The 56,425-nt window shown below is 72.7% G+C and carries 49 protein-coding genes and 7 pseudogenes (2 of these 56 only partly in view); 26 read left to right on the top strand and 30 right to left on the bottom strand.

The genetic code is table 11. From position 1 onward, the window contains the following. On the bottom strand, positions 1–296 hold the 5' portion of the coding sequence (glgX, locus tag IE244_RS10050; protein WP_191872619.1) for a glycogen debranching protein GlgX. Its footprint begins 1,825 nt before the window's first position; only the first 296 of its 2,121 coding nucleotides appear in the window; the start codon lies at positions 294–296; its stop codon lies off the left edge, out of view. Positions 297–493: 197 nt separating this feature from the next. On the opposite strand from glgX, the gene IE244_RS10045 reads away from it, so the two are divergent. The 4 genes from IE244_RS10045 to IE244_RS10030 all read left to right on the top strand — a co-directional run bounded on the left by IE244_RS10045 (position 494) and on the right by IE244_RS10030 (position 4,854). Continuing rightward, positions 494–1,300 (top strand): Tat pathway signal sequence domain protein, encoded by an 807-nt coding sequence (locus IE244_RS10045; RefSeq protein WP_191872618.1) that lies wholly within the window; start codon positions 494–496, stop codon positions 1,298–1,300. A 55-nt stretch (positions 1,301–1,355) separates the two neighbouring features. Then, on the top strand, positions 1,356–2,672 hold the full coding sequence (locus IE244_RS10040; RefSeq protein WP_191872617.1) for a copper amine oxidase: 1,317 nt from the start codon (positions 1,356–1,358) through the stop codon (positions 2,670–2,672). A gap of 103 nt (positions 2,673–2,775) precedes the next feature. Then, the gene (locus IE244_RS10035; protein WP_191872616.1) at positions 2,776–4,014 is read left to right on the top strand and encodes a DUF5919 domain-containing protein; all 1,239 of its coding nucleotides are present in this window, start codon (positions 2,776–2,778) and stop codon (positions 4,012–4,014) included. A 114-nt stretch (positions 4,015–4,128) separates the two neighbouring features. Then, positions 4,129–4,854 carry a 3'-5' exonuclease gene (locus IE244_RS10030; protein WP_191872614.1) on the top strand — a complete coding sequence of 242 codons (726 nt, stop codon included), beginning with the start codon at positions 4,129–4,131 and terminating at the stop codon, positions 4,852–4,854. 36 nt (positions 4,855–4,890) lie between these two features. Here IE244_RS10030 and IE244_RS10025 read toward each other — a convergent pair whose 3' ends face one another. Then, positions 4,891–5,754, bottom strand: a complete 864-nt coding sequence (locus tag IE244_RS10025) for a phosphotransferase enzyme family protein (protein WP_191872612.1) — start codon at positions 5,752–5,754, stop codon at positions 4,891–4,893. A 116-nt stretch (positions 5,755–5,870) separates the two neighbouring features. Here IE244_RS10025 and IE244_RS10020 point away from each other — a divergent pair, with 116 nt between their 5' ends. From IE244_RS10020 to IE244_RS10000, 5 genes and pseudogenes are all read left to right on the top strand, one after another. Next, positions 5,871–6,821 (top strand): carbohydrate ABC transporter permease, encoded by a 951-nt coding sequence (locus IE244_RS10020; RefSeq protein WP_373305729.1) that lies wholly within the window; start codon positions 5,871–5,873, stop codon positions 6,819–6,821. Next, complete coding sequence (locus IE244_RS10015; RefSeq protein ID WP_191872608.1) at positions 6,818–7,651, top strand: carbohydrate ABC transporter permease; 834 nt, start codon at positions 6,818–6,820, stop codon at positions 7,649–7,651. The genes IE244_RS10020 and IE244_RS10015 overlap by 4 nt, the downstream gene beginning before the upstream one ends. Further along, positions 7,651–8,940: an ABC transporter substrate-binding protein gene (locus IE244_RS10010; RefSeq protein ID WP_191872606.1), complete on the top strand. Its 1,290-nt coding sequence runs from the start codon at positions 7,651–7,653 to the stop codon at positions 8,938–8,940. The genes IE244_RS10015 and IE244_RS10010 overlap by 1 nt, the downstream gene beginning before the upstream one ends. After that, a pseudogene (gene mgt, locus IE244_RS10005) lies at positions 8,930–10,217 on the top strand (macrolide-inactivating glycosyltransferase). The gene IE244_RS10010 and the pseudogene mgt overlap by 11 nt, the downstream one beginning before the upstream one ends. Positions 10,218–10,513: 296 nt before the next feature. Next, on the top strand, positions 10,514–11,065 hold the full coding sequence (locus IE244_RS10000) for a DUF1697 domain-containing protein (protein WP_191872602.1): 552 nt from the start codon (positions 10,514–10,516) through the stop codon (positions 11,063–11,065). A 452-nt stretch (positions 11,066–11,517) separates the two neighbouring features. Here the strand turns inward: IE244_RS10000 and IE244_RS41830 are convergent. Then, positions 11,518–11,895 (bottom strand): annotated as a pseudogene (locus IE244_RS41830) (transglutaminase domain-containing protein); the annotation flags it as partial. Between the two features lie 81 nt (positions 11,896–11,976). On the opposite strand from IE244_RS41830, the gene IE244_RS09990 reads away from it, so the two are divergent. The 4 genes and pseudogenes from IE244_RS09990 to IE244_RS09975 all read left to right on the top strand — a co-directional run bounded on the left by IE244_RS09990 (position 11,977) and on the right by IE244_RS09975 (position 15,810). Continuing rightward, positions 11,977–12,993 (top strand): ketopantoate reductase family protein, encoded by a 1,017-nt coding sequence (locus IE244_RS09990; protein WP_191872600.1) that lies wholly within the window; start codon positions 11,977–11,979, stop codon positions 12,991–12,993. Positions 12,994–13,120: 127 nt separating this feature from the next. Then, positions 13,121–14,079, top strand: a pseudogene (locus tag IE244_RS09985) (sigma-70 family RNA polymerase sigma factor). Positions 14,080–14,134: 55 nt separating this feature from the next. Beyond that, positions 14,135–14,770 (top strand): mycothiol-dependent nitroreductase Rv2466c family protein, encoded by a 636-nt coding sequence (locus IE244_RS09980; RefSeq protein WP_191872598.1) that lies wholly within the window; start codon positions 14,135–14,137, stop codon positions 14,768–14,770. A gap of 707 nt (positions 14,771–15,477) precedes the next feature. After that, positions 15,478–15,810, top strand: coding sequence for a hypothetical protein (locus IE244_RS09975; protein WP_191872596.1), 333 nt, complete (start codon positions 15,478–15,480; stop codon positions 15,808–15,810). Positions 15,811–16,211: 401 nt separating this feature from the next. On the opposite strand, the gene IE244_RS09970 is transcribed toward IE244_RS09975, so the two are convergent. From IE244_RS09970 to IE244_RS09900, 15 genes are all read right to left on the bottom strand, one after another. Then, the gene (locus IE244_RS09970) at positions 16,212–16,949 is read right to left on the bottom strand and encodes a sirohydrochlorin chelatase (RefSeq protein WP_191872594.1); all 738 of its coding nucleotides are present in this window, start codon (positions 16,947–16,949) and stop codon (positions 16,212–16,214) included. 1 nt (position 16,950) lies between these two features. Then, positions 16,951–17,829 (bottom strand): ABC transporter permease, encoded by an 879-nt coding sequence (locus IE244_RS09965; protein ID WP_191872592.1) that lies wholly within the window; start codon positions 17,827–17,829, stop codon positions 16,951–16,953. After that, positions 17,816–18,595, bottom strand: a complete 780-nt coding sequence (locus tag IE244_RS09960; protein WP_191872590.1) for an ABC transporter ATP-binding protein — start codon at positions 18,593–18,595, stop codon at positions 17,816–17,818. Before IE244_RS09960 ends, IE244_RS09965 begins: the two co-directional genes overlap by 14 nt. A gap of 36 nt (positions 18,596–18,631) precedes the next feature. Further along, positions 18,632–19,741 (bottom strand): aliphatic sulfonate ABC transporter substrate-binding protein, encoded by a 1,110-nt coding sequence (locus tag IE244_RS09955; RefSeq protein WP_191872588.1) that lies wholly within the window; start codon positions 19,739–19,741, stop codon positions 18,632–18,634. Positions 19,742–19,976: 235 nt separating this feature from the next. After that, positions 19,977–21,311, bottom strand: a complete 1,335-nt coding sequence (locus tag IE244_RS09945; protein ID WP_191872585.1) for a sulfate adenylyltransferase subunit 1 — start codon at positions 21,309–21,311, stop codon at positions 19,977–19,979. A gap of 2 nt (positions 21,312–21,313) precedes the next feature. Then, positions 21,314–22,249 (bottom strand): sulfate adenylyltransferase subunit CysD, encoded by a 936-nt coding sequence (cysD, locus tag IE244_RS09940; protein ID WP_191872583.1) that lies wholly within the window; start codon positions 22,247–22,249, stop codon positions 21,314–21,316. Further along, positions 22,246–22,782, bottom strand: a complete 537-nt coding sequence (gene cysC / locus IE244_RS09935; RefSeq protein WP_229854030.1) for an adenylyl-sulfate kinase — start codon at positions 22,780–22,782, stop codon at positions 22,246–22,248. Before cysC ends, cysD begins: the two co-directional genes overlap by 4 nt. Positions 22,783–22,808: 26 nt before the next feature. Beyond that, positions 22,809–23,528: a phosphoadenylyl-sulfate reductase gene (locus IE244_RS09930; protein WP_191872581.1), complete on the bottom strand. Its 720-nt coding sequence runs from the start codon at positions 23,526–23,528 to the stop codon at positions 22,809–22,811. Further along, positions 23,525–23,707 carry a hypothetical protein gene (locus IE244_RS09925; protein WP_191872580.1) on the bottom strand — a complete coding sequence of 61 codons (183 nt, stop codon included), beginning with the start codon at positions 23,705–23,707 and terminating at the stop codon, positions 23,525–23,527. Before IE244_RS09925 ends, IE244_RS09930 begins: the two co-directional genes overlap by 4 nt. Next, complete coding sequence (locus tag IE244_RS09920) at positions 23,704–25,401, bottom strand: nitrite/sulfite reductase (RefSeq protein WP_191872579.1); 1,698 nt, start codon at positions 25,399–25,401, stop codon at positions 23,704–23,706. The genes IE244_RS09925 and IE244_RS09920 overlap by 4 nt, the downstream gene beginning before the upstream one ends. Positions 25,402–25,527: 126 nt before the next feature. Beyond that, entirely contained in the window at positions 25,528–25,611 is an 84-nt protein-coding gene (locus tag IE244_RS43125) for a putative leader peptide (RefSeq protein ID WP_310739661.1), read from the bottom strand. A 151-nt stretch (positions 25,612–25,762) separates the two neighbouring features. Then, the gene (locus IE244_RS09915; RefSeq protein WP_191872578.1) at positions 25,763–26,335 is read right to left on the bottom strand and encodes a GNAT family N-acetyltransferase; all 573 of its coding nucleotides are present in this window, start codon (positions 26,333–26,335) and stop codon (positions 25,763–25,765) included. 149 nt (positions 26,336–26,484) lie between these two features. Further along, the gene (locus IE244_RS09910; RefSeq protein ID WP_191872577.1) at positions 26,485–27,819 is read right to left on the bottom strand and encodes a hypothetical protein; all 1,335 of its coding nucleotides are present in this window, start codon (positions 27,817–27,819) and stop codon (positions 26,485–26,487) included. Positions 27,820–27,994: 175 nt separating this feature from the next. Further along, a complete protein-coding gene (locus IE244_RS09905; protein WP_191872915.1) occupies positions 27,995–29,281 on the bottom strand; it encodes a GAF domain-containing protein in 1,287 nt (428 codons plus the stop codon). 335 nt (positions 29,282–29,616) lie between these two features. Continuing rightward, positions 29,617–31,254 (bottom strand): acyl-CoA dehydrogenase family protein, encoded by a 1,638-nt coding sequence (locus IE244_RS09900; protein ID WP_191872576.1) that lies wholly within the window; start codon positions 31,252–31,254, stop codon positions 29,617–29,619. A 154-nt stretch (positions 31,255–31,408) separates the two neighbouring features. Here IE244_RS09900 and IE244_RS09895 point away from each other — a divergent pair, with 154 nt between their 5' ends. Further along, positions 31,409–32,590, top strand: coding sequence for a YihY/virulence factor BrkB family protein (locus tag IE244_RS09895; RefSeq protein WP_191872575.1), 1,182 nt, complete (start codon positions 31,409–31,411; stop codon positions 32,588–32,590). A gap of 67 nt (positions 32,591–32,657) precedes the next feature. On the opposite strand, the pseudogene IE244_RS43380 reads toward IE244_RS09895, so the two are convergent. Continuing rightward, positions 32,658–32,856, bottom strand: a pseudogene (locus IE244_RS43380) (NmrA family transcriptional regulator); the annotation flags it as partial. A gap of 81 nt (positions 32,857–32,937) precedes the next feature. On the opposite strand from IE244_RS43380, the gene IE244_RS09890 reads away from it, so the two are divergent. The 3 genes from IE244_RS09890 (at position 32,938) to IE244_RS09880 (ending at position 35,966) form a co-directional block, all read left to right on the top strand. Next, positions 32,938–33,888 carry an AraC family transcriptional regulator gene (locus IE244_RS09890; RefSeq protein ID WP_191872573.1) on the top strand — a complete coding sequence of 317 codons (951 nt, stop codon included), beginning with the start codon at positions 32,938–32,940 and terminating at the stop codon, positions 33,886–33,888. Positions 33,889–34,315: 427 nt separating this feature from the next. Beyond that, complete coding sequence (locus IE244_RS41825; RefSeq protein ID WP_229854029.1) at positions 34,316–35,269, top strand: VC0807 family protein; 954 nt, start codon at positions 34,316–34,318, stop codon at positions 35,267–35,269. Between the two features lie 10 nt (positions 35,270–35,279). Then, positions 35,280–35,966 (top strand): helix-turn-helix domain-containing protein, encoded by a 687-nt coding sequence (locus tag IE244_RS09880; RefSeq protein WP_191872571.1) that lies wholly within the window; start codon positions 35,280–35,282, stop codon positions 35,964–35,966. Here IE244_RS09880 and IE244_RS09875 read toward each other — a convergent pair. Next, positions 35,949–36,350: a VOC family protein gene (locus IE244_RS09875; RefSeq protein WP_191872569.1), complete on the bottom strand. Its 402-nt coding sequence runs from the start codon at positions 36,348–36,350 to the stop codon at positions 35,949–35,951. The genes IE244_RS09880 and IE244_RS09875 overlap by 18 nt on opposite strands. Positions 36,351–36,489: 139 nt before the next feature. On the opposite strand from IE244_RS09875, the gene IE244_RS09870 reads away from it, so the two are divergent. The 3 genes from IE244_RS09870 to IE244_RS09860 all read left to right on the top strand — a co-directional run bounded on the left by IE244_RS09870 (position 36,490) and on the right by IE244_RS09860 (position 39,046). Continuing rightward, positions 36,490–37,557, top strand: coding sequence for a hypothetical protein (locus IE244_RS09870; protein WP_308436258.1), 1,068 nt, complete (start codon positions 36,490–36,492; stop codon positions 37,555–37,557). A 371-nt stretch (positions 37,558–37,928) separates the two neighbouring features. Next, entirely contained in the window at positions 37,929–38,792 is an 864-nt protein-coding gene (locus IE244_RS09865) for an isocitrate lyase/PEP mutase family protein (protein ID WP_191872565.1), read from the top strand. Then, positions 38,789–39,046 (top strand): hypothetical protein, encoded by a 258-nt coding sequence (locus tag IE244_RS09860; protein WP_191872563.1) that lies wholly within the window; start codon positions 38,789–38,791, stop codon positions 39,044–39,046. The genes IE244_RS09865 and IE244_RS09860 overlap by 4 nt, the downstream gene beginning before the upstream one ends. Positions 39,047–39,138: 92 nt before the next feature. Here the strand turns inward: IE244_RS09860 and IE244_RS41820 are convergent. Together IE244_RS41820 and IE244_RS09855 are read right to left on the bottom strand one after the other, a co-directional pair. Then, a pseudogene (locus tag IE244_RS41820) lies at positions 39,139–39,330 on the bottom strand (substrate-binding domain-containing protein); the annotation flags it as partial. 189 nt (positions 39,331–39,519) lie between these two features. Continuing rightward, positions 39,520–40,533: a hydroxyacid dehydrogenase gene (locus IE244_RS09855; RefSeq protein WP_191872561.1), complete on the bottom strand. Its 1,014-nt coding sequence runs from the start codon at positions 40,531–40,533 to the stop codon at positions 39,520–39,522. A gap of 446 nt (positions 40,534–40,979) precedes the next feature. Here IE244_RS09855 and IE244_RS09850 point away from each other — a divergent pair, with 446 nt between their 5' ends. Beyond that, positions 40,980–42,575 carry a carboxylesterase/lipase family protein gene (locus tag IE244_RS09850; RefSeq protein WP_191872559.1) on the top strand — a complete coding sequence of 532 codons (1,596 nt, stop codon included), beginning with the start codon at positions 40,980–40,982 and terminating at the stop codon, positions 42,573–42,575. Between the two features lie 212 nt (positions 42,576–42,787). Here IE244_RS09850 and mmuM read toward each other — a convergent pair whose 3' ends face one another. Next, positions 42,788–43,714 carry a homocysteine S-methyltransferase gene (gene mmuM, locus IE244_RS09845; RefSeq protein WP_191872557.1) on the bottom strand — a complete coding sequence of 309 codons (927 nt, stop codon included), beginning with the start codon at positions 43,712–43,714 and terminating at the stop codon, positions 42,788–42,790. A 196-nt stretch (positions 43,715–43,910) separates the two neighbouring features. Between mmuM and IE244_RS09840 the strand changes: the two genes are divergently transcribed. The 3 genes and pseudogenes from IE244_RS09840 to IE244_RS09830 all read left to right on the top strand — a co-directional run bounded on the left by IE244_RS09840 (position 43,911) and on the right by IE244_RS09830 (position 47,265). Further along, positions 43,911–44,996 (top strand): glycoside hydrolase family 43 protein, encoded by a 1,086-nt coding sequence (locus IE244_RS09840; RefSeq protein ID WP_191872555.1) that lies wholly within the window; start codon positions 43,911–43,913, stop codon positions 44,994–44,996. Positions 44,997–45,088: 92 nt separating this feature from the next. Beyond that, positions 45,089–45,439: pseudogene (locus IE244_RS09835) on the top strand (SGNH/GDSL hydrolase family protein); the annotation flags it as partial. Positions 45,440–45,507: 68 nt separating this feature from the next. Then, positions 45,508–47,265: a DUF2264 domain-containing protein gene (locus tag IE244_RS09830; RefSeq protein WP_191872913.1), complete on the top strand. Its 1,758-nt coding sequence runs from the start codon at positions 45,508–45,510 to the stop codon at positions 47,263–47,265. Here IE244_RS09830 and IE244_RS09825 read toward each other — a convergent pair. After that, complete coding sequence (locus tag IE244_RS09825; protein WP_191872553.1) at positions 47,221–47,556, bottom strand: hypothetical protein; 336 nt, start codon at positions 47,554–47,556, stop codon at positions 47,221–47,223. The genes IE244_RS09830 and IE244_RS09825 overlap by 45 nt on opposite strands. 142 nt (positions 47,557–47,698) lie before the next feature. Between IE244_RS09825 and IE244_RS09820 the strand changes: the two genes are divergently transcribed. Together IE244_RS09820 and IE244_RS09815 are read left to right on the top strand one after the other, a co-directional pair. Next, the gene (locus tag IE244_RS09820; RefSeq protein WP_229854028.1) at positions 47,699–48,046 is read left to right on the top strand and encodes a VOC family protein; all 348 of its coding nucleotides are present in this window, start codon (positions 47,699–47,701) and stop codon (positions 48,044–48,046) included. Between the two features lie 103 nt (positions 48,047–48,149). Then, positions 48,150–48,911 (top strand): annotated as a pseudogene (locus tag IE244_RS09815) (isocitrate lyase/PEP mutase family protein); the annotation flags it as partial. A gap of 143 nt (positions 48,912–49,054) precedes the next feature. On the opposite strand, the gene IE244_RS09810 reads toward IE244_RS09815, so the two are convergent. The 6 genes from IE244_RS09810 to IE244_RS09785 form a co-directional block, all read right to left on the bottom strand. Next, entirely contained in the window at positions 49,055–49,873 is an 819-nt protein-coding gene (locus tag IE244_RS09810) for an alpha/beta fold hydrolase (RefSeq protein ID WP_191872549.1), read from the bottom strand. Then, positions 49,866–50,462 (bottom strand): TetR/AcrR family transcriptional regulator, encoded by a 597-nt coding sequence (locus IE244_RS09805; protein ID WP_191872547.1) that lies wholly within the window; start codon positions 50,460–50,462, stop codon positions 49,866–49,868. The genes IE244_RS09810 and IE244_RS09805 overlap by 8 nt, the downstream gene beginning before the upstream one ends. A 305-nt stretch (positions 50,463–50,767) precedes the next feature. Next, positions 50,768–53,650 (bottom strand): glycoside hydrolase family 2 TIM barrel-domain containing protein, encoded by a 2,883-nt coding sequence (locus tag IE244_RS09800; protein ID WP_191872545.1) that lies wholly within the window; start codon positions 53,648–53,650, stop codon positions 50,768–50,770. Between the two features lie 12 nt (positions 53,651–53,662). Continuing rightward, positions 53,663–54,478 carry a carbohydrate ABC transporter permease gene (locus IE244_RS09795; protein ID WP_191872912.1) on the bottom strand — a complete coding sequence of 272 codons (816 nt, stop codon included), beginning with the start codon at positions 54,476–54,478 and terminating at the stop codon, positions 53,663–53,665. Between the two features lie 23 nt (positions 54,479–54,501). Next, on the bottom strand, positions 54,502–55,467 hold the full coding sequence (locus IE244_RS09790; RefSeq protein WP_191872543.1) for a carbohydrate ABC transporter permease: 966 nt from the start codon (positions 55,465–55,467) through the stop codon (positions 54,502–54,504). A gap of 20 nt (positions 55,468–55,487) precedes the next feature. Then, on the bottom strand, positions 55,488–56,425 hold the 3' portion of the coding sequence (locus tag IE244_RS09785) for an ABC transporter substrate-binding protein (protein WP_191872541.1). It continues 328 nt past the right edge of the window; the window shows 938 of its 1,266 coding nt (coding positions 329–1,266); its start codon lies off the right edge, out of view; it ends in the stop codon at positions 55,488–55,490.

Here is a 56,425-nt window from a genome sequence, read left to right as displayed (position 1 = left end):
ATCGCCTTCGCGTACGGGTCGAGCAGCAGCTTCGCGGAGTTGCAGCGCAGCCCGCGTCCGGGGTCGTACGGGCCGTGCACCCGGAACCCGTACCGCTGTCCGGGCATCACGCCCGGCACGTACGCGTGCCGCACGAACGCGTCGCTCTCGCGCAGTTCCACCGCCGTCTCCGAGCCGTCGTCGTGCAGCAGACACAGCTCTACTCGGTCCGCGGCCTCCGTGAAGACCGCGAAGTTGGTTCCGGCGCCGTCGTAGGTGGCGCCGAGCGGATACGCCTGTCCAGGCCAGACCTGCATGGATACGACTCTCCCAGGTGTGCCGCCGCCCTGGGGCCGCGTTGGCCCCCGAGTCTTGCCGAAAGTGACGGAACCTCCCGTGTCTTGCGTCCCTCTTACCCACCGACCAGTGCGCACGGCGGCTCTCTTACCCGCCGTGCGCCGAACCAGTGGGGCAACACGTACCCCCGTGAGAGCCACGGGGAGCAGGGGGAAATGTGCGTGAGACAGTGCACCGCCATCTGGGCAAGTTAATGGCAGGAGTGGCCATCGCGACGGTGGGGACCGCCGCGATGGTCGCGATCACCCTGCCGGGCACGGCGGGGGCGAACGAAACGGGAGGGAGCAAAGGCGGCGGGACCCGGGCCGCGCAGCAGACGGGCCAGGGGGCGGACGGGACCCTGCCGGGCGTGGTGGAGCAGGCGCCGGCCGAGGGGAAGAAGGGCAAGGGCCTCGACCCGCTGACCGACGACGAGATCACGCGGGTCGAGAAGCTCGCCGTGAGCCGGCAGCTGTTCGACACGAGCCAGAACGTCAGGGGCGGGCGCGGTCCGGAGCGGCTCGACGTCCAGCTGGCCGAGCCGGAGGCCGACGAGGTCGACGACCCGAACGCACCACGGCGTGCCGACGTCACGGTCTACGACTACCGGGACGACACCCTGGTCACCAGGACCGTCAACCTCGACACGGGCAAGGTCGAGCGGACCGCCGCCCAGCACGGCGTCCAGCCGCCGCTGAGCCGCGCCGAGCAGATCGAGGCGGCCAGGGTGCTGATCGCCGACGCACTGGGCGCGGGGCTGAAGGCGGACTACAAGGACGCCACCGGCAAGGAGCTCACGTCCCCGGACCAGCTGCAGCTCAGCAGCATGGTGTACCGGGCCGCTCCGGGTGGCTCGGCCGCGGTCGCGCGATGCGGCGAGCACCGCTGCACCCGCCTGTTCCCGAAGGTCAGGAACGGGCCCTGGATCGACGCGCGGAAGTTCGTGATCGACCTGAGCGCCCGCAAGGTCCTCCAGCTCGGCTGAGCCGGCCTCCGTTCGCACTCCACACCTTCCTCTCCTGTAAGGGAGTCACGTCTTCATGCGCGTCCACAGAATGAGCCGTGCTCGCAGGCGGGCGGTCATCGGTCTGTCCCTCGCCGCGTTGGCCGCCGGCGCGATGACCGGGGCGGGACCGGCCGCCGCCCGGCCGACGGCCGCGGCCGCCCCGGCCCCCGACTGCAGCGCGGCCTACCGCATCGAACAGAAGCTCTCCACCGGGACGACCTGGCGCATGTGCTGGCGCTTCAACAGCACGTCCGGGATCATCCTGGAGGACATCTCCTACCAGCCGCCCGGCGAGTCCAAGCCGATCAAGGTCCTCAACAGCGCCAAGCTGGCCCAGATCCACGTGCCGTACGACGACGGCAAGGCCGAGTACAACGACGTGACGGAGTACAGCTTCGGCAACGGCCTGCTGAACCTGAAGCCCGCCGAATGCCCTGGCGGCAGCATCAAGACCGTCAAGGTCCGGGAGCCGCTGTACGCCGGGTCCCAGAACGTCAAGGGCCTGTGCGCCACGACCCGTTCCCGGGGCCACGCGTACCACATGCAGTCCGAGGACTCCGGCAAGGTCTACCAGGCCCAGGGCAAGGACCTGCTGCTCTACACCGTCAACAAGGTGAGCTGGTACGAGTACATCACCGAGTGGCGCTTCCAGGACGACGGCACGATCAGCATGAACGCCGGCGCGACCGGCAGTCTCGCGCCCGAGGACTACGACGCCGGTGACGGCCGCGGCTGGCCCATCGGCAAGGGCGCCCGCGACTACGCCGTCAGCCACAGCCACAACATCTTCTGGCGGCTCGACTTCGGGCTCGACGGCTCCTCCAAGACCCGGATCGAGCAGTACGACTCGAAGGTCAGCCCGCCCGCGGGCAGCCGGGGGCCGACCAACAAGACCACGCTCACGAAGGTCACCAGGGAACTCGCGGGCGACGCCCAGAACATGCGCTGGTGGCGGGTGGTCAGCGCGACGGGCAAGAACAAGGACGGGCACGCGCGCTCGTACGAGCTCGTTCCGGGCGCCACCACCAAGTACCTGGGCCGCCCCTTCACCCGGCACGACGTGTACTTCACCGAGTACGACAAGTGCGAGCAGTACGCCAGCGGCAACCTGCCGGCCTGCGGCGACGGTCACCCCAGGTCCGTGGACGGCTGGGTCAACGGACAGCCCCTGACCCACCCCATCATGTGGGTGAACGTGGGCTTCCACCACATCGTCCGCGACGAGGACCAGCAGCCGATGCCCGTCCACTGGCAGGGCTTCTCCATCGTCCCACGGGACGTGACCGCTATGAATCCGCTCACTCCGGCCGATCTGGCCGACATCAACGGGCATGTCGGCCGCGATAGTTGAGAAACAACCCTCTCCATCCGGCTGCACCGCCGACCCCTCGCGGAGTACCCTTCCTTGATCGTTGAGACGGGAAAGGCCCGGGGGAGCGGAAGGCGGTGCACGGGTGGGCTCGGGAGGGCTGGAGCTGCCCCCTGGTGACGAGGGTCACGAGGGGCACTCCGCAGACGTCCCGCCCGGCGCGGTGTCCCTGGCCCGCCCGATGGACGCGGGATCCATCGGGCCGGAGCTGGACTGGGACGCCGACGCCTGGCGCGAGGTGCGCACCCGCGCCCAGCGGGCCGGCCGGGCCTACATCTGGCTGAACCTCGTCGAGCAACGCCTGCGCGCGGTCGTGGCCGCCGTACTGCGGCCCATCTACGAACCCGTCCACGCGGACGACTGGGTGGTCGCCGCGGCCGGCCCGGCCGGGCAGGAGTGGGTGCAGCGCGCGGTCGCCGTGCGGGAGGTCAGCCGCCGCAAGGGCTACCTGCTCGACCCGGCCGACGACAACGTGCTCAGCTTCCTCACCCTGCCGCAGCTGCGCGAGCTGATGGTGCAGCACTGGCCGTGCTTCGAGCCGTACTTCGACGAGCGCCGCGACCTCGAACTCGCCCTGGACGAGCTGGAGGTGACCCGCAACGTCGTCTCCCGCAACCGGGCGCTGTCGGAGGCGGTCCTGAACCAGGCCGAGCGCGCGTCGGCCAGGCTGCTGGAGATGCTCGGCGCCGGCGGTGACGTCCCCTCCGCACGCCGGCTCCCGGTGGACGCGGTCGAGGACCTGGTCGGCGACCGGTACGCCGACGTGGTCGCCGTCCATCCGGACCGGGTGCGGCTGATGCGCCAGTTCCCGGCCGAGGACATCTTCGGCTCCGCCCGCCGCCTCGACGCCATCGGTATCGGCCTCAACCTGCTGGTGCAGAACTTCTCCGGCCGCCGTCTGGTCCGGCTCGCCGAGTCCGGCTGCCGGGTACGGCTGCTCTTCCTCAACCCGGCCTCCAGCTCGGTCAAGCGCCGTGAGCGGGAACTGGGGATGAAACGGGGCGAACTGAGCCGGTCGGTCGAGATGAACATCCTGCACATGCGCCGGGTCCGCTCCCGGCTCCGCGACCCGGGCGCCTTCGAGATCCAGGTCTACGACGAGACACCGCGCTTCACCGCCTACCTGGTGGACGGCGACGGCGCCGACGGCATCGCCGTGGTGCAGTCCTATCTGCGCGGGGCCCGGGGGATGGAGTCTCCGGTGCTGGTGCTGCGCAACGGCAGCAAGCTGGTCAAGTCGGATGATGTGGTCGAAGCAGGACTTTTCCCGACGTATCGCGAGGAGTTCGAGCTGGCTTGGGTGGATTCGCGCCCTGTGTCCTGAGGGGTGTCCCGAACGGTCCGACGGCACAAGCGGAACGCGAGCCTCGGATTGTCAGTGCCGCGTGCGATGGTGGAGGCCACTGGGGGAAAGCACCACCAAGAAGGGGGACCGCCCATGGGCTGGCACCGGGAGCTGCTGATCGGCTTCGACCTGGAGACGACCGGGACCGATCCGCGCGAGGCACGTATCGTCACCGGCGCGGTGATCGAGGTCAGAGCCGGTGAGCCCCTGGGGCGCAGGGAATGGCTGGCCGATCCGGGCGTGGAGATCCCGGCCGACGCGGTCGCGGTGCACGGCATCAGCAACGAGCGCGCGGCGGCCGAGGGCCGGCCGGCCGACCGGGTGGCCGACTCCATCGCCGACGTGCTGGTCGGGTACTGGAAGTCGGGCGTCCCGGTCGTCGCCTACAACGCCGCCTTCGATCTCACCCTGCTCTCCGCCGAGCTGCGCCGGCACGCCCTGCCGTCCCTCGCCGACCGCCTGGGCGGCGCCCCGCCCGCCCCGGTCGTCGACCCCTACACCATCGACCGCTGGGTCGACCGCTACCGCCGCGGCAAGCGGAACCTGGAAGCGGTGTGCGCCGAGTACGGCATATCCCTCGACGCGGCCCACACCGCCCCGGCCGACGCCCTCGCCGCGGCGCGGCTCGCGTCCGCGATAGCCGACCGCCACCCGAAGATCGCCGCACTGGGCCCGGCGGAACTGCATCGACGCCAGATCCAGTGGTACGCGGAGTGGGCGGCCGACTTCCAGGCGTTCCTGCGCCGCAAGGGGGAGCCGGACGCGGTGATCGACGGCACCTGGCCGCTGCGGGAGCTGGCCGAGAGCCAGCCCGCGTAGGCCGTCTTCGGGTGGAGGCCGCGTGGCGGGCAGGCCTCAGAACGGATACCACCGCACCGTCTCGTCCCCGTCCCGCAACGACCCCACCCGCCGCCGGAACTCGGCCGACGCCTTCGGATTGCCCGGCGCATGCTGGGCCACCCATGCACAGCTCGCCGTCTCCCGGGCCCCGCGGAGCACCCCGCACCCCTCCCACTCGCGCACATCCCACCCGTAGGCCTCGACGAACGACGCGTACGCCTCATCCGGCAGGCCGTACCGGTCGTGGGACAGGGCCATGACCACCAGATCGTGCTCGCGCAGGTCGGCCGAGAAGGTCTCCAGATCCACCAGGACCGGCCCGTCCGGCCCGATGTGCACATTGCGGGGCAGCGCGTCGCCGTGGATCGGCCCCGGCGCCAGACGGGGCGTCAGCGCGGCCGCGGCGGCGGCGAAACCGTCCCGGCGCGCACGCAGATAGGCCGCGTCCTCGGCGTCGATCGCGTCGCCCGCGAGCCGCAGCCACCGCTCCACACCACCCAGCAGCTCACGGGGCGGCAACGCGAAAGGGGGAGCGGGAAGTGCGTGCACGATCCGAAGCAGCCGCGCCAGGTCGCCCGGCTCGGCGGGACGCACGGGCTCGGGCAGCCGGTGCCACACGGTCACCGGGTGGCCCTCGACCAGTCGCGGCTCGGGCTCGGCCGCCCGTACGGCCGGCACGTCCGCCTCGGCCAGCCAGCCGGCGATGTCCAGCTCGCGCCGGGCCCGCTGGAGCAGCTCGGCGTCGCGCCCCACCTTCACCACCAGGTCACCGGCGGCGAACACCGCGTTCTCGCCGAGGGCGAGGAGCCGCGCGTCCCGTGCCGGGCCCGGCAGCACCCCCGCCGCGGCCAGTACGTCCCGAGCCCGTGCCTCGTCCATCGTGCCGCCTCCGTGCCGTCCACCTGCGGTGCGTGTGCCCTACCCGGCCAGTCTTGCATTCGTCCAGGTCGAGCCGTGTGCGCGGTCCCTTGACGAGGTATCAGGCCTTCACGACCATGAACACGCCAACCGGAGCAGGCAAAGGGGCTGATTCCGTGACATCAGTGGCCGATGTGCGACGGCCGGGCGGTCGCCGCGCCGCCGGGCGGAGCGCCTGGTTCCTCGTCCTGCCCGCGCTGATCCCGATCCTCCTGTTCAGTGTGGGTCCGCTGCTCTACGGCGTCCTGCTCGCCCTCACGGACGCCCAGTCCGGCCGCACCCAGGCCACCCGCTGGATCGGCGCCCTCAACTTCCGCGACCTCGTGCACGACACGCTCTTCTGGGAGTCGTTCCGCATCGGCCTGGTCTGGGCCGCCGGCGTGACCGTGCCCCAGTTCCTGCTGGCGCTCGGCCTGGCCCTGCTCCTCTCCCAGGACCTGCGGCTGCGCGGACTGGTCCGCGCCCTCGCCATCGTGCCGTGGGCGATGCCCGAGGTCGTCGTCGGCATCATGTGGCGACTCGTCTACAACCCGGACGCGGGCATCCTCAACGAGACCCTGCGCGACCTCGGCCTCGGCGACGGCCACGACTGGCTCGGCGCCCTGGCCACCGCCCTGCCCGCGGTGATCGTCGTGGGTGTCTGGGCCGGCCTGCCGCAGACCACGGTCGCCCTGCTCGCCGGACTGCAGAACGTCCCGCGCGAACTCCACGAGGCCGCCGCGGTCGACGGCGCCGGTGCCTGGCGTCGCTTCCGCGCGGTCACCTGGCCCGCACTCAGACCGGTGGCCCTCGCCATCACCGCGCTCAACCTCATCTGGAACCTCAACTCCTTCGCCCTGGTCTACGTCCTCACCAGCGGCGGACCCGGCGGCAAGACCCGGCTGCCCTCGCTGTTCGCCTACGAAGAAGCCTTCCGCTACGGCCAGTTCGGCTACGCGGCCGCCATGGGGTGCGTGCTCGTCGCCGTCGTCTCGGTGCTGCTCGCGGTGTTCCTGGCCGGCCGGCTGCGCGGAGGTGCACCGGCATGAGGACCCGCCGCATCGTACGCGCCGGACAGCACACCGCCCTGCTCGGCTATCTGCTCTTCCTGGCCTTCCCGCTCCTGTGGCTGCTCTCCACCGCCCTGAAGTCCCCGCGCGAGCTGGGCAGTCCGCATCCGACATGGATCCCGCGCCATCCCACCCTCGCCAACGTCCGGCAGGCCTTCCAGGAGCAGCCGCTCGCGCACGCCGCCCTCAACTCCCTGCTGGTGGCGCTCGCCACCGCCGTCGTCGCCGTCGTGCTCGCGACGCCCATGGCGTACGTCATGGCCCGGCACCGCACCCGGCTCGCCCGGGCCGCCACCGGATGGGTGGTGGTCAGTCAGGCCTTCCCCTTCGTGCTGGTGATCATTCCGCTCTTCCTGGTACTGAAGAACCTGCGCCTCGTCGACTCCCTGACCGGGCTGGTGGTGGTGTACGTGGTGTGGGCGCTGCCGTTCGCGCTGTGGATGCTCGTCGGCCATGTGCGGGCCGTTCCCGCCGAACTGGAGGAGGCGGCGGCCGTCGACGGCGCCGGGCGGCTGCGCACCCTCGTGTCGGTGACGGCGCCGCTGCTCGCGCCGGGCATCGCGGCGACGGCGCTGTTCGCGTTCGTCACCGCGTGGAACGAGTTCTTCTTCGCGCTGGTGCTCCTCAAGAGTCCCGGCAGGCAGACCCTGCCGGTCGTCCTCACCCACTTCATCGGCGCGGAGGGTGTGGCCGACCTGGGCCCGCTGGCCGCCGCGGCGTTCCTCGCCACGCTTCCCTCGCTGGCCGTCTTCGCCCTGGTGCAGCGGAGGATCACGGCCGGCCTGCTCGCCGGGGCGGTGAAGAGCTGATGAGGACCCGCAGGCCCCTGGCGCGCGCGTTCCTCCTCGTCGTCGTGCTGCTGCTCGCGAGCTGCTCGGCACCGGGCCGGCGCGCCGGCGGCCCGATCACCCTGCGCTTCCAGTCCCTCGCCTGGCAGCAGGAGTCCGTCGCCGCGAACAAGGCCCTGGTCAGGGAGTGGAACGCGAGCCACCCGGACGTCAGGGTCGCGTACGTCCAGGGAAGCTGGGACAGCGTCCACGACCAGCTGCTCACCTCCTTCGAGGGCGGCGAGGCACCGGACGTCATCCACGACGCCTCCGACGACCTGGCCGACTTCGCCTACGGCGGCTACCTCGCCGACCTGACCGATCTGCTGCCGGCGCGCCTCAGGGCGGACATACCGCAGGCGAGTTGGGAGACGGCCACCTTCGGGCGGGGCGTCTACGGGGTGCCGTTCCTCCAGGAACCCCGGGTGCTGATCGCCAACGCCACCTGGCTGCGCTCGGCGAAGGTGCGCATCCCGACCGCCGGGCATCCCTGGAGCTGGGCGGAGTTCCGGCAGGTGGCGAAGAGGCTGAGCGGGCCCGGCAGGTACGGCGTGGCCTGGCCGCTGAAGGAGCCCGTCTCCGCCACGCTCAACCTCTCCCTGTCGGCGGGCGGCAGGCTCTTCCACCGGGAGGCGGACGGCAGGGTGACCGTACGCTTCACCTCCGGTGACGCGGTCGTGCCGAGCACGGTCCACGCCCAGGTCGCCGTCGACCGCAGCGCCCCCGCCTCGACGCTGGGCAGCGGCGGCTCGGACACCCTGCCCGGCTTCTTCGGCGGCCGGTACGCGATGGTCCCGCTGGGCTTCTCCTACCGCCAGCAGATCGTGCAGCAGGCACCCGAAGGCTTCCGCTGGGAGGTGCTGCCCGCTCCCGCGGGAGCGTCCGGGCTCACCCAGGGCGTCAGCCCGCAGACCCTGTCCGTCTCCGCCGACTGCCCGCACAAGAAGGAAGCCGCCGCGTTCATCGACTTCCTGCTGCGGCCGAAGAACATGGTCCGCCTCGCGCTCGGCGACTGGATGCTGCCCACCGGCACCCAGGCGCTGAAGGACCCCGCCCTGCACACCACGGAGAACGGCTGGGCCACCGGCACGGCCCTCGCCGCCCGTCTGAGCCCGGCGCCCGCCCAGTCCGTCCGCGGGTACCCCGAGTGGAAGGACAAGGTGGCCACCCCGGCCTTCCAGGAGTACTACAGCGGCGCGATCGGCCTCGCCGAGCTGCGCAGACGCCTGGTGAAGGACGGCAACCAGGTCCTGGCCCGCTATCAGCGCTGAACGGGGAGGGCCGGCGGGCGAACGGGAAAAGAAATTGAACGAGACGTATCGTCTCGTCTAGTCTCGGCGTCATGACCACTCCCGCCCACATCGCCATGTTCTCCATCGCCGCGCACGGCCACGTGAACCCCAGCCTGGAGGTGATCCGCGAACTCGTCGCCCGGGGCCACCGGGTCACGTACGCCATCCCGCCGGCGTTCGCCGAGAAGGTGGCCGCCACCGGGGCCCGGCCCGTGCCCTACACCTCGACACTGCCCGGACCCGACGCCGACCCGGAGGCCTGGGGGACCACGCTGCTGGACAACGTGGAGCCGTTCCTGGCGGACGCCGTCCAGGCGCTCCCACAGCTCGTCGACGCCTACGCCGGCGACGAACCCGACCTCGTCCTGCACGACATCGCCTCCTATCCGGCCCGTGTACTGGCCCACCGCTGGGGCGTCCCGGCGGTCTCCCTCTCCCCGAACCTCGTGGCCTGGGAGGGCTCCGAGGAGGAGGTGGCCGAGCCGATGTGGGCCGAGCCGAGGAAGACCCCGCGCGGACAGGCGTACTACGCACGGTTCGAGGCATGGCTGCGGGAGAACGGGATCACCCAGCACCCGGACCGGTTCGCCGGCCACCCGTCGCGTTCGATCGTCCTCATCCCGAAGGCGTTGCAGCCGCACGCCGACCGGGTCGACCAGCGGGTGTACACCTTCGTCGGCGCCTGTCAGGGCGAGCGTTCCGACCAGGGCGGCTGGCAGCGGCCCCCCGGTGCCGAGAAGGTGGCGCTGGTCTCGCTGGGCTCGGCCTTCACCAAGCAGCCCGCCTTCTACCGGGAGTGCGTCCGCGCCTTCGCCGACCTGCCCGGCTGGCACCTGGTCCTCCAGATCGGCCGGCACGTGGACGCCGCCGAGCTGGGCGACGTACCGGACAACGTGGAAGTGCACAGCTGGGTACCGCAGTTGGCGGTCCTGCGGCAGGCCGACCTGTTCGTCACGCACGCCGGGGCGGGCGGCAGCCAGGAGGGGCTGGCCACCGCCACGCCGATGATCGCCGTACCGCAGGCCGCCGACCAGTTCGGCAACGCCGACATGCTCCAGGGCCTCGGCGTCGCCCGGCGGCTGGACACCGAGGAGGCCACCGCCGAGCGCCTCCGCGAGGCCGCGCTCGCCCTCGCGGACGACCCGGACGTGGCCGGCCGCCTGAAGGAGATCCAGGCGGAGATGGCCCGGGAAGGAGGCACCCACCGGGCGGCGGACCTCATCGAGGCGGAACTGGTGGGCGGGACGGGGAAGTAGGTCACCTGGTCCGCGTCTCACCGCCGCGTGGGCGCGACCGGCCTCCACGCATCCGCACCCTCACCCGCAGTCGCGCACGTGCGCGGGGGCCCTGCCGCATGGAGGACATGGGCTGTCCGTTCCGCCGCCAGCGCGGCGGTTTGTGATGACGAAACTTTGTTGAACAAGTCACAGGAGCGTGTAGAGGTTGATCCAGTGCCCGGTGATCGGCGAGAGTTTCGCGCAGCCCCGCCCCGTGCGGGCCCGGCCGTCGTGCCCGCCCCCACGGGGCACGACGGCCGCCTTAGGGTGGCCGGATGACGACCTATGCGGCGCTGTTGCGCGGAATCAACGTCGGCGGCAGCAAGAAGGTGCCCATGGCCGACCTCCGCGCGCTGCTGACCGGCCTCGGCCACACCGGCGTACGGACCCATCTGCAGAGCGGCCAAGCCGTGTTCACCACCGGCCAGGGCGACGAGGAGTCGCTCGCGGCGGAGTTGAGCGGGGCGATCGAGGAGCGGTTCGGCTTCCCGGTCGGCGTGCTCGTGCGCGACCACGCCTATCTGGAGACGGTCGCCGAGGCCTGCCCGTTCCCGGCCGCCGAGCTGCAGCCCAAGCAACTGCACGTCACCTACTTCTCCGCACCGGTCGCCCCGGACCGCTTCGCCGGCATCGACGCCGCGGCGTTCGTCCCCGAGGAGTTCCGCCTCGGCGACCGCTGCCTGTACCTGTACGCCCCCGAGGGCCTCGGCCGCTCCAAGCTCGCCGAGGCCCTGTCCCGCCCGCGCCTGACCCAGGGCCTGATCGCCACGAGCCGGAACTGGAACACCGTGCTCAAGCTCGTCGAGCTGACGGCCGAGGGAGCCTGACGGTCCGCGGACCGAGGAACGGCGCGTGGGACAGGATCTCGCGGGGGGACGGCCAGCCGCGGGTCGGTGCTCAGGCGGCGCAGCTCCCCCTCGGTGCCGGCCGCCGCCACCGTGTCGAGCAGCGCGACGTCGTCCTCGGCGAGGTGACCGTCCCACGGGCTCCAGTCGTCCCAGGGCAGCGGTTCGGTGCCGGTCCGGGCGGCCAGATCCAGGACGACGGCGTGCGCCACCGGATCCAGGCCGCGCAGGCCCGGCACGACCCAGACGCCGAAGGTGTCCCAGTCCGCCTCCCCGGCCCGGCAGGCCCGCCACGCCTGCCCGGCGACGAGGAACCGGTCCCGGGGCACGTCCAGCGCATCGAACGGCACGCCGTAGCTGGGGTGGAGGACCTGCGGATCGGCCAGCCGCCAGGTGCCGTCCGGGAGTTGGTACTCGGTCACCCAGTGGTCGTCGTGGAAACCGGCGACGAAGTAGGTGGCGTAGCCGCCCCGCACGCGGGCCGGGGTGCCGGTGGTCCGCAGCAGGGAGCACAGCAGCAGCGCGAAGTCCCGGCACGTGCCGACGAAGCGCTGGTCGTAGGGGCGTTCCTCGGTGAGCGGGCCGGTTCCGCGCTCGCGCAGGATGCGCAGGATCTCCGTGACGTACCGGGACTCGGCGTCGTGGTGCAGCCGTTCCCCCGGGATGGTGTACCCGAACCGCTCCCCCTCCAGCCGGTGCAGGACCAGCCCGCGCACCAGCTCCGCGAGCCGGCGCGGACCGCGGGGCAGGGCGGCGGCGTCCAGGTCACCCGGGTCGCTGTACGGCGTGTGCCGCAGAGAGAAGTCGTCCATGTCCCCGCACGCTTCTCCTTGACCCGGGGGCAAGGTCAAGCACCCGTGCCCGCCTGACCCGCGTGTGCGAGGCTCTGCTCCGTGCGCTACATCATCATCGGGGCGGGAGCGGTCGGCGGGACCGTCGGCGGACGGCTGGCCCAGGCCGGGCGTGAGGTCGTCCTGGTCGCTCGCGGCAGGCATCTGGCGGAACTGGCGGAGCACGGGCTGCGACTGCGCGTCCCGGAAGGGGAGTCGACGTACCGGCTGCCCGCCGTCGACGGGCCCGGGCCGCTCGGCGGGCTGCGCCCCGACGACGTCCTCGTCCTCGCCGTGAAGACGCAGGACACCGTGTCCGCCCTGGAGGCCTGGGCCGACGCCCCCGTCGCGGGCGGTGGCACGGCGGCCGAACGGCTGCCGCTGGTGTGCCTGCAGAACGGCGTGGAGAGCGGACGGCTGGCACTGCGCCGCTTCCGTCGGGTGTACGGCGTCTGCGTCTGGCTGCCCTCGGCCTTCGAGGAGCCCGGCGTCGTCTCCGCCGCCGGCAGCCCGCTCACCGGCATCCTGCACCTCGGCCGCCTTCCGCACGGCACCGACGACACCGCCCGCCGGATCGCCGCCGACCTGGCGGACGCCCGCTTCGAGGCACCGGTCGTGCCCGACGTGGCCCGCTGGCGGTACGCCAAGCTGCTGGCGAACCTCAGCAACGCCATCGAGGCGCTGACCGGAACCCGCGACACCGAGCCCGCCCAGGCGCTGTACGCACGCGTGCGGGCCGAGGGGACCGCCGTCCTCGCCGCCGCCGGGATCGGGTACCCGAGCGCCGCGGAGGAGCGCGCGGCGCGCGACGGCAAGGTCACCCTCGTGCCGCTGGACGGCGGTCCGCGCGGCGGCGGTTCCTCCTGGCAGTCCCTCGCCCGGGGCACCGGCACCATCGAGGCCGACTACCTCAACGGGGAGATCGTCCTGCTGGGCCGGCTGCACGGCGTACCGACCCCGCTGAACGAACTGCTCCAGCGCCTCGCCGACCGGTTCGCACGGGAGCGCCGGGCCGCCGGCTCGCTGCCGCTCGCCGACCTGATCCGCCTGGCGGACGAGGCGGCGAGACCGACCGGCTGACCCCGGCTCCCCACCGAGCGAACCCCGCGGAGCGGCCGGCGACAGTTGATCTTCCGGTCGGATTGGCGTTTGGTAGGCCCCGGACGGGCGCGAGCCGCCAGGCTCGCCGGAGGGGGACGGGGGAGAAGTGGACGACTTCACGGGGGACACCGAGCGGCGGCTCGCGGCGCGCTTCGAGGCGGACCGGGCGCATCTGACGGCCGTGGCCCACCGGCTGCTCGGCTCGGCCGCCGAGGCCGACGACGCTCTGCAGGAGGCCTGGCTGCGGGCCCGGCAGGCCGACCTCGACGCGGTGCGGAACCTCACCGGCTGGCTGACCACCGTGGTGACCCGGGTCTGCCTCAACCTGCTGCGGGCCCGGCGCAACCGCCGCGAGGACTTCCTCGACGCCTACGACCACGACCACGACACCCCGCCGGTCCCCGCCGAGGCCGGCGACCCCGCCCGGGAGGCGCTGCTGGCCGACGAGGTCGGCGTCGCGCTGCTGGTCGTCCTCGACACCCTCGGCCCGGCCGAGCGGGTCGCCTTCGTACTGCACGACATGTTCGCCGTGCCGTTCGAGGAGATCGCCCCGCTGATCGAGAAGACCCCGGCCGCCACCCGACAGCTGGCCAGCCGGGCCCGCCGCCGGGTCCAGGGCCGGCCGCCCGCGCGCGCCGCCGACGCCGCACGCCGCCACCGGGCCGTCGAGGCGTTCCTCGCCGCCACCCGCGGCGGCGACTTCACGGCCCTGGTCGCCCTGCTCGACCCGGACGTGGTGCTGCACGCCGACGCACTGGTCGTACCCACACCCCAGCCGATCACGGTGCGCGGCGCCGAGCCCGTCGCCCAGGGCGCCAGGCGGCCGTGGCCCGCGCCCGGTTCACCGGAGTCGCCCTGCTGGACGGGGAGTTCGGCCTGGTCATGGCGCCGCACGGGCGGCCGCGGCTGGTCCTGGCCTTCGCCTTCGGCACGGCCGGCCGGATCACCCGGATCGACGTCGTGGCGGAGCCCGAACACCTACGCCGGACGCGGATCGCCGTCGTGGACCCGGAGTACTCGGCCGGGCCTGCGGAGACCGGCCGCACCGAAAAATTGGACCAGTGATCAAAGGAGACATTGGGGCGGGACACTGCGCCAATGCGGGACTACCGTCATCTGTATGACGCACCGCGACACCGCCACCGAGCCCGCCCCGACCCGGATCGACTTCTTCTTCGACCCGGCCTGCCCCTTCGCCTGGATCACCTCCCGCTGGCTGCTGGAGGTCGAGCGCCTGCGCCCGCTCGACCTCCGGTTCCGGGTGATGAGCCTGTATCTGCACAACACGGGCAACGAACTCCCCGACTGGTACCGGGATCTGGTGGACCGGTCGATCGGCCCGGTGCGGGTCGCCGTGGCCGCCGCCGAACGGCACGGCGAGGAGGTGCTGCGCGACCTGTACACCGCGTTCGGCACCCGCATCCACGAACGCGGCACCGAGGACTTCGACCAGGTGATCACCGAGTCGCTGGCCGAACTCGGGCTGCCCGCCGAGCTGTCGGCCGCCGCCCACGACCCGTCGCACGACGCCGCCGTGCGCCGCAGCCACACGGCCGGCACCGAGCCGGACTCCGGCGGCTACGTGGGCACACCGACCCTGCACATCGACGGCACGGTCTGGTTCGGGCCCGTACTGCGCGCGATCCCGCGCGGCGCCGACGCGGCCCGACTCTTCGACAGTTTCCGGGTGCTGGCCGGCCATCCCGACCTCTTCGAGGTGAAGCGCACCCGCACCGGCGCCCTCCGCTTCGACTGACCGACGAGCGCAGTGGCCGATAAGCGCCCCTCGCGCCCGCCGAGTTCGCCGGGCGAGTGACACACGGCCCACGACGGGCGCAGAACGAAGAGCCGCCGCGGTCCGACGTCACAGGGGAACGCCGGACCCGGCGGCCCCTATCACGCCCACGTGCCCCAGGGCCAGCGCTCACCGAACCCCGCGACAAACCCGACGGGTTGTCCCTAGGGTGAAGCGCGCCGACGGCCGGAGGGGGCGTATGAGCGTGACGGCCAGACCATCACCGGCGCTGCGCGGTACGCACGAACACCCCGGCGCACCTCGACGACCATGCCGCCCGCGACGCCCCCACGCCGCCGCCCGCGACGTCGGCCGGACGCTCTACGGAGACCGGCCCGACGCCCCCGAGCCGGGCCCGGCACCGACCTCGCCCGCCTCGAAGCGGTCGTGCCGGCCTCGCCCCACGTCGATGTCGGGGGCGGGTCAACGAACACCGGTCACCCGGATGGGTGGCGATTTTCGGACGTCATCGCCCCGGATGTCCCCGCGGCATGCCACCTGGAGAGCCTCTGCGCACCGCGGGGGCCGTGGGCGGAGGGCCGGCCCCCCGTCCCCGGCAGCACACACACCCCCGGCGTCGGTAACGTCGGCGATCCCGGCATCTTCGGCCGATCAGGCTCAACCCCACACTCCCTAGGGCCCGTTCGGGCCACAAACGAGGACAGGACATGAGCACCTACAACTTCGGAAACCTCAACGGCCCCGCCGGCTTCGGCGACTACGGCGACTACGGCGGCATGGACATCAAGAACGGCACCTACGACCTCGAAACGCTCATGGCCGTCGCCGAGCGGCTCACCGGGGCGCTGCGCGCCGAGTACCCCGGCCTGGCCGGGTGGGGCGAGAGGATCCAGGCCGAGCTGGCGCTGTCCGCCGAGGACGGTCTGCCGCCCAACCGGGGCCGGATCCGCACCGCGCTGGAGTCCGTCGCCGTCGCGGCGGGGGCCGGTACCGGCAGCCTCAACTTCACCCGGCAGCTCACGCACGCGCTCGGCCTGTGACCGGCCGGAGCCACGCCGCCACGGGGCCCCGACGCCGCTTCGAGCGATCCCGCCCCCGCACGACCGCACGCGTCCCGCGGCCGAGATCCCGTTCCGGACCGGACCCCGGCGGCACCGGCTGACCGGGCCAGGCCTTCCGCACGGTGCGCGCCGCAGCGGGTGTCGCGCCGGGCTCTCGTCCCGCCGCCGCCGTCACCGCGGGACGAGACCCGGCTGCCGCCGGCAGCCGGCGTGACAGGGCCCGACCGATCCGGCCCCGCACACCGGCGCCGGCCTCGCGGACCCGGCGGGACGTACCGCCCGACCAGGGCCGTGATCCGCTGTGAACCGCGGGGGCCGGCCGCAACGGTCAGGCGTCGAGCGCCGTCGGCACCGTCACGCTCCCGGCGTCGCCAGGGCCGTCAGGCACCCAGCGCCGCCAGCGCCGGCCGGCAGGCCGCGTCGTAGCGTTCCAGCAGCACCCGCGCCACCTCGGGCGCCGGGCCCAGCACGTCCGCCAGTACGTCGGCCCCGGCCGCGCCCCGTGCGATGCGGTCCGGCAGGAATCCGGGGGCCAGGACGTACGGCGCGACGGCGACCCGCTCGCAGCCGAGGGCGCGCAGTCCGCGCACCGCGTCCTCGGTGCGCGGAAGGGATGCGGAGGCGAACGCAGGCCGCACGGCGCACCAACCGGTACGCCACCACTCCCGCGCGATGTCGGCGATCACTGCGATCGCCTCCGGGTCGGAGGACCCCGCCGAGGCCAGCACGACCCCGGTCGAGGACTTGTCGGCGGGCGTCAGCCCCGCCTCGTACAGCCGCCGTTCCAGTGCCGACAGCAGCAGCGGGGAGGGACCGAGCACGTCCGCCTGGCGGATCCGCAGCCGCGCCGGCGCCTCCCGCAGCACAGCGGGGATGTCGGCCTTGGCGTGGAAGGCGCGGGTCAGCAGGAGGGGAAGGGCCACGACCTCCCGCACGTCCTGCGCCGCCAGCGACTCCAGTACCCCGCCCACGGACGGGACGTTGAAGTCCAGGAACCCGGTCTCCACCCGCAACCCCGGCCGCAGCGACCGCACCCGCTCCACGAGGGCGTGCACGGTCGCCGCGTGCCGTGGGTCGCGGCTGCCGTGGGCGATCAGGAGGAGAACCGGGGCGCGCATGTCAGCCCTTCACCAGCAGGCCGCGGCTGCGCAGCACCCACCGCTCCAGCGGGCTGAAGATCAGCAGGTCGATGGCGATACCGACGAACAGGATGAGCAGGATCGCCTCGAACACCATGGCCATGTCGCTGGCGGTGCGGGCGTTCTCCAGCAGCTGACCGAGGCCCACGCCGAGGTCCGGGTAGCTGGCGATGATCTCCGCGGCCATCAGGGAACGCCATGAGAACGCCCAGCCCTGCTTCAGTCCCGCCACATAGCCGGGCAGCGCGGCCGGCAGGGTCACGTGCCAGATGCCCCTCACGCCCGTCGCACCCATGGTGCGGCCCGCGCGCAGGAACAGCGGCGGCACCTGGTCCACGCCGGACACCAGGCCGTTGGCGATGGACGGCACCGCGCCCAGCAGGATCACCGCGTACATCATCGAGTTGTTCAGGCCCAGCCAGATAACGGCCGGCGGCACCCACGCCACCGACGGCAGGGACTGCAGACCGGACAGGATCGGGCCGATGGCCGCGCGCACGAACCGCATCCGCGCCACCAGCAGGCCCAGCGGGGTGCCGATCAGCAGCGCGAAGGCGAAGCCCAGCAGACCCCGCGAGACGCTGGTCCAGATGTAGCCGAGCAGGTCGCCCTTCAGCCAGGCGTCCTTGAACGCGCCGCCCACGGCCGTCGGCGAGGGCAGTTTGGTGGGGTTGTCGACGACCGGGTAGAGCAGCGACCAGGCAGCGAGGACCACCGCGATGGCGATGATCGGCGGCAGGATCTTGTTGACGAAGGTCTGCCGGAGGGTCGGACGGCCGGTGGCCGTGGTCTCCAGTGCGTCCAGGCCCGCCTCGACGCTCCCGGCGTCCTGGACCGGTGTCGTCTCAGTGCTGGCCATGTCGGCGGATCTCCCCACGCAGTACTTCGGTGATCTCGATGGACAGTTCCGCCACGGGGGCGTCCTCGATGCGGCGCGGCTGCGGGATGTCGACCTGCCACTCGCGCGCGATCCGGCCCGGCCGGGAGGAGAGCAGGACGACCCGCTGGGCGAGCCGTACCGCCTCGCGCACGTTGTGCGTGACGAACAGCACCGACAGACCGGTCTCCGCCCAGATGCGGGTCAGCTCGTCGTGCAGCACGTCCCGGGTGATGGCGTCCAGCGCCGCGAACGGCTCGTCCATCAGCAGCAGGTTGCTCTCCTGGGCCAGCGCGCGGGCCAGCGCCACGCGCTGCCGCATCCCGCCGGACAGCTCGTGGACGCGCTTGCCGTACGCGCCCTTCAGCCGGACCAGTTCGAGCAGCTCCTCGGCCTTGCCGCGCCGCTCGGTCTTCGCAACTCCCCTGAGCTTCAGGGCGAGTTCGATGTTCTTGCCCGCGGTCAGCCACGGGAAGAGGGCGTGCTCCTGGAACATCAGCGCCGGGCGGCCGTCCGTCGTGATGGAGCCGGCGGTCGGCCTGTCCAGACCGGCCACCAGGTTGAGCAGGGTGGACTTGCCGCAGCCCGAGGCCCCCAGGAGGGTGACGAACTCGCCGGGCGCGACATCGATGCTGATGTCGTCCAGGACGAGTTGCTGCCCGCCGGGTGTCGCGAAGGACTTCGAGACATGCTCAAGGCGTGCCGCGTACGCGACCGACTCGGCGGCCTTGGCGAGAGTCGTGGCCATGGTCGTCACCTCCTGGGGGTTCGTCGGGTTCCTGCGTCAGCTGGTGCCGAGGCCCGCGTCGCTGACGGTGTTCTCGCCCGAGGCCTTGAGGACCTTGTTGAGGACCGTCAGGTCGTAGATCCCCTTGAGGTTCGGCTTGTCCAGCAGGCCGGCCTTCACCGCGTGCTGCGCCTCGGTGCCGAGGGTGGCGGCCAGCGGGTCGTCGGTGAACTGGATGGACTTCCACGCCGGGTCCAGGACGTTCGCCGGCAGCGCCTTGCCGGAGTCCGCCTCCAGCTGCTTGTTCGCGGCAGCCTTCGCCTGGTCCGGGTTGGCGTGGATCCACTTGTTGGCCTCGACCGAGGCCTTCAGCACGGCCTCGACCGCCTTGGGGTTCTTCTTGAGGAAGTCCTGCCGCACGACGATGTTCGTGATCACGAACTTCTTGTCCGGCCACAGCGTCGACTCGTCCAGCAGCACCTTGGCGCCCTTGGCGACCAGCTTCGACGCGGTCGGCTCCGGCACCCAGGCACCGTCGACGGAACCCGACGCGTAGGCGTCCGGGGTGATCTTGTTGTCGGTGCGGACGACCGTGACGTCACCCTTGCCACTCTGCGCGTCGACCTTCCAGCCCTGGTCGGCGGCCCAGTTGAGGAACGCCACGTCCTGCGTGTTGCCCAGCTGCGGGGTGGCGATCTTCTTGCCCTTGACGTCCTTCAGGGACTTGACCTTCTTGGGGTTCACGACCAGCTTGACGCCGCCGGAGGCCGAACCACCGATGATCTTCAGGTTCTTGCCGTCGGACTTGGTGTAGCCGTTGATCGCCGGGGACGGGCCGATCCAGCCGATGTCGATGGAGCCCGAGTTGAGGGCCTCGATCTCGGACGGACCCGCGTTGAAGATCGCGGGCTTGGCCACGGTGGCGCCCAGCTCCTTCTGGAAGAAGCCCTTCTGGAAGCCGACCAGCGCGGTCCCGTGGGTCAGGTTGCCGAAGTAGCCGATCTTGACGGAGTCGAGTCCGTCGACCTTCTTGGCTCCGGCGGCCACCTTGGTGGTGTCGTCGTTCTTGGAGTCGGACCCGTAGCCGCAGGCGGCCAGTGTCAGCAGAGGGAGCGCGGCGAGCGCGGCTATGCCGCGGCGGAGCAGCTTCGAGTGAGTGGCAGGCACGGGAGGGTTTCCTCTCGTTGGCCCGGCGGTCACGGTCTCTCAGGTCGTGGCCGGGAGTTCGGCAAAGGGTCTTCGTCGCTTCCGGGACGGCGGGTGGGGGGCCAGGGCGCGCAAGCGGTGCGCGTACGTCAGCGCACACATCGCGCCACCCCGCCCTGCCCGCTGCCGAGGGCGCCGCTGCCGACGCGGCCGCCCTCCTTCGCGAACGTCGAGTAGACGTCGGTCGTGGTCATGTTCAGAAGTCCCAGCCGTCGGCTTCGGACTCGTCCTTGACCGGCTCCGGGGAGGCGAACGACTCGCCGACCATGCCCGCGGTCAGTGTGGTGCCGTCGCTCGGGTCGATCAGGATGAACGAGCCGGTGCGACGCGAGTCGGCGTAGGAGTCGACCGGCAGCGGCTCGGCGGTACGGATCTTCACGCGGCCGATGTCGTTGGCGACGAGCCGTCCGGGGTGCGGGTGCAGGGACAGGTCGTCCAGCGTCAGCCGGGACGGGATGTCCTTGACGATCGCCTTGACCGTGCGGGTGCCGTGCTTGAGCAGCACCCGGTGGCCGACGGTCAGCGGTTCGTCGGCCACATGGCAGACGGTCGCCTCCACGTCCTGCGTGGTGGCCGGCGCGTCCTTCGTCGGCACGATCAGATCGCCGCGCGAGACGTCGATGTCGTCCGTGAGCAGCACGGTCACCGACTGCGTCGTCCAGGCCACGTCGACCGGCTCGCCCAGCAGGTCGATGCCGGAGATCGTCGTCGTACGGCCGGACGGCAGGACCGTGACCGGGTCGCCGACGCGGAACGTACCGGCCGCGATCTGGCCCGCGTAGCCCCGGTAGTCCGGGTGCTCGGCGGTCTGCGGCCGGATCACGTACTGCACCGGCAGCCGGGCGTGGCAGTGCGCCAGGTCATGGCTCACGGGAACGGTTTCCAGGTGTTCCAGGACCGTGGGGCCGCCGTACCAGTCCATGTTCGCGGACGGCTCCACCACGTTGTCGCCGGCCAGGGCCGAGATCGGGATCGCGGTGATCTCGGGCACGCCCAGCTCGCTCGCGTACGCCGTGAACTCCTCGGCGATCGCGGCGAACACCTTCTCCTCGTAGCCGACGAGGTCCATCTTGTTGACCGCGAGGACGACGTGCGGGACCCGCAGCAGGGCCGCGATCGCCGCGTGCCGGCGGGTCTGCTCGACCACGCCGTTGCGGGCGTCGACGAGGATCACGGTCAGCTCGGCGGTGGAGGCGCCGGTCACCATGTTCCGGGTGTACTGCACATGGCCGGGCGTGTCGGCGAGGATGAACCGGCGCCGGGGCGTGGCGAAGTAGCGGTACGCCACGTCGATGGTGATGCCCTGCTCCCGCTCGGCGCGCAGGCCGTCGGTGAGGAGGGCGAGGTCGGGGCCCTCCTGGCCGCGGCTCGCGGAGGCCCGCTCCACGGCCTCCAGCTGGTCGGAGAGGACCGACTTGGAGTCGTGCAGCAGCCGTCCGACGAGGGTGGACTTGCCGTCGTCGACGGATCCGGCGGTGGCGAACCGCAGCAGGGTGGTGGCCGAGAGCGCCTCGGTCGTGGTCGTGCTCATGACTAGAAGTACCCCTCGCGCTTGCGGTCTTCCATCGCGGCCTCGGACATCTTGTCGTCGGCGCGGGTCGCGCCCCGCTCGGTGAGCCGGGAGGCGGCGATCTCGGCGATCACGGCGTCCAGCGTGGTGGCCTCGGAGTCGACGGCGCCGGTGCAGGACATGTCACCGACGGTGCGGTAGCGCACGAGCCGCTTCTCGACACTCTCGTGGTCCTTCGGCCCGCCCCACTCCCCGGCGGTCAGCCACATGCCGCCCCGGGCGAACACCTCGCGCTCGTGGGCGAAGTAGATCTGCGGCAGCTCGATGCCCTCGCGGGCGATGTACTGCCAGACGTCCAGCTCGGTCCAGTTGGACAGCGGGAACACGCGGACGTGCTCACCGGCGGCGTGCCGGCCGTTGTACAGGTTCCACAGCTCGGGGCGCTGGCGGCGCGGGTCCCACTGGGAGAACTCGTCGCGCAGCGAGAACACCCGCTCCTTGGCGCGGGCCTTCTCCTCGTCCCGGCGCCCGCCTCCGAAGACCGCGTCGAACTTCTCGCTCTGGATCTTCTCCGTCAGCGGAAGCGTCTGCAGCGGGTTACGGGTGCCGTCGGGCCGTTCCTTGAGCACACCCCGGTCGATGTAGTCCTGGACGGAGGCCACATGGAGGCGCAGCCCATGTGCGGCGACCACACGGTCCCGGTACTCCAGCACCTCGGGAAAGTTGTGTCCCGTGTCCACATGCAGCAGCGAGAACGGCACGGAGGCCGGAGCGAAGGCCTTCAGCGCCAGGTGCAGCATGACGATGGAGTCCTTGCCACCGGAGAACAGGATCACCGGGTTCTCGAACTCGCCCGCCACCTCGCGGAAGATGTGCACGGCCTCGGACTCGAGGGCGTCCAGGTGGGAGAGGGCGTACGGGCTGTCCGTGCCGTCCTTCACCGTGGCGACCGTGGTCATGCCAGTCCCCTCTCGCTCAGCAGGGCGTACACGGACGCCGCGGACTCCTGCACCGTCTGGTTCTGGGACTCGATCCGCAGATCGGGCGTCTCGGGCTCCTCGTACGGGTCGTCGACCCCCGTCAGGCCCGACAGCTCACCCGCGGCCTGCTGGGCGTACAGCCCCTTCACATCGCGCACGCTGCACACCTCGACCGGGGTCGCCACATGGATCTCCACGTACGGCGTCCCGTTCTCCGCATGCCGCTTGCGCACCGCGTCCCGGCTGTCCGTGTACGGCGCGATCACCGGCACCAGCGCCTTGACCCCGTTGCGGGCCAGCAGTTCGGCGACGAAGCCGATGCGCTGCACGTTGGTGTGCCGGTCCTCGCGGGAAAAGCCGAGGCCCGCCGAGATGAACTCGCGGATCTCGTCGCCGTCGAGCACCTCGACGCGGTGGCCCTCGGCGCGCAGCCGGCCGGCCAGCTCGTACGCGATGGTGGTCTTGCCGGCGCTCGGCAGACCCGTGAGCCAGACGGTGGCTCCGGTCGTCACGTCGTTCTCCTGAATCCGATGGTTCGTCATCCGTGCAGCCCGCACTCGGTCTTGGCGCGGCCCGCCCAGCGACCGGCGCGTGCGTCCTCGCCCTCCAGCACCCGCCGGGTGCAGGGGGCGCAGCCGACGGAGGCGTAGCCGTCCATCAGCAACGGGTTGGTGAGGACGCCGTGTTCGGCGACATAGGCGTCCACGTCGTCCTGCGTCCAGCGGGCGATCGGGGAGATCTTCACCTTCCGCCGCTTCGCGTCCCAGCCGACGACCGGGGTGTTCGCCCGGGTCGGCGACTCGTCGCGGCGCAGTCCCGTCGCCCAGGCCTGATAGTCCTTCAGACCCTCCTCCAGCGGCTGCACCTTGCGCAGCCGGCAGCACAGGTCGGGGTCGCGGTCGTGCAGCTTCGGGCCGTACTCCGCGTCCTGTTCGGCGACCGTCTGCTTCGGCGTGAGGGTGATGACGTTGACGTCCATCACGGCCTCGACGGCGTCGCGGGTGCCGATGGTCTCCGGGAAGTGGTAGCCGGTGTCGAGGAAGACGACATCCAGGGCGGACTCGCCCCTGCGTACGCGGGAGGCGAGATGGGCGACGACGGCGTCCTCCATGGAGGACGTGACGCAGAACTTCGCACCGAAGGTGTCCACCGCCCACTGGAGGATCTCCAGCGCGGAGGCGTCCTCCAGCTCGCGGCCCGCCTGCTCGGCGAGTGACTTCAACTCCTCGGCGGTACGGCCTTCCTGAGCCGTCGTCATGTCGTTCGGTCCCCTCCGTCGTCGGCCCGCTGGAGCCCCTGGGCCAGCAGCCCCAGGAACTTCAGCTGGAAGGCGCGGTTGCACGCCCCGCATTCCCAGGTGCCGTGGCCCTGTTCGTGCGGCCGCAGGTCCTCGTCACCGCAGTAGGGGCAGTAGAAGGGCGCGGCCCGCTCGCTCACGACAGCGCCTCCTCGGAAGCGCGGGACGCCCAGACGGCGAACCGCTCGCCGTCCTCGCGCTCGGCCTGGAACCGCTTCAGCACCCGCTCGATGTAGTCGGGCAGCTCCTCCGCGGTGACCTTCAGGCCGCGCACCTTGCGGCCGAAGCCCGGCTCCAGGCCCAGCGCGCCGCCGAGGTGCACCTGGTAGCCCTCGACCTGTGCGCCCTGGTCGTTCAGGACCAGCTGGCCCTTGAGACCGATGTCCGCGACCTGGATACGGGCGCAGGCGTTCGGGCAGCCGTTGAGGTTGATGGTGAGCGGTTCGTCGAAGTCCGGCAGGCGGCGCTCCAGCTCGTCGATCAGCGTCGAGCCGCGCTGCTTGGTCTCGACGATGGCGAGCTTGCAGAACTCGATGCCGGTGCAGGCCATGGTGCCGCGCCGGAAGGTGGACGGCCGGGCGGTGAGGTCCAGCGCCTCCAGGCCCTCGACCAGCGAGTCGACCTGGTCCTGCTCGACGTCGAGGACGATCATCTTCTGCTCGACGGTGGTACGGACCCGGCCCGAGCCGTGCGCCTCGGCGAGGTCGGCGATCTTCGTCAGGGTGGCGCCGTCGACCCGGCCGACACGCGGCGCGAAACCGACGTAGAAACGGCCGTCCTTCTGCCGGTGCACACCGATGTGGTCGCGCCACCGCTGGACCGGCTGCTCGGGGGCGGGCCCGTCGACCAGCGTGCGCTTGAGGTACTCGTCCTCCAGCACCTGACGGAACTTCTCCGGGCCCCAGTCGGCGACGAGGAACTTCAGCCGGGCGCGGTTGCGCAGCCGGCGGTAGCCGTAGTCACGGAAGATCGAGATGACGCCCTCGTAGACGTCCGGGACCTCGTCGATCGGCACCCAGGCGCCCAGCCGCACACCGAGCTTGGGGTTGGTGGACAGTCCGCCGCCGACCCACACGTCGAAGCCGGGGCCGTGCTCGGGGTGCCGGACGCCGACGAACGCCACGTCGTTGATCTCGTGCACGACGTCCAGCACCGGCGAACCCGAGATGGCCGTCTTGAACTTGCGGGGGAGGTTCGAGTACGCCTTGTTGTTCAGGACGCGGCGCTTCATCTCCTCCAGCGCCGGAGTGCCGTCGATGATCTCGTCCTCGGCGATGCCCGCCACCGGAGAGCCGATCATCACACGCGGGGTGTCACCGCAGGCGGTGACGGTGGACAGGCCGACGCCCTCCAGCCGGTCCCAGATCTCGGGCACGTCCTCGATCCGGATCCAGTGGTACTGCACGTTCTGCCGGTCGGTGATGTCCGCGGTGCCGCGCGCGAACTCCTGGGAGATCTCGCCGATCACCCGCAGCTGCCGCGTGGTGAGCGCCCCGCCGTCGATCCGGACCCGGAGCATGAAGTAGCGGTCGTCCAGCTCCTCCGGCTCCAGCACCGCGGTCTTGCCGCCGTCGATCCCGGGCTTGCGCTGGGTGTACAGCCCCCACCAGCGCATCCGCCCGCGCAGGTCGCTGGGGTCGATCGAGTCGAACCCGCGCTTGGAGTAGATCGTCTCAATGCGTGTCCGCACATTGAGACCGTCGTCGTCCTTCTTGACCTGCTCGTTGCCGTTCAGCGGGGTGAAGTGACCCACCGCCCACTGACCCTCACCACGGTGACGGCTCACCTTGCGGCGGGGCGCGGAGGCGGCGGGGTTCGACGGAGTGGCGGCCATGGTTCTACGTCCTTCGGGACCGATGGGAATCAGCTCTGACCTGCACAGAAGCGCGCACGCGGGCAGGCGTGCGCGGCATTGCGCAAGGAGAATCAGGTACGGGGGTTCGCGGCGGTGCTGGGGCGGTCAGCTCGCCGGACAGATGGCGCTGGACATGCGGCCGAGGTCGACGTGCCGCCGACTCACCAAGGCAATTCCAGTTCCAGGCATGACGGAAGCGTGTCACGGCGATCTGGACACAGTCCAGCTTTATCCAAAATGCGGACACCCTTGTCCCGGAATGTGGGACAAGGGTGTCATCGCTCACATGTGCCGTCGGAGGCCTTGTCCCGGTGGGCCGGACGGGCTAACGGGCGTGTCGTCAGGCGGGATGCGCCCCGGGCCACGGCCCGGGCGCCGCCACCTCCGGCTCCAGCTCGACCTTGGTGTCGAACAGCTTGAAGCCGCGCCGCTGGTAGTTGTCCATGGCGAACTCGCCGTCCTTGCTGCAGGTGTGCAGCCACACCCGCTTGGTCGGCGTCCGGCCGGGCCACCGCTCGGCCAGGTCCCAGGCGCGGGCCGCACCGCACGACAGCAGATGCCCGCCGATGCGCCGGCCCCGGAAGGCCGGGACCAGACCGAAGTAGACGATCTCGACCACGCCCTCGTCCTGCGGGTCCAGCTCCACATAGCCGGCCGGGGTGCCCCGGTCGTAGGCCACCCAGGTCTCCACGCCCGGCCGCTCCAGGTGTTCCTGCCACCGGGCGTACGTCCAGCCCAGCCGGTCGGTCCAGCGGATGTCACCGCCGACCGAGGCGTACAGGAAGCGGCTGAACTCGGGCGAGGGGACCTCGGCGCGGACCACCCGCACCTCGCCCTCGGGTGCGGCGGCCGGCAGGAGATCGGCCGGCGAGGTCTGCTCCAGGGACCAGGTGGTGACAGGGACGCTGCTCATGCGGGCCAGGGAATCATCCCGCCGCCCGGTCTGTCGATCGCCCCCGTCACGCCGCGGCGGCCGTCTCTCCGGAGCGGACGCCTTCCCCCGGTCGCCACCTGCGGCGAGCCGTCACCCGCGTACCGCCCGGCCACCCCGCCGACGGCCGGTCACCCCAGCGACCGGTCCAGCTCCGCGAGGGGCACGGCGAAGAGCATCCGGTCCGACAGGGACCACACCTCGCCCGTCTCCTGCCCGTAGGACAGCGACCCCGCCGACTGCGCCCAGCAGCGGTGCGAGGCGTCCGCGCCGCAGTGCGGGGCCTTCGCCCCCGCGGAGTCCTGCCGCCACAGCCCGCCGTGCCCGTCCCGTGAACCGGGCAGATGTCCCACATACCAGGACGGCTGTGCCGCCCCGGGCCGCCGGTACGACAGCACGCCCCGGATTCCGGCCGCCCCGGTCCGGTACGCCTCCACCGCCTTCACCCGGCCCGCGCTATCCGTGGCGAGCAGTCCGCCGCGCGCGGGATCCGTGCTGAACGCGTACCGCCACAGCCGCGCGTTGCGGTCGCCGTCCGGCGCGGTCCACTCCGCGGCGACCAGGCTGTCGGGCGCCGTGCCCCGGTCGAGGGCGAGCGCGCCGGGACAGGGCGGGCCCAAGGGTGAGCAGCGGCCCGCGGCGAAGCGGTACGAGCCGACCGCGGGCATCACATACCGGTAGCCGTCGGCGGACCAGCCGCCAGGCACCCGGCCGATCGCGGGCCCGTCGACGCTGGTGCGCTGGATCCGGTCGAGGTCGTAGACGTACAGCGCGTCGGCGCCGCCACTCCTCGCGGTGACCAGCAGCTTGTCCCGGTACCAGGCCATCCCGGATATCCCGGAGGCCAGACCCCGGTAGTCACGGCCGCCGTCGACCGGCACCACCAGCAGCACCCAGCGGTAGGCGAGGCGGGCCGGGTCGTCGGCGTTCACGAAGGCGACCCTGGCCAGGCCCCGTTCGTCGGCGCGGCCGGTGGCGGTGCTGTGGGTCCAGCCGGCGAGGAGGGCCCGGTGGGTGCCCCGGACGCCGTCGTCGTCCGTGTCCCCGGGCGTGGTCACCGACGCCGGTCGCCAGGCCGTGCCGGCGGCGTCGGCCGGATCCCAGCAGTAGGCGCGCGTGGCGGCCGGGGCGACCGGCAGGGACGCGCGGTCGGCGGAGGAGCAGTCGGCGGACTCGCGCATCCCGTGGTCGGCGCTCGCGAGGACGGTGTCCGCCCCGACCGGCCGGCCCATCGCGGCCGACAGCCGGTTCAGCGTACGGGCGGGGACCAACCGCTCCTGGAGCCGGAGCGGGCCGGTCTGCGCCGGGGAGGAGAGCGGCTTGAGCGTGCCGGGGCTGTCGGTGACGTCCGCCTGGGACACGCTGATCAGGGTGGCGGCCCCGGTGAGCGCCAGCGCGGTCCCGGTCAGGACCGCGCGCAGGGCGGCGCCCCGTCTACGCCGGCGATGTCTGCCGCGATGCTTCATCTCGTCCCCTCTCCCAGGGCCCCCGTCGCCGCCGGGACGCGCCGGCCGATGACGGCCAACTGCGCCTGATGATCCGTACGTTGACGCAAGAAGCAGCCGGGGAGGCCCGTAAGGGATGCTACGGCAGTAACGGCCCGCGCAGGGCGAAGACCCCGCACATGGGCGGAAGACACGCTCATCGAGCCGCGGGACCGCCGCCCCGCGAAACCGCCCGGCTCCGCGTGATCGCCGGTGCCGTCGAGGAAGGCAGCAGGTCACGGGGGTCGTCCGGGAGCAGTACCTCGATCTCCGCGTCGTCGCGAAAACGATACGGCCGGTGCTGGAGAAGTTCCCCGGAATACCGCCGGATCCGGGACATCTCAGCCCGTACCGTCACCGTGCGTGAGGGATCCCCGAACAGATCCCCGGCCAGCTCCGCCGCGCCGCGCCCGGAGCGGTGGGCCGTGAGCAGATACAGCAACTCGGCGTGCCGAGGGCTGAGTTCACGCGACCAGGACCCCGCGGATCCGGAGACCGTCAGGGTGGGGCGGCCCGGCCTGGCCAGGTCCAGCGCGATCCGCGTGGTGGTGCCGAGCGGTTCCTCGGTCACCCGCAGCAACCAGCCCCCGGCCAGCGGCTCCACCGCGCACGGACCCAGCGACGGCAGCCACCTGCGGCCCGGCGCCAGCGACTTGGGCAGCGCGACACGCCGCACGTACGGCATCCCCGACACCGCGGCCGTCCAGCCGTCCCGGTCCACCGCCAGCGCCCGCCCGTCCAGCCGGGCCAGCACCGGGGCGGCCACCGACCGCAGCCGCTCCAGCGCGTACAGATGCAGCTCCCGCAGCCGCGCCTCGGCCAGCTTGGCCACCGAGTCCACCCAGGCGAGGGTCGCCGGATGCATGGTCTCCAGCGGGCCGCTGACGTCCACCACACCGATCAGCCGGCCGTCCCTGGGGTCGGTGATCGGCGCGCCCGTACAGGTCCACGAGCTGTGCGAGCGGACGAAGTGCTCGGCGGCGAAGACCTGGACGGGCCGTCGTACGACCGCCGGAGTGCCCACCCCGTTGGTACCGACGACGTCTTCCCGCCAGTCCGCGCCCAGTTCGAAGCCGAGGCCGTCCGCCTTGCGCAGCACCGGCGGGGCCCCCTCCCGCCACAGCACACGCCCGTCCGCGTCCGCGACGACCATGATGTGCTGGGCGACGTCGGCGACCGAAAGCAGACCCTCACGGAGCACCGGCAGGACATGCCTGAGCGGTGACTCCTCGCGCCGGCGCCGCACTTCGTCGGAGGACAGGAGCCCGGATCTGAAGTCGCGGTCGGGATCGACACCGCTGCGCAGCATGCGGCCCCAGGACTGTTCGATCACCGGCCGGGGTGCGATCCTCGCACGTTGACCGGAAAGAGTGGCGTCACGTACCTCGCTCAGCAGCCGCGCCGCCTGTGGCGCGTCCACGGCGGCCAGGCGCGCCACGTTCATCGGCGGGTTCACCACGGAGGTCCTCCCGGAAGGGCGTCGAACAAAGTTGTCAAGCGGTCCGGGCGGCGGTTTCCGGCCCGGCTGTGCCTCTCATACTGCCGCTCCGAGCAGGCCGGAGGCACACACTCCGCGCACGTGCCCCCGCAAGTTGCAACCCCCTGCAACCCTGGTGGACGGCCAAAGAGTGGCCGAGACTTGTCGCGACCGCGGGCTCCTTGTGGCCCAGGTGGTGGGGGTGGTGCCGTGTCGGCGCAGCATCACCCCTGCCGGGGTTCGGCCGACCGCGCGGATGCGGTGTGCCGACGGTCCTCGGCAGAGGACGGCGCGGCCCGTGGTCAGGAAACCGGGCGGGCCCGTTCCACAACAGCTTCGAGGTCCAGGCTCGTCGGCAGGGTACCGAACGACGCGCCGCGGTCACCGCCCAGCCGCGAGGCGCAGAAGGCGTCCGCCACCTCCGGCGGGGCGAAGCGGGCCAGCAGGGAGCCCTGGAGGACCAGCGCGAGGCGTTCCACCAGGCGGCGGGCCCGGCCCTCGATGTCGCTCAGGTCGGCGAGTTCGGTGAAGAGGTCCTTCACCGCGCGGTCGAGGCGGTGGTCGGCGCCGTGCGCCCGGCCTATCTCGGTCAGGCAGGCGTCCAGCGCGCCCGGCTCCCGCTGCAGCGCGCGGAGCACGTCCAGCGCCTGGACGTTTCCGGCGCCCTCCCAGACGGAGTTCAGCGGCGACTCCCGTACCAGCCGGGGCAGGCCCGACTCCTCGACGTAACCGTTTCCGCCCAGGCACTCCGCGGCCTCGACCGCAACGGGCGCACAGCGCTTGGTGATCCAGTACTTGGCGGCCGGCACCGCCAGCCGCAGGAAGGCCCGTTCCTGGTCACCGCCGTCGTCGTACGCGGCCGCGAGCCGCAGGGTGAGCGCGGTCGCGGCCTCGGACTCCAGCGCGAGGTCGGCGAGGACGTTGCGCATCAGCGGCTTGTCGAGCAGCCGGCCGCCGAAGGCCTCCCGGTGGGCGCAGTGGTGGACCGCCTGCGCCACCGCCTGCCGCATCAGCCCGGCCGAGCCCAGCGCGCAGTCCAGCCGGGTCGCCGCGACCATCTCGATGATCGTCCGCACCCCGCGTCCCTCCTCGCCGACCCGGCGGGCCCAGGTGCCGGCGAACTCCACCTCGGCGGAGGCGTTGGAGCGGTTGCCCAGCTTGTCCTTCAGCCGCTGGAGGAGGAAGACGTTGCGGGTGCCGTCCGGCAGGACGCGCGGAACCAGGAAGCAGGTGAGACCCTCCGGGGCCTGGGCGAGCACGAGGAACGCGTCCGACATGGGCGCCGAGCAGAACCACTTGTGCCCGGTCAGCGCGTACGCGCCGGCCTCGGCGAGCGGCCGGGCCTCGGTGGTGTTCGCGCGGACGTCGCTGCCGCCCTGCTTCTCCGTCATGGCCATGCCGAAGAGCGCGCCGGACTTCCGCGCGGCGGGCCGCAGCTCCCGGTCGTAGATCGTGGACGTCAGCCGCGGCTCCCACTCGGTGGCGAGCACCAGATCGGTGCGCAGCACGGGCACGGCCGCGTGCGTCATCGACAGCGGACAGCAGTTGCCCGCCTCCGCCTGCGTCCAGAGCAGGAACCCGGCGGCCCGGCGGACATGCCCCGACGGCCGGGTCCAGGCGCCGGTCAGACCCGCCGAGACGCCCTTGCCGAGCAGCCGGTGCCAGGCCGGGTGGAAGTCGACCTCGTCGATCCGGTGGCCGTACCGGTCGTGGGTGCGCAGCCGGGGCGGGTGCTCGTTCGCCTGCGCCCCCCACTCCTGCACCTGGGCCGAGCCCGCGGCGCGGCCCAGCGCGGACAGCTCGGCGCGCACCTCGTCGAGCACGTCCGGCCCGGTGTACCGCTCGACGGCCGCCACGAGGGCCCGGTCGGCGGTGAAGAGGTCGTAGCCGACCAGCGGAGGCGGCTGGTTCGTCACGGTGTGGGTGGAGGTGCCTGCCATGCTTGCGAACCTACCCGGGACGGCGGCGGTGATGGCGTCCAGAGTGGCACAGCGGCACCGCCCGGCGCGCAGGAAGGGGCCACCCGGCCGGGAACCGGTCGATCACCTGCCCCGGAAGGTGAGGGCGGTCCGCCGCTGCGGATACCTTTGGGTCGTGCAGCCAGCCAGTGAACCCCCCGAGCGGCCCGCCGGTCGCCTCCACCGGGCCAGAGCCCTCTACCGGAACGTCTCCAAGCGCAGGACCGCCTGGCTGCTGCTCAAGGACACCGTCAACTCCTGTATGGAGTACCGCATCCTGGGCCTGGCGGCCGAGGCGGCGTTCTTCACGCTGCTGTCCGTGCCCCCGCTGCTGCTCTGCCTCATCGGGCTGCTCGCCTACGTCGACACCTGGACCGGCGCCCACACCATCCGCAGCCTGGAGAACAACATCCTCGACGCCTCGCGGACGGTCCTGTCCGACAAGGGCGTGAAGGAGATCACCCAGCCGATCCTGCACGACGTGATGCGGGGGCGGCCCGACGTCATCTCCATCGGCTTCGTCTTCGCCCTGTGGTCCGGCTCCCGCGCGGTGAACGTCTTCATCGACACCATCACCGTGATGTACGGCCTCGACGGCGTCCGGGGCATCGTCAAGACCCGGATGATGTCGTTCCTGCTGTTCATCGTGGCGCTGCTGATCGGCTCGGTGGCACTGCCGCTGATGGTGGCGGGCCCGGACGCCGTGGTGCGGGTGGTGCCTTGGTCGGAGACGGTCGTACAGGTCCTGTACTGGCCGGTCGTCATCGTCCTGTGCGTCGTCTTCCTGACGACCCTGTACCACGTCTCCGTGCCGGTGCGCTCCCCGTGGATCGAGGACGTCCCCGGCGCCCTCGTCGCCCTCGCCATGTGGGTCCTCGGCAGCTTCCTGCTGCGGATCTACCTCGTGCACACCATCGAGGGCGCCACCATCTACGGCTCACTCGCCGCCTCCGTCGCCGTCCTGCTGTGGATCGGGGTGGCGGCCTTCGCCGTCCTCGTCGGCGCGGCCGTGAACGCCGCCATCGACCGGGTCTGGCCCGCCGCCGCCACGGCCGCCGCCCGTGCGGCCAACGAGCGGATGAGGGAGGCCCAGGTCGCCGAGTACGTCGCCTGGGCGGCGGCCCGCGAGGCCGACCCCGACGACCCCGACATGCCCTCCGAGTTCCCCGAGCGCTGGTCCCGCTTCCTGCCCCCGGAGGACGTCACGGCCCGCCTGCGTACCCACGCCAGGCACCCCCACCACGCCCACAAGACCGACGGCCGGCACCCGCACGAAGGGGCCCACGGGGACGAGGGGCCGGCACACCCGGAGAAGTGACCGGGCGTGCCGCGGATCCGCCGGGCGCCGGCCGGCCCCCGCACGCCAGGGGAGGTCGACTCCCCCGCCAGTCGAAACCCCGCGCGGGAGGCGGCGCGGACCGTCAGTCCCGCAGCGCGTGCCGCCGCCACGACCCGGCTGCCGGTACGGCCGGACGCGCCGGTCACCACCACCGTCGCCCGTGCCGCGTCCGTGGCGGGCCGCTCGGTGCCCGCGTACTCCGTCGCCGTGTCTGTCCGCCGTGTGATTCGCGTCCGCTGCGTCATGCCCGCCAGTCAACTGCCGGGCCGGGCCGGGCCACATCGTCGAACCGCTCGCCCCCGTATGCGTGCGTCTACGCTGCCCCCATGGACGCACTCGCAGGTCTGCTGGACGGTCCGCGGGCGCACGGCGCCTTCATGATCCGGGCCTGCTTCGACCCGCCGTGGGCCGTGCGCGTGCAGGACGAGGCGCCGCTGACCGTGATGGTCATGGCGCGCGGCACCGCCTGCGTCACCCCGGACGCGGACGGCGTGCCGGTGCGGCTCGGCCCCGGAGACCTGGCGATCGCCCGCGGCCCGGACCCCTACACCTGCGGCGACCGGCCGGACACCGCGCCGCAGGCGCTGATCCTGCCCGGCGGTGAGTGCCGTTACCCCGACGGCACCTCGCTGAACGGCTCCATGGACCTCGGGGTGCGCACCTGGGGCGACCGCCCCGACGCCGCCACGGTGATGCTGATCGGCACCTACCTGATGCGCGGCGAGATCAGCGGGCGGCTGCTCGCCGCCCTGCCGCCCCTGCTGACCCTTCCCGCCGGGGTGTGGGCCTGCCCGCTCACACCCCTGCTGGCCGAGGAGATCGTCCGCGACGAACCCGGCCAGGAGGTGGTCCTGGACCGCCTCCTGGACCTGCTGCTGATCAGCGCGCTGCGGGCCTGGTTCTCCCGCCCGGAGGCGGCGGCCCCCGCCTGGTACCGGGCCCTGGCCGACCCGGTCGTCGGCCGCGTGCTGCGCCTGCTGCAGGACGACCCGGCGCACCCGTGGACGGTGGCCGCGCTGGCCGCCAAGACCGGGGTCTCCCGTGCCGCCCTGGCCCGCCGCTTCACCGGCCTCGTGGGCGAACCCCCGATGTCCTACCTGACCGGCTGGCGGCTCGCCCTCGCCGCGGACCGGCTGCGCGACAGCGACCTCACCCTCGACAGCATCGCCCGCCAGGTCGGCTACGGCGGTGCGTTCGCCCTCTCCACCGCCTTCAAGCGCGTGTACGGCGTGAGCCCGCAGGAACACCGGGCGGGCCACGGCGGGGGCCGGCCCTGAGGGAGGCGACACCGGTCTCCACCCAGTGAGTGAGCCCGTGTTCCACCCGCTTTCCACCCGGCTCTCCACCCGCGCTCCGATCCGCCCGGGGCGGTTGCTCACCTAGCGTTTTTCCGCGGGCCGTCGCCGTCCGGCACCAGCCTCCCGCGTGGATTCGCACAGGGAGCGAGGGAGCGAGGGGGCGGAGGGCACGGCGCCGAACCGGCACGCCCCAGGACGCGAGCGGGGAGGCGAAGGCATGGCGCGAGGCACGGAGGCGAAGGGCGCGGGGGAGGTCAGGGAGGTGGCGGGCCCGGCGGGGGACAGGGAGTCGGCGGGTGTGGCCGGCGCGGCTTTGAGCGGGGAGGCGGAGGGCGTGACGGGAGTCAGGGAGGTGGCCGACGTGGCTTCGGGCAGGGAGTCGGCGGGTGTCAGGGAGGTGGCTGGCATGGCTTTGGGCAGGGAGCCGGCGGGCGTGGCGCCGGGCGGGGAGGCGGAGGGCGTGGCGCGAGGCGCGGCGGCCGGCGTGGCGCCGGGCCAGCGGGCGGAGGGTGGGATGGGCGGGGCGGACACGACGGGCCGCGGGTGGCGGTCGCGCACGGGTACGGGGACGGGGGCGAGGACGGACGGGCCGGCCCGTGGCCCGCTGCTCTCGGTCGCCGCCGACATCGTCCTGCCGCTCCTCGTCTACTACGCGGCACGCGCCCTCGGCGCCGGCCAGGGCCCCGCCCTGCTGCTCAGCGGTGCGCCGCCAGCCCTGCGCCTGGTGACCGGCGCGGTGCGCCGGCGCCGCATCGACGGCGTGGACCTGTTCTTCACGGTGCTGCTGGCCGCCGCCGCGCTGACCAGCCTGATCGGTGGCAGCACACGGGTCCTGCTGTTCAAGGACGCGGCGCTGTCCCTGGTGGTCGGCGGCTGGGTGCTCGGCACCGGCTTCACCGGCAGGCCGCTGGCCTTCCAGCTGGGACAGCGCCTGCACCGTGGCCCGGCGGCCCGGACACGGGCGGGGATGTGGCAGGACTCCGCCGAGTTCCGCCGGGCTCTGCGCGCCCTGACCATGGTCTGGGGTGCCGAACAACTGCTCGACGGCGGTGTCGGCACGCTCGCCGCCGCCACGCTGCCCACCGACGTGGTGCCCCTGCTGGCCCGCGTCCTCTCGCTCCTGCTGCTCGCCGTGGCCGCCGCGGTCACCGCCGCGTACGCCCGCCGTTTCCGCACCCGGCACGGCCTCCCGCTGTTCGGCGCCCCCGGCACCGCGAGCGGCGCCGGGGATCCGGCCGAGGCACGGCGGACGGCGGCGAACGGCGCCCTGCGCATACCGCCGTCCGCAGCGGCCTCCGGCCCGGCATCCGGTCCGCGCGGGCGGTCGCGGGCCCGGCGCCGGGCGTCGTCGGCGACGTAGGCTGGCGCCCGTGTACGCGGAGCGAGCGTCCCGGCTGACCGGCGCGGTCGTGTGGACGAACACCCCGGAGGGGGCCGGTGGCGGCCCCGTTCTGCCCGACGGCTGCATGGACCTGCTGTGGAGCGAGGGCCGGCTGCTGGTCGCGGGTCCCGACACCCGCCCCTACGTCCCCGAGGGCGCACCCCGCTTCTGGGCAGGCGTCCGCTTCTTCCCCGGCACCGCGCCCGCCCTGCTCGGCGTGCCCGCGCACGAACTGCGCGATCTGCGGGTGGAGTTGGCGGACCTGTGGCCCGCCTCCCGGGTCCGGAGGCTGCGCGACCGCGTCGAGGCGGCGCCCGACCCGGCGACGGCACTGGAGGACATCGCCCTGGAGCGGGCCGAGCGCACCACGGCCCCCGACCCGCTGCTGCACCGGCTGGTGGAGCGCCTGGGCGAGGGCCGCCCGGTGGCCGCCACGGCCGCCGGACTCGGCATCGGTACCCGCGCACTGCACCGCCGCTGCCTGGGCGCGTTCGGCTACGGCCCCAAGACCCTGGCCCGCATCCTGCGGCTGCAGCGGGCGCTGGCGCTGGCCCGCGCCGGGACGCCGTACGCCGAGACGGCGGTCCGCGCGGGCTACGCGGACCAGCCTCATCTCGCGCGCGAGGTACGGGCGTTGGCGGGCATGCCGCTCGGGCAGCTACTCGCTGGCGGGTAGCGGCGCGAACAGGTCGACGCCGTTGCCGTCGGGGTCGTGCACGGTGGCGTAGCGCTGCCCCCAGAACGCGTCCCACGGCTTCAGCTCGCCGTGGTGTCCGGCGGCCACCAGTTCCTCGTACCGGACGTCCACCTCGGCGGGTGAGCCGCACCGGAAGGCGAGCCCCACGCGCCCGTGGCCCTGGGGCGGCCGCCAGCCGGGGTAGAAGGAGCGGACGGTCTTCTCGGTGTCGAGGGCGAAGACCAGGCCGCCGGGCAGCCCGGCCTCGACGTGCGGCTGCTCCTCGGATCCCTCGGGAAAGACGAGTCCGAGGCGACGGTAGAAGGCGAGCGAGGCAGCCATGTCGGAAGTCACCACGCCGATCAGTGCGAACTGTGCAGTCATGCCGTGACCGTAGGCGCGGGCGGACAGCCCGGTCTTGAAGGAATCGGACACCCGAGCGCCCCGAAAAGGCGTTGCGCGGCGGCCGGACCGGCGGGGAGGATCCCGCTGGTCGGCGCCGGGGGAGTGGCTGTTGGGAGACGTGTTCGTGTGTGCCGGGTGCGGCGCGGAGCTGACCGTTCCGCTGGCGCGGGTCGCTCTGCCCGCGCGGGCCGGGCACCGTTTCGGGCATGTGATGCTGCCCGCCCTGATGGAGCCGGGGACGTACGCCGTCGACGCGCAGCCCTGGGGTCCGCCCTGGCGACGGTGGGAGGAGACCGGTGCCGGGGAGGCGGCGGCCCGTGGCGTGTTCGCGCCGGTGCCCGCTCTGTCGTTCGGCCCGCGGGGCTCGGTCGTCCTGGCGCCCGGCGACGTCCGCGGCACGGTACTCGTCCCCGGCCGGTGCGACGGCTCCTGCATGGGCCCGGACGGCAGGGACGGACCCAATCTGGCCTGCGCGGGCTGCGGCCGGCCGGTCGCGACCCGTATCGACGACTGCTCGCAGTGGCAGGCGGTCAGGCTCCACCCGCCCGCCGTACGCCGCTTCCCGGGCCCCGCTCACCCCGTCACCGGCTGGGACGCCGTGGTCAGGGAGCTCAGGGACCGCGAGGAGCGGAGCACGCCTGCCGTCGAACCGGGCGGTGGGTGGAGTCCGCACTGGGAGGCGGGCGCGAGTGTGGCCCTGGCCCATCTGCTGGCGGCGTCGGCGGGGGAGCCGGTGGCGTTGCCGGGCGGGCTCGTCGCCGACGTGTTCGGCCGCGTGCTGGCCCGGCTGCTGCCGTCCGGTGCGCCGCGGCGGACGCTGTCCCTGGCCGGGCCCGGCCTGCCGGCCGTGTCCGGGTGCGCCCGCGGCATCGCCCTGGTGCCGGTGCATCCGCAGACCGGCGAGGCGTGGCAGCCGGCCGCCGGCACCCCGGCCGTGCCGCTGCCCGCCGACGTCTGGTCGGGCCTGGCGTTCCCGCGCGACCGGTCGCGGCTGCCCGTCACCGGCGGTCTGCCCCGCGACGTCCAGCGCGACGACCCGCTGCCGCTCCGCCCGTGGGGCCCGTTCGTCTTCGACCGGCGGCTGTTCCTGCACACGCTGGCCCGACTGCCCGAGGTCCGCCGCCCCTGGCTCCGCCGCATCCACGACCGGGCCTGTGAACTGCCGTGGTCCGCAGGCCTGTTCTAGCGGTACACCGGGCGGTGTTTCGGTCACCTGCCCCCGGCTCCAGGGGAGTTGGAGTGAGGGCGCGCGTGCGGCATAGGCTCGTCGCACGGCCGCGCCGCTGCCGCTGTACACCCGCACCACGGACTGCCGCCACGACTCCGCCCGGACGCCGTCACCGCCGTGCGCGCGCGGGCGAGGGCGGGCTCGGCCGGCCCCCGCGGCTTCACGCGTGACGTTTCTGCGGTGAACCGGTTCCGCCATTGGGGTGAGTAAAGCTCGCGTACATGGAAGGTCACATGAATATCTAGAGATGCTCTTGTCTTGGCAAAGGGCGTCGAGACGCGCGTGGCCCGTCCGGCCCCGCGTCACCCACCCAGAGGAGGAGCCGGACCTTGAGTTACGGAAAGAAGCTGCGCGAGCGCATTGCCGGGCCGGGGACCACACCGCTGATCGGCGTGTACGACATGTACTCGGCGTCGATCGCGGCCAAGCACTACGACGGGATGTTCGTCTCGGGCTTCGGGTTCGCGGCCTCGTACTACGGGCTGCCGGACATCGGTTTCATCGCCTGGCCCGACATGGTGGCCTTCGTCCAGCGGTTGCGGGGCGCGTTCCCGCACCACCACCTGCTGGTCGACATCGACGACGGCTACGTCGATCCAGAGGTCGCCTGTCATGTCGTCGAGGGACTGGAACGCATCGGCGCCTCCGGGGTGATCCTGGAGGACCAGAAACGGCCCCGCCGCTGCGGTCACGCCGACGGAAAACAGGTGCTGCCCCTGGAGGAGTACCTGGAGAAACTGCACAGGGTCCTGGAGACCCGGGGGGACCTGGTGGTGGTCGCCCGTACGGACGCCACCGAGGAGGACGACATCCTGCACCGTGCCGAACGGCTGGCCGCGACGGACGCCGACGTGGTCCTGGTGGACGGGGTGCGCAGCGTCGAGTGGATCAAGCGCATCCGCGAGGTCGTCGGCAGCAAGCCGCTGCTGTTCAACCAGATCGCCGGCGGCAAGTCCCCCCGCCTGTCCCTCGGCGAACTGTCCGACCTGGGCGTCGACGTCGCGATCTACAGCACCCCCTGCCTGTTCGCCGCGCACGAGGCGATGGACTCCGCGCTCGGCAGCCTGAAGGCGGCCGACGGCCGGCTGCCGGAGGTGGACCCCGCCGGCGGCGTGGGCGTGAAGGCCGCCACCACCCTGCTGGAACGCAACATCGCGCGTGACCGGCTCACCCCCGAGGGTGTGGGCGCGTGACCGGTGCCGTACCCCGGCTCGCCCTCGCCGCAGCCGCGGCAGCCGCCCTGCTCGGGGCCGGAGCCGTACCCGCCGTCGCGTCCGGGGGCCTGATCACCGTGGTCGACAACTCCAACGCCGACTCCTGGCTGGAAGTCGATCGCACGGCCAACCTCCAGACCGGCAGCGGCACCGCGGGCAGCGACCACGACGGCAGTGCCGTGGACGTGGTCGAAGCCTTCATGGGCGCCGCAGGCGACCACGGAGAGGACTGACCGCCGCTGTCCCAACCCCTTGTGGCGACGGCTGGGCACCCCGTGGGGGGAGGCGCCCGGCCGTTGCCGCCCGCCGTCTCATGAAGGTGACCCCGCCCGGGGGGTGCGGCCCTGCTCGCGCGCGGCACCAGCCGGGTCGACAGCTCGGTACGGATGCCCTCCGGGCGCTCTTCGTGGATCATCCGCACCAGCGGCCGGAGCGCGGTCACCGCCATCTCACCGAACGGCTGGCGGCCGGTGGTCAGTGCCGGACCGGCCCAGCGGGCCTCGGGCAGGCTTTCGAAAGGAGCCGCGGACGAAGCGGCGGATCACCGGGCTGTCCCACTCGCCCGCCTCGTGCGTCACCTGAGTGCCCGCGGTGTGACGGCCGACGAGATGCCGGCGCCCGTCCGCGAGCGGCCCGGGACACCCCGGGGCACCCGCAGACCGGCGGTGTGGCGGGGCGGTCCTGATCCCGGTCCCGGCCCCGCGCGTCAGGCGACCCGGGTCAGATCCGCGTGCCGCACCTCGTGCCGGGGCGGCACGCCCTCGGCCAGCCGTTCCAGCTCCTCCACGACGATCGTGCCCAGCCGCCGCAGCTCGTTGCCGAGCGAGCCCGCGATGTGCGGGGTGAGAAAGACGTTGGGCAGTTCGTACAGCGGGGAGCCGGCGGGCAGTGGCTCGGGCTCGGTGACGTCGAGGACCGCGCGCAGGCGCCCCGAGACCAGCTCCCGCGTCAGCGCGTCCTGGTCGACCAGTGCCCCGCGCGCGGTGTTGACCAGGGCGGCCCCGTCCGGGATGAGCGCGAGCCGGGCCCGGTCGAGCATGTGGTGGGTCTCGGGGGTGTCGGGGGCGTGCAGGCTGACGATGTCGCTCTGCCGCAGCAGCTCCTCCAGCGGCAGCGGCTTCGCCCCCAGGGCGGCGGCCTCGGCGGGGCTCACATAGGGGTCGTGCAGCAGGACCGTGAGGTCGAACGGCCGCAGCAGCTCCATGAGCCGGCGGCCCACGCGGGAGGCGCCGACGACCCCGACGCGGCGGCCGAGGTTGCCGGTGGCCGCAGTTTCGGCAGGGGTCGGGTGGGTGCGGGTGCGGCGGTAGCGCTCACGGTGCTCGAAGGCGTCCTTGCCGAGCAGCAGGATCATCGCGAGCGTGTACTCGGCCACCGGCAGGGCGTTGCCGGTGACCGCGCTGGACACGGTGACGCCGTGTTTCCACAGGGCCTCGCCGACCAGGGAGCGGACCGAGCCCGCGGCGTGCAGGACGGCCCGCAGCCCCGGGGCCGCGGCCAGGACGCCGCCGTCCAGGTGCGGGCAGCCCCAGCCGGTGATCAGGACCTCGGCCGCGGCCAGGGCGCCGGCCACCGCGGGATCGGTGAAGTCCCTTACGACGAGCGCCGGATCGAGTTCGGCCGTCCGCCTCAGCCGGGCCATGAGCGGCGGGGGGAAGAGCATCGGGAGGTGCACCGGATCCATCGCGAACACGGCCCGCGGCGGCTGGGGGCTGGGCATGACTCTCCTGGCGGAACGGGAGGAGAAACGTTTTCGGAAAGCGCGTTCTACCGTATGTGCGCCGGGAATCGGCGGTCAATCGGTGGGGCGGGGGCCGGACGGGGAGGTGCGGGGCCAGGGCTGCCTCCGCGTCCCCGCTCCGGTCGGGCGGCCGACCTCGTCCCGCTGCCCGCCGCTCCGGGCGCATCCGCCACCCCCGCGGACGCGGCCCCGTCACCTCCGCCCCTCCACCGCGGATCCGGCTGCCCCCGAGAGCCGCACCAGGAACCAGGGCGAACCGCCGTGTACGGTACGTAACCGATTTCGCGCTCATCGTACCGTCGTAACCCGAACGGCTCTCCCACGCGCCTGTGCGCCGGAATACCGGACGCTCTTGTGGTGCTCTGTTGTTGCACACTGCACGAGTGCACCGGTGCATTGGGCGCGCGGCGAAGGGGTGGTGGGTGATGACGGCAGACCAGGCGGATCCCACGGCCGGACCAGACCGGGCGGACCCCGTGGTCCGGACGCCGTACGGGGCTGTACGCGGCCGGTTCGAGCGAGGTGTCGCGGTGTTCCGGGGCATCCCGTACGCCGCTCCGCCCGTCGGGCCCCGCCGGTTCCGCCCGCCCGAGCCGCCCGAGCCCTGGGACGGCGAGCGCGACGCCGGAACCTTCGGGCCGACGGCGCCGAAACCGCCGTACTCCGAGGCGTTCGCCCAGTACCTGTCCGACCCGCGGATACCCGGCGACGACTGCCTCAACCTCAACGTATGGACCCCGCAGCCCGGCCCGGGCTCCCGGCTCCCGGTCCTCGTATGGCTGCACGGCGGCGCCCTGACCAGAGGATCCTCGGCCGTACCCGTGTACGACGGCGCCACCTTCGCCCGGGACGGCGTCGTCTGCGTCTCCGTCAACTACCGCCTCGGCGTCGAAGGCTACGGACTCTTCCCGGACGCGCCCCCCAACCCCGGCCTGCGCGACCAGCTCGCCGCCCTGCGCTGGGTGCACGACGCGATCGGCGCCTTCGGCGGCGACCCGGGCCAGGTCACCCTGTGCGGCCAGTCGGCGGGCGCCATCAGCGCCGGCGTGCTGCTCGCCGCCCCGCACAGCCGCGGCCTGATCCGCCGTGCGGTGCTGCAGAGCGGCCCGCCGGAGGTCTCCGACCGCGACAAGGTGCGGCGCATGGTGCGGCGCATGGCCGCCCGGCTGAGGATCCCCGCCACCGCCGAGGCCTTCGCCGCCGTCGACCGCGACCTGCTGCTGCGCACCCAGGCCGAGGCCGGCCGGCTCAGCAGCCCGGTGCTGGGCGGGCCCCAGTTCGGCATCGTCGTGGACGGCGACCTCGTGCCCCGCGACCCGCTCAAGGCCCTCATCGACGGTGACGCCGCCCAGGACGTCGAACTGCTCATGGGCTGGACGAGGGACGAGTACCGGCTCTGGCTCGTGCCCGGCGGGCTGCTGGAGCGCGTCGACCGGCTCGGCCCCGTCGCCCTCGCCGGGGCCATGGCCCGCTGCCACGCCGGACACGAGGTGCCACGCGGCTACCGCAGCCTGCATCCGGACGCCGGCACCGCCGAGATCGTCGGTCAGATGGTCACCGACCACCTGCTGCGCGTCCCGCTGCACCGCCTCGCCGACGCCCGCCCCGGATCCTCCTACCTCTACGAGTTCGCCTGGCCGTCCCGCCTGCCCGGCCTCGGCGCCTGCCACGCCCTGGAGCTGGGTTTCGTCTTCGACAGTGGCGACACACCCGAGTCGAAGAAGCTGGCCGGCGAGGGTGCCCCGCACGACCTGTGCGACGCGATGCACGGGGCCTGGGTCCGCTTCGCGACGACCGGGAACCCCGGCTGGCAGGCCTGGGACGCATCCCATCCGATGCGGATCTTCGGCGACGGTGGACCGTATACCGCATACGGTCCACGGGATGCGGAAGTCGCCCTCTGGGAGACCTCCCCCACGGTCCCCGCCCCCGCCCCCGCCTCCGACATCCGGGCCCCCGGAGCCGAACTGGCGGCGGCGGTGCGGAGGTTGCGACGCTCGGTCGGCGGCCGGAACCGCTGACGGTCCAGGTCCGGGCGGGCATCGAGTGGCTGGTCCAGGTCCGGCCGGGTACCGGCCCGATGGCCCAGGTCCGGCCGGGCATCGACCCGCTGGTCCACGCCCGCCGGGCCGGCGCACCCGCGTAGTGCCACCCGCCACCCGCCCCCACCGAATCCCGCACCACCCGACGAGCGCGTCCGGCGGCAGAGGCCCGCCGGCGCGGGGCGACCGGCTCAGACCGTGCCCAGTGCCCGAGCGATCGACGCGATCCCCTCCGGCCCCACCCGGCAGCAGCCCCCGATGAGCCGCGCGCCCGCGTCCCGCCATGTCTCCACCAGCTTTGGGGTGAACCGGCTGTGCCCCGTCCAGGCACGCGCCCCGGCGTCCCAGGTCTCCCCGCTGTTCGGATAGACCACGACCGGCTTGCCGGTGACCCGCGCCGCGATCTCCACCGAGGTCTCGACGTCCTGCGGTGCGCAGCAGTTCACGCCCACCGCGATCACCTCGGGCACGTCGGCCGCGAGCCCGAACGCCTCCTCCAGGGACTGCCCGGCACGCGTGTGCCGGCCGTCGACCGTGTACGACAGCCAGGCCGGCACCCCGAGTCCGCGCACCGCCCGCATCAGCGCGGCGCCCTCGTCGGCGTCCGGCACCGTCTCCAGCGCGAGGGCGTCCGGCGCGGCGGCGGCCAGCACCTCCATGCGCGGCCGGTGGAACCGTTCCAGCTCGGCCACACTCAGTCCGTACCGGCCCCGGTACTCGGATCCGTCCGCGAGCATCGCGCCGTACGGCCCGACCGAGGCCGCCACCCACAGCGGCCGCTCGACACCGGCGTCCCCGGCCCGCCGGGCGGCCTCCCGTGCGAGGTCCACGCTCCGTGCGAGCAGGCGCGCGGCGTCGTCATGACCGATGCCGCGCCGCGCGAAGCCCTCGAAGGTGGCCTGGTAGCTGGCGGTGATCGCCACGTCCGCGCCCGCGCGGAAGTACGCGAGATGGGCCTCCGTGACCGCTTCCGGCCGCTCGGCCAGCAGCCGGGCCGACCACAGCTCGTCGCTCAGGTCGTACCCGGCCGCCTCCAGCTGGTTGGACATGCCGCCGTCGAGCACGACCGTCCCGGCGGCGAGGGCGTCGGCGAGGCTGGGGGAGGAGGTGCTGGTCATGTCCCGACGCTAGTCGAAGCGGAATGCGGCCGGCGCCCGCTGTCCAGCAGGTGAGCAGCCCCCGGGCCGTGCCTGACCTGTGTTCCTCCCCGCCGGCCCCATTGACCGCGTACCGGCCCACCCTTACCTTTTCGATGTTCGGGATGACAGATGACGTTCGATATACCGACTCTTCCCCCATCGAGAGGCAGTTCGCATGAGCCGCGCCCACGACCTGCCCGAAGTCCCCAGCCGCAGACTGATGCTGAAGAGCGCCGCGCTGGCCGCCGGTGCCCTCGCCGCCGCCCCCGCCGTCGCCCGGGCGGCCCCCGCCACCCCCGGGGCCGCCCTCTACGTGAACCCCCTGGTCCAGCAGCGTGCCGACCCCCACATCACCCGCCACACCGACGGCCGGTACTACTTCACGGCCACCGTCCCCGAGTACGACCGCATCGTCCTGCGACGCGCCCGGACCCTGAACGGCCTCGCCACGGCGGCCGAGTCGGTGATCTGGCGCGCCCACACCACCGGCCCCATGGGCGCGCACATCTGGGCGCCCGAGCTGCACCGCGTCGGCGGCAAGTGGTACATCTACTTCGCCTCCGCCCCGGCCGAGGACGTGTGGGCGATCCGCATCTGGGTGCTGGAGAACGCCCACCAGGACCCCTTCCAGGGGACCTGGGCCGAGCGCGGTCAGATCCGTACCGCCTGGGAGACCTTCTCCCTCGACGCCACCACCTTCAAGCACCGCGGCACCCGCTACCTGGTCTGGGCGCAGCACGAGCCCGGCATGGACAACAACACCGCGCTGTGGATCTCGAAGATGGCCAACCCCTGGACCCTGACCGGCCCCCAGGTCAGGCTCTCCACCCCCGAACTCGACTGGGAGTGCGTCGGCTACAAGGTCAACGAGGGCCCGTACGTCCTGCAGCGCCACGGCCGTGTCTTCCTCACCTACTCGGCCGGCGCCACCGACCGGCACTACTGCATGGGCCTGCTGACCGCCGGCGCCGGCAGCGACCTGATGGACGCCCGGAGCTGGTCCAAGTCACCTGTCCCCGTCTTCACCAGCGATGACACCACCCACCAGTACGGCCCCGGCCACAACTGCTTCACCGTCGCCGAGGACGGCCACAGCGACGTCCTCGTCTATCACGCCCGTCCGTACAAGGAGATCACCGGCGACCCCCTGCACGACCCCAACCGCCACACCCGCGTCCAAAGGCTCGGCTGGAAGCCGGACGGCACCCCGGACTTCGGCGTCCCCGTCGCCGACACCGTGCAGGCGGGGGAGGTGAGATGAGGCGCCTCCACGCCCCCCTGCTCGCCCTGTGCTGCGCTCGGAGCGGGGCCGGCGGCAGCCGGGCCCACCGAGGCGGCACCGCGGGCGATCACAAGGGCGGCGCGCCGGTGCTCGTCACCCCGGTCGTCCGCCGCTGGTTCGACGCCGACGGCACCCTGGACGACGGAACCGCCCTGCCGGTCAACGGACTCGGTGTGGATCTCCCGGCCGTCGCCCGTTCCGTCGCCGCCGCCGGACACGTCCCGCTGATCGACCTCACGGCGAGGACCGAGGCGCTGGTGGAGTCCCTCGGACCGGAGGGCTCCGAGACGCTCTGCCTCTCCGGCGGGAAACGCGACAACACGCACACCTCCGTGCACGGCGCCACCGTCTACGCGGTCCTGGTCCGCGACGAACTCCTCGCCCGTCATCTGGTGCCCGAGGGCGCCGTGCGGGTGGGATGAAGCCCTGGGGCGCCCCGACCGGAACCGGGGCGTCCCAGGCCACGCCAGGAAGGAAAGCCACCGCCGTGATCGAACTGCCCGCCGACGACCGGGAGTCGAGTCCCGTCACCGGTTACACCCGCGCCCACTGGGAGGCCGCCGCCGACGCCCTGCTGACCGCCGTCGAGCCCTACGCCACCCCCGACCGTGCCCTCTACCACCTCCCCGGCGGCCGGGTGGGCCACGCGGGTCACCTCTCCGACGGCCTGGAGGGCTATGCCCGTACGCTGCTGCTGGCCGCCTTCCGCCGCGACGAGACCGCGCTCGGCCGCTACGCCGACGGCCTCGCGGCCGGTCCGGGCGGGGTCTGGCCCCGTATCCAGGACCGCGGCCAGCCGCTCGTCGAGGCCGCGTCCGTCGCCCTCGCCCTGCGGCTGACCCGGCCGCTGCTGTGGGACCGGCTGGACGACTCCGTGCGGCAGCGCACCGCCGACTGGCTTGCGGACGCCCTCACCGCCGAACCCTGGCCGTGCAACTGGGAGTTGTTCCCGGTCACCGTCGGCGGCTTCCTGAAGGAGATCGGCCACCGGCCGGAGGCCGCGGACAAGGCGATCGAGCGCGGCCTGGAGCGGATCGAGGGCTGGTACCTCGGCGACGGCTGGTACACCGACGGCGACGGCCGGAAGTTCGACTACTACAACGGCTGGGCCATGCATCTGTACACGGTCCTCCACGCATGGCTGGCCGACGACGGTGAACTGCTTTCTGTATACGGTCGACGGTTGTCCCGTCATCTCGCCGACTACGCCCGCCTGTTCGGCGGCGACGGCGCGCCCCTGCACCAGGGCCGCTCCCTGACCTACCGCTTCGCGACGACGGCCCCGCTGTGGCTGGGCGCCCTGATCGGCCAGACTCCCCTGTCACCCGGTGAGACCCGGCGCCTGGCGTCCGGCGCGCTGCGGTACTTCCTCGACGGCGGCGCGGTCGACGAGCGCGGACTGCTCCCGCTGGGCTGGCTCGGCCCCGACGAGTCACTCGTGCAGAGCTACTCGGGCCCGGCCTCCCCGTACTGGGCGAGCAAGGGCTTTCTCGGCCTGCTGCTGCCCCCGGAGCACGCGGTGTGGACGGCGCCCGAGGAACCCGGCCCCGCGGACCGCGCGGACGGGGTGCACCCGCTCGGCGTCCCCAACTGGCTGCTGCAGTCGACCCGTTCGGACGGCGTGGTCCGGCTGCACAACCACGGCAGCGAGGACGTCCGCTACGACCCCTACTACACCCGGCTCGCCTACTCGACCGCGACCGCGCCCGCGGCGTCGTACGACAACAGCGTCATCGTCGGCGGCGATCCGAGCCGTACCCGGATCGAGCCGCTCGGCACGGGGGAGGGGTGGATCGCCTCCCGGCACACCGTGCGTGACGGGATCACCGTCACGAGCCTCGTGCTCGCCGAAGGAGCGGTGGAGGTACGCGCCCATCTCGTGGCCGGGGCCGAGCCCGGCACACCCGTGCGGATCACGGGCTGGGCGGCACCGGACGGGCTGCGGGCCGACCTGGTGCCGGTGTCGGGTCTGGCGGCGCAGCCGCAGGGACCGGGCGGGAAGACACCACAGGCACTGGCCGGGGAGACCGGGGCGGGCGGGGCCACGCTGTTCGTGGCGCTCGCCCGGCTCACCGGCGAGCCTGATCCCCGGCCCCTCACGGACCTGGTGTCCGTGCGGGTGGGGGAGGAGCACGAGGTCCGCGTCCGCTGGGCGTCCGGTGCGCAGAGCGCCTTCGGTCTCACCGCTTCCGACGGGTCGGTCTCACGGCTTCAGACGGGCGATCCGCACGCTCGTCGTGATCGGTGACGCGCCCGTGAGCGGGGTGGCGTGGGCCGGGGTGACGGGCGCGTAAGCCCAGGTGAGGGTGCGGTACTTGAGGACCGCCAGGTCACCGGTGGTCCGCGCGTCCACCACCTTGTCGGCGCCTGCGAACTTTCCGTCCCCGTACACGAGCCACGGATGCGTGCCCGCGAAGGTGCCGGTGCAGGTGCCGGCGTCGCACCTGACGTTCTTCAGCGCCGCCGCCCCGGCGGTCGCGCACCACGCCCCGGCCGGCAGCCCTGCCGCGGCCAGGGCGATCAGCGGCTCGCGGGCCACCCGGACCCGGCGGTGGCGTGTCGGGCGTCGTGCAGTCGCCGTGCCCTGCGGGGGCCGCCGGGCCGGGAAGGTCGCCGCCGGGGTTGCCGTTGTCCGCCACCCTCCGCGAGACTCCCGGCACATGTCCTCCACGATCCGTCACATGACCATCGACTGCGCCGACGCCTACGCCCTGGGGAGCTTCTGGTCCAGGGTGCTGGACCAGCCCCTGCACGAGGACGACCACCCGGGCGACCCGATGGCACTGATCGAGGGGGCCGGCCTGCTCTTCGTCACCGTGCCGGACACCAAGACCGTCAAGAACCGGGTCCATCTCGACCTCCAGCCCCAGGACCGCAGCCGCGACAGGGAGGTCGAGCGGCTGCTCGCCCTCGGCGCCACCCTGGTCGACGACCGGCGCAACGCCGACGGCACCGGCTGGGCGGTCCTCGCCGATCCCGAGGGCAACGAGTTCTGCGTGGAGCGCAGCGCGGCCGAGCGGGCGGGGTAGTCCCTCCGGACGCGCGAGGTGGCGCGGGCGGGCGCGCGGGGTTGCCCGGCCGGCCCCGAACGGTTCGGCGGGCACCGAAACGACCCGCGCCTAGCGTGGACGTATGACCGCGGAGCCCGCCATGACCCCGTTCGCCACACTCCACCACCGGCCCGGCGAGCCGCTGCTGCTGCCCAACGCCTGGGACCATGCCTCGGCGTGCGCGCTCGCCGCCCGGGGCTTCCCGGCGGTCGGCACGACGAGCCTGGCCGTGGCGGCGGCCGCGGGACTGCCCGACGGAGCGGGCGCGACCCGCGCACACACCCTGCGCCTCGCCCGGACCCTCGGCTCGGGGCCCTGCCTCCTCTCGGTCGACGCCGAGGACGGCTTCAGCCAGGACCCCGGAGACGTGGCCGAGCTGGCGCGCGAGCTGTGGGCCGTGGGAGCGGCCGGCGTCAACCTGGAGGACGGGCTGGGGCCGAGCGGCCGGCACGCGGCCAAGATCGCCGCCGTGAAGGCCGCCGTACCCGGTCTCTTCGTCAACGCCCGCACCGACACGTACTGGTCCGGGGGCGGCCACAAGCGGGACACCCTGCGGCGGCTCGACGCCTACCAGCAGGCGGGCGCGGACGCGGTGTTCGTGCCCGGACTGACCGACCCCCGGCGGATCGCGGCCCTCGTCCGGCACCTCGACGTCCCCCTCAACATCCTCTACTCGCCCACCGGTCCCACCGTCGCCCACCTCGCCGGTCTCGGCGTCCGCCGCGTCAGCGTCGGCTCGCTGCTCTACCGGCGCGCGCTGGGCGCGGCCGTGGAGGCGATGGCCCGCGTGGCGGCCGGACGTGCGCCGGAGGGTGCAACTCCCTCGTACGGGGACGTACAAGCGTTCAGCGACGCCCACCCCGGCGGAGCCCGATTCCCCGGCGCGGACGCGGCGGCACCCACCTGGGCCTGGCCGCCACCAACGCCTCCGGCGTGGACCGCCTCGCCTGGGCCTGGGGACAGGGACACCCCGCCACCGAAGGGTGACTACCGCCCGGTGGCCCGGCTCCCGGACGCGGACAGGGTCTCCACGAGGCGCCGCGCGAACCCCTCGGGATGCTCCAGCACGCCGAGGTGACCGCCGGGGAACTCGGTGAACGCGGCGCCGGTCGTCTCGGCCGCCGTCGTGGCCGTACGGTGCAGCAGCCCGCCGCGGGAGGCGGTGCCCGCGGCCAGGGTGAGACGTGCGGCGACGGACCGCAGGGCGGCCGTGTCCACCGCGGACGCGGTGAACGACTGCAGGACGCGGCTGAGGAAGATCCCCATGGGGGAGGCCGACTCCTCGTCAGGAGTGGGCGGTTGGGCGTCAGCGCCCTCCGCGGCCGGCGCGGGTGTGCCGTCGAGCGCGGCGGCCAGCCGGGCCCCGGCCGCCCGCAACCCGGCACTCCGATAGGTGTCGCACACGGACGCGAACACCGCCCGCTGCCGGGCCGCGTCCGCGAGGAGCGCCACGACGGGCGGTTCGTGCGCGACCACGTGCGCCAGCCGCTCGGGGTGGCGGGCCAGCAGGTCCAGGGCGGCGATACCGCCGGAGCTGGTCCCGAACACATACGCGGACTCGCCCGCCGTGAGCTCCGCCTCCAGCACCCGGTGCGCGCCCTCGCTCCAGTCCGCCACCCGCTGCTCGGGCACCGGCCGGCCCAGCCGGCCATGGGCGAGGCCGAGCGGGTCGTAGGTGACCACGGTGAAGCGCGCGGCCAGCCGCTCGGTCAGCGGCCCGAGCCCCATCGGATGCCCGGCCCCGCCCGGCAGGACGAGCAGCACGGGACCGCTGCCCGTCACGTCGTAGTGCAGTTCCTCAGTCATGACCGGTGTTCTTCCGTTCTGTCTCGCGCGGCCAGTGCTCCAGGGCCAGGTGCAGGGCGTCGACGGCCTTGTCCCAGGAGGCCTGTACGTCCCGGCCGGCGCCGAAGCCACCGGCGGACTCCAGGGCGCAGTAGCCGTGGAAGGTGCTGCGCAGCAGGCGTACGGCATCGGTCAGGTCGGGCTCGTCCAGGTCGTAGGCGCGCAGCATGCCGTAGGTGATCTCGGCGGTGCGGCGCATCGCCGGGGAATCGGCGATCAGCGACTGGTCGATTCGGATCTGGGTGGCCGCGTACCGGCCGGGGTGCTCCAGGGCGTAGGCGCGGTAGGCGCCGGCGAAGGCGGCCAGCGCGTCCCTGCCGGCGCGGCCGGCCACAGCCGGCGCGATCCGGTCGATCAGCTCGCCGCCGGCGTACAGCGCGAGCCGGGTGCGCAGGTCTTCCAGGCCCCGGACGTGCGAGTACAGGCTCGCGTCCTTCACACCGAAGCGGCGGGCCAGCGCCGACAGGGTGACGCTGGGAAAACCCGTCTCGTCGGCGAGTTCGGCCGCCGCCGCGACCAGCCGCTCGACCGTGATTCCGGCACGGGCCATCCGACACCTCCTCCCTGGGGGCACCTCCACCTTGGGTACCTAGTGATTATCCTAGGGCCTCTAGGTTGTGGGTGTCGCCCCGGGGGCGGGCTCAGCTGATCGGGGCGTACGGCACGCCCGGTTTGTCGCGGCTTCGGCGCCGCCCGGATCGCCGGGATCCGCGCCATCCAGCCACCCTGCGCCCCCCGAGCCTCACGAACACCAGCCGCACCGCGAGCCGGGCCGGTGACCCGCTCGCCGTCGCCCCAGCGGTCGACGTCATGTGCGGAGCCGGCCGGCCGCGGTGGGCCTCAGGGCCGTGCCGGTCAACTGGTCTGCGGGGCGGGAGCGGTGGAGAACACGAAGGAGAACGCGGCCGGCTCGGCCCGCAGGTGGTACGGGGGGAGCGGGCCGGGACCGCAGGACTGGGAGCCGAGGCCGTGCTGGGCGTGGTCGAGGTTGACCCACACCGTGTCACCGGGGACGAGGTCCGTGCGGTGCGTGGCCGCGTCCAGCTGTTCGGTGGTCCAGCGGCGGGCGGTGAGGAAGAACTCCGGGGCGCCCTCGATGCGCAGTCCGCCGAGCTCCGCCCAGCGGACGTCGGCGCGGGCGCCGTTCTCCTGCGGACGGACGTACGGCGTCTGCAGATCGTCTACAGTCGACTGCCAACGGCCGACCCTCGACGCCGTCCTGCTGTCCGGATACGCCTCTCCCGGGCCGCCGCCGTACCACTGCACACGGTCGGCCGCAGACAGTCCGAAGCGGACGCCGAGCCGGGGGAGCGGCACCGTCCAGTCGCCCTCCGGTGTCACGGACACCTTCAGCCGCAGACGATCTCCGTCCGACGTCCAGCGGTATACGGTCGACAGGCCCATCTCCCAGGCCGCCGCCGCGACTCGGGTACGGACCGTCAGCGCGTCGGCCCCGCGCTCCACCGCGTCCAGCCGGTGCCGCATCCGGTGCAGGCCCAGCTTGCGCCACAGCAGTCCGTAGCGCAGGTCGGGCTGCCAGGGGGCGCCGTCGTCGTTGTCGGTGGTGGCCCGCCACACGTCCAGGCGCAGCCCGCAGACGGGCACCCCGCCGACGGCCTTCAGGGCGCCGGTGCGGGCGTCGAAGGTGCCGGGGCCGAGGCTGATCACCCCGTCGCCGGACACCGGCCGGGCCGTCGCCGCGACCGTCGGAGTCTGCCGCTGTGCCACCGGCACCTGGCCCCAGGCCACCACGTGGTCCCTGGGCGCCCAGGGGGTGTCGGCCGCGAGCACCGCCCGTACCGTCCAGTGGGCCTCGCCGGCCGGTGCCCCGTCCGGCGGCGCGGGCAGCTTGACCTCGGCGCTCTCCCCGGGTGCCAGCTCCGGCACCGACAGGGTGCCGCACCGGACCGGCTCCCCTTCGACCTCGTACGACCACGAGAACGCCAGCGCCGACAGATCGGCGAAGTCCTGTTTGTTGGTGATCCGGACCGTGCCGTCGCCGGCGTCACCGGCGATGCCGACCGGTTCGATCACCTTCTTGAACTCGACCAGCCCGGGGGAGGGCTGCCGGTCCGGGAAGAGCAGGCCGTCGCAGACGAAGTTGCCGTCGTGCAGCTCCTCGCCGAAGTCGCCGCCGTAGGCGTGGCCGAGCTCCGGATGGGCGATGCCGTGGTCGATCCACTCCCAGACGAACCCGCCCTGGAGACGGTCGTACGACTCGAACAGCCGCTGGTAGTCGGCGAGTCCGCCCGGGCCGTTGCCCATGGCGTGGGCGTACTCGCACTGGATGAAGGGCAGTCGGCGGCGCTTGTGGGTGCCACCGTCCAGCCCCTGGCCGATCCGCTCGACCTCGGCGTGGTCGGCGTACATGCGGGCGTACACGTCCGTGTCCCGGCAGGTGGGGTCGCCCTCGTAGTGCACGAGCCGGGAGGCGTCCCGGCTCTTGATCCACTGGGCCATCGCGGTCAGGCCCCGGCCGGTGCCGGCCTCGTTGCCGAGGGACCACAGGACGACCGACGGGTGGTTCTTGTCCCGTTCGACCATGCGGGCCGCCCGGTCCAGCAGGGCCGGGGTCCAGCGGTCGTCGTCGACGGGGTTGTCCCGCCAGCCCTGCTCGGTGAAGCCGTGGGTCTCCAGGTCGCACTCGTCGATCACCCACAGCCCGTACTCGTCGCACAGGTCGAGGAAGGCCGGGTGCGGCGGGTAGTGGGAGGTGCGGACGGCGTTGACGTTGTGCCGTTTCATCAGCAGCACGTCCTCGCGCATGGTGGCGAGGTCCAGCGCGCGGCCCTTCTCCGCATGCCACTCGTGCCGGTTGACGCCCTTGAACAGCACCGGCCTGCCGTTGACCCTGATCAGGCCGTCCGACAGCGCCACGGTGCGGAAACCGATGCGCAGCGGCACCCGCTCGCCCGCGGTGGCCAGCTCGCCCGTGTACAGCCGCGGTGTCTCCGCCGACCACGGCTCGACCGGCACGGTCGCGCTCTCGCCGGTCGCGAGGTCGATGCCGAGTTCGGAGACGGTCACCCGGCCGGCCACGTCGGAGTCGACGCGCAGGGTGCCGGTGCCGGCCCGGTGGTCGTAGGAGGCGTGCACGAAGAAGTCCAGGGCACTGCCCGCCGGGCGGTGCAGCAGGGTGACGTCACGGAAGATGCCGGGCAGCCACCACTGGTCCTGGTCCTCCAGGTAGGAGCCGGCCGACCACTGGTGGACCCGGACCGCCAGCACGTTGCCGGCGCTCCGCAGCAGATGGCCGACCGCGAACTCGTGCGGCAGCCGGGACCCCTTGAACTCGCCGAGGTCCGTGCCGTTCAGCCACACCCGGGCGCAGGACTCCACCCCGTCGAAGCGCAGCACCGCGCCGCCCTCGGCGAGGTCCGGCCAGTCCTGGGGCAGGTCGAAGACCCGCAGGTGGTCGCCGGTCGGGTTCTCGGTCGGCACGCGCGGCGGGTCGACCGGGAACGGGTAGAGGTGGTTGGTGTAGATCGGTGAGCCGTGTCCCTGGAGGACCCAGTGGCCGGGGACCTGGACTTCCGCCCAGCCGCCGGCGTCGTACCCTTCCTCGGCGAAGGAGTCGTCCTCGGCGTCGGCCGTCGGCGACAGCCGGAACCGCCAGGCGCCGTTCAGGGAAAGCCTTGTGGCATCCGAGGACGCGTACCAGGGGCGCGGGGGCAGCGCCCCCGAGCCGGGTGAGACGTCCTCGACGTAGTCGGTGACGGTGTGGGTGCTCAACGACATCGGTCTCCTAGCTCAGCCCTTGATACCGCTCTGCGCGATCCCCTGCACCAGCCAGCGCTGCAGGAAGAGGAACACGAACAGCAGCGGCAGGATGGAAATGGCGGTCGCCATGAAGATCTGGTGGAAGACGACGGTCTGGTTGGTCATGTACGAGGAGAGCGCGACCTGGACGGTCCACGAGTCCGGGTCCTGTCCGATGACCAGCGGCCACAGGAACGCGTTCCAGCCGTTGATGAACGTGATCGTCGCGATCGCCGCGAAGAAGTTCAGCGAGTTCGGCACGACGACACGCCAGTACGCGCCCCAGTGGCCGAGCCCGTCCACGCGTGCCGCCTCCTCCAGCTCCTTGGGAAACCCGAGGAAGTACTGCCGGAACAGGAAGCAGGTGAAACCACTGAACAGGCCCGGAACGATCAGGCCCCGGTAGCTGTCCACCCAGCCGAGGGAGGACACCAGGACGAAGCTGGGTACGAAGGTCACCGAGGTCGGGACCATCAGGGTGCCCAGGACGGCGTAGAAGATCTTGTTGGCGTGCCGGTACGGGATCCGGGCCAGGGCGTATCCGGCGAGGGAGCACACCAGCAGGATGCCGACCGTCATGGAGACGGCGACGACGAGGGAGTTCCACAGCGACCGGGCGAACGGCACCGAGGTGTCGTCGAACAGGTCGCCGATGTTGCCCCACTGCAGGTGCGTGGGGAAGAACTCCCAGTGCTCCCCGGTGATCTGGGCGTCCGTGGACAGGGCGTTGCGCAGCAGCACGTAGAACGGGATCAGGAAGAGGACGGTGGCGACACCACCGGCGATGTAGAGGCCGGTGTTGCCCATCACCCCGCCCCCGCGTTTCGAGGTCACTTGGACTCCTCCCCCCTTCCGAAGCCCATGAGCCTGCCCTGGAACAGGGTCACGAGGACGATCAGGGCGGTCAGGATGACGGCGCCCGCGCTGCCGGCGCCGTAGTCCTGTTCCTGGCCGAGGGCGGTGTAGTACAGCTCGACCAGCGGCGGGCGCCCCCACGTGGTCTTGTCGAGCAGGTTGTAGAACTCGTCGAAGGCCTGGTAGGCGGCGATGAGCAGCAGCAGGACCACCGCCGTCGACGTGGCGCGCAGCTGGGGCAGGGTGATGTGCCGGAACGTCTGCCAGCCGCGCCTGGCGCCGTCGATGGCTGCGGCCTCGTACAGCTCCCCGGGGATGTTCTGCAGCGCGGCCAGGAAGAGGATCATGTAGAAGCCGGACTGGAGCCACAGCCGTGCCGTGACGATGACCAGCCAGTACCAGGGCGGGTCCGGGCTGGCCAGCCAGGCGACGTCGTCGCTCCCGAACCAGCCGATGACCGTGTTCATCAGGCCGAAGCGCACGCCGCTGAAGAGGGACATCTTCCAGATGAGCGAGGCGGCGACGTAGGAGCACGCGGTCGGCAGGAAGAACACCGAGCGGAAGAAGGCGCGCAGGAACCTGAGCCGGTGCACCAGCAGGGCGAGGCCCAGCGACACCGCCCAGGTGGTCGGCACGATGAACGCGGCGAAGACGGTGAAGGTGCCGAGCGAGTGGACGAACTTGGGGTCCGTCAGCATGTAGGTGTAGTTGTCGAACCCGATGAACGTGCTCGGCGTGACCGTGAAGCGGGCGTCGAAGAAGCTGAGGTAGACGCTCCAGCCGATCGGGACGTAGATGAAGACGATCAGCCCGAGGAGGAAGGGGCTGATGAAGAGCCAGAAGTTGAAGGCGCGGCTGCCCCGCAGGCCCCGCCGGGTCCTGGCCGGCCGGGTCTTCGCCGGTGCGGGCGGCGCGAGGGCGGCCTTGGTGGTCGTCGACATGTCGTGGTCCGTCCGCCGGCCTATCCGAAGAGCTTCTTCAGCTCGCGGTTCACGGCCCTGTCGCACTTGTCGAGCGCGGCCTCCGGGTCACCGTCCTCGCGGACGCAGTCGGCGATGACGTCCCAGGTGGCGCTCATCATGGCCTGGGTCCAGCCGATGTTGTCGAAGTGCCCGAACTCGTCGAAGAGCTTGACGCCCTGCGCGGGCAGACCCGACTTGAGCCGGGTGGCTCTCGCGGCGATCGAGGAGCGCGGCGGGATGTGGAAGCCGTACGAGGTCGCCCAGTCCTCCTGGTCCTTCTTCTGGTCGATCCACAGCCACTTGACGTACTCCTTGGCCGCGTCGACGTGGTCGCCCTTGGCGTTGACGAACATCGACCAGCCGCCGTTGTAGACCGAGGGCTTGCCGGAGTCGGCCGTCTTCGGGAAGGGGAAGACGCCGAGGTCGTCGCCGAGCGCCTTCTGGAACTGCGGCATCGCCCACATGCCGCAGAACTGGATGGCACACAGGCCCTGGCTGAGCGAGGACGGGTCCCAGTAGTCGGTCGGGGCACCGAGGAGCAGATGGCCGCTGGCGAAGAGCTTGCGCATCTTCTTCAGGCCCTCGACGACGGCGGGGGTGTGGTAGGCGATCTCGTTCTTGGCGTCGAGGGTGTCGGCGCCCGCCGACCAGATCAGCGGGTTGACGATCGCGTGCAGGTCGTTGCCGAGGTACACGCCCTTGACCTTGCCGGTGGTGAGCCTGGCGGCGGCCTCGATCAGCTCGTCCAGGGTCTCGGGGACCTTGACCCTTGCCTTCTCGAAGAGCGAGGGCCGGTAGAAGAAGAACTGCGGGTCGTCGATCATCCGGATGCCGTAGACCTTGCCGTCCACCGTGTGGGACGTGATGTCCGCCGGGTTGAAGTCCTCCCTGACCGGGTCGACGAGGTCGCTCAGGTCCGCCACCTGGCCGCTCCTGA

Origin of the sequence: Streptomyces filipinensis, from assembly GCF_014649495.1 — a bacterium.
GTDB classification, from domain to species: domain Bacteria; phylum Actinomycetota; class Actinomycetes; order Streptomycetales; family Streptomycetaceae; genus Streptomyces; species Streptomyces filipinensis.
This window is presented reverse-complemented; position numbering and strand designations above follow the sequence as displayed.

Coding starts and splice junctions, on each gene's coding strand:
- IE244_RS09910 (WP_191872577.1), bottom strand. CDS start 27,819: ATGAAGCATCGCGGCAGACATCGCCGGCGTAGACGGGGCGCCGCCCTG.
- IE244_RS09840 (WP_191872555.1), top strand. CDS start 43,911: ATGAGCCGCGCCCACGACCTGCCCGAAGTCCCCAGCCGCAGACTGATG.
- IE244_RS09915 (WP_191872578.1), bottom strand. CDS start 26,335: ATGAGCAGCGTCCCTGTCACCACCTGGTCCCTGGAGCAGACCTCGCCG.
- IE244_RS09820 (WP_229854028.1), top strand. CDS start 47,699: ATGACCATCGACTGCGCCGACGCCTACGCCCTGGGGAGCTTCTGGTCC.
- IE244_RS09920 (WP_191872579.1), bottom strand. CDS start 25,401: ATGGCCGCCACTCCGTCGAACCCCGCCGCCTCCGCGCCCCGCCGCAAG.
- IE244_RS10000 (WP_191872602.1), top strand. CDS start 10,514: ATGACGACCTATGCGGCGCTGTTGCGCGGAATCAACGTCGGCGGCAGC.
- IE244_RS10020 (WP_373305729.1), top strand. CDS start 5,871: ATGAACACGCCAACCGGAGCAGGCAAAGGGGCTGATTCCGTGACATCA.
- IE244_RS09795 (WP_191872912.1), bottom strand. CDS start 54,478: ATGGGCAACACCGGCCTCTACATCGCCGGTGGTGTCGCCACCGTCCTC.
- IE244_RS09800 (WP_191872545.1), bottom strand. CDS start 53,650: ATGTCGTTGAGCACCCACACCGTCACCGACTACGTCGAGGACGTCTCA.
- IE244_RS10025 (WP_191872612.1), bottom strand. CDS start 5,754: ATGGACGAGGCACGGGCTCGGGACGTACTGGCCGCGGCGGGGGTGCTG.
- IE244_RS09790 (WP_191872543.1), bottom strand. CDS start 55,467: ATGTCGACGACCACCAAGGCCGCCCTCGCGCCGCCCGCACCGGCGAAG.
- IE244_RS09945 (WP_191872585.1), bottom strand. CDS start 21,311: ATGAGCACGACCACGACCGAGGCGCTCTCGGCCACCACCCTGCTGCGG.
- IE244_RS09900 (WP_191872576.1), bottom strand. CDS start 31,254: ATGGCAGGCACCTCCACCCACACCGTGACGAACCAGCCGCCTCCGCTG.
- IE244_RS09805 (WP_191872547.1), bottom strand. CDS start 50,462: ATGGCCCGTGCCGGAATCACGGTCGAGCGGCTGGTCGCGGCGGCGGCC.
- IE244_RS09975 (WP_191872596.1), top strand. CDS start 15,478: ATGAGCACCTACAACTTCGGAAACCTCAACGGCCCCGCCGGCTTCGGC.
- IE244_RS09980 (WP_191872598.1), top strand. CDS start 14,135: ATGACGCACCGCGACACCGCCACCGAGCCCGCCCCGACCCGGATCGAC.
- IE244_RS09855 (WP_191872561.1), bottom strand. CDS start 40,533: ATGCCCAGCCCCCAGCCGCCGCGGGCCGTGTTCGCGATGGATCCGGTG.
- IE244_RS09810 (WP_191872549.1), bottom strand. CDS start 49,873: ATGACTGAGGAACTGCACTACGACGTGACGGGCAGCGGTCCCGTGCTG.
- IE244_RS09930 (WP_191872581.1), bottom strand. CDS start 23,528: ATGACGACGGCTCAGGAAGGCCGTACCGCCGAGGAGTTGAAGTCACTC.
- IE244_RS09875 (WP_191872569.1), bottom strand. CDS start 36,350: ATGACTGCACAGTTCGCACTGATCGGCGTGGTGACTTCCGACATGGCT.
- IE244_RS10040 (WP_191872617.1), top strand. CDS start 1,356: ATGCGCGTCCACAGAATGAGCCGTGCTCGCAGGCGGGCGGTCATCGGT.
- IE244_RS10030 (WP_191872614.1), top strand. CDS start 4,129: ATGGGCTGGCACCGGGAGCTGCTGATCGGCTTCGACCTGGAGACGACC.
- cysD (WP_191872583.1), bottom strand. CDS start 22,249: ATGACCACGGTCGCCACGGTGAAGGACGGCACGGACAGCCCGTACGCC.
- IE244_RS43125 (WP_310739661.1), bottom strand. CDS start 25,611: ATGCCTGGAACTGGAATTGCCTTGGTGAGTCGGCGGCACGTCGACCTC.
- IE244_RS09890 (WP_191872573.1), top strand. CDS start 32,938: ATGGACGCACTCGCAGGTCTGCTGGACGGTCCGCGGGCGCACGGCGCC.
- IE244_RS09960 (WP_191872590.1), bottom strand. CDS start 18,595: ATGGCCACGACTCTCGCCAAGGCCGCCGAGTCGGTCGCGTACGCGGCA.
- IE244_RS09850 (WP_191872559.1), top strand. CDS start 40,980: ATGACGGCAGACCAGGCGGATCCCACGGCCGGACCAGACCGGGCGGAC.
- IE244_RS09905 (WP_191872915.1), bottom strand. CDS start 29,281: ATGAACGTGGCGCGCCTGGCCGCCGTGGACGCGCCACAGGCGGCGCGG.
- IE244_RS09970 (WP_191872594.1), bottom strand. CDS start 16,949: ATGCGCGCCCCGGTTCTCCTCCTGATCGCCCACGGCAGCCGCGACCCA.
- IE244_RS09965 (WP_191872592.1), bottom strand. CDS start 17,829: ATGGCCAGCACTGAGACGACACCGGTCCAGGACGCCGGGAGCGTCGAG.
- mmuM (WP_191872557.1), bottom strand. CDS start 43,714: ATGACCAGCACCTCCTCCCCCAGCCTCGCCGACGCCCTCGCCGCCGGG.
- IE244_RS41825 (WP_229854029.1), top strand. CDS start 34,316: ATGGCTTTGGGCAGGGAGCCGGCGGGCGTGGCGCCGGGCGGGGAGGCG.
- IE244_RS10015 (WP_191872608.1), top strand. CDS start 6,818: ATGAGGACCCGCCGCATCGTACGCGCCGGACAGCACACCGCCCTGCTC.
- IE244_RS10010 (WP_191872606.1), top strand. CDS start 7,651: ATGAGGACCCGCAGGCCCCTGGCGCGCGCGTTCCTCCTCGTCGTCGTG.